The organism is Microcystis sp. BLCC-F210, assembly GCF_042134685.1.
Taxonomy (GTDB): Bacteria; Cyanobacteriota; Cyanobacteriia; order Cyanobacteriales; family Microcystaceae; genus Microcystis; species Microcystis aeruginosa_D.
The window spans coordinates 2,005,625-2,063,295 of sequence record NZ_CP169647.1; the positions used below are offsets into that span (position 1 = coordinate 2,005,625).

At 41.9% G+C, this 57,671-nt stretch carries 47 protein-coding genes and 8 pseudogenes (2 of these 55 running past the window's edge); 26 read left to right on the plus strand and 29 right to left on the minus strand.

The features are described 5' to 3' along the window. The 3 genes from ACE3JL_RS09685 to ACE3JL_RS09695 all read right to left on the minus strand — a co-directional run. Positions 1–798: the 5' portion of a glycosyltransferase family A protein gene (locus tag ACE3JL_RS09685; protein WP_375329363.1), read on the minus strand. Its footprint begins 120 nt before the window's first position; only the first 798 of its 918 coding nucleotides appear in the window; it begins with the start codon at positions 796–798; its stop codon lies beyond the left edge, outside the window. A gap of 394 nt (positions 799–1,192) precedes the next feature. Beyond that, complete coding sequence (locus ACE3JL_RS09690) at positions 1,193–1,600, minus strand: hypothetical protein (RefSeq protein WP_002746866.1); 408 nt, start codon at positions 1,598–1,600, stop codon at positions 1,193–1,195. A 3-nt stretch (positions 1,601–1,603) separates the two neighbouring features. After that, positions 1,604–2,002 carry a hypothetical protein gene (locus ACE3JL_RS09695; RefSeq protein ID WP_375329364.1) on the minus strand — a complete coding sequence of 133 codons (399 nt, stop codon included), beginning with the start codon at positions 2,000–2,002 and terminating at the stop codon, positions 1,604–1,606. Between the two features lie 200 nt (positions 2,003–2,202). Here ACE3JL_RS09695 and ACE3JL_RS09700 point away from each other — a divergent pair, with 200 nt between their 5' ends. The 3 genes from ACE3JL_RS09700 (at position 2,203) to ACE3JL_RS09710 (ending at position 5,784) form a co-directional block, all read left to right on the plus strand. Next, positions 2,203–3,102 carry a J domain-containing protein gene (locus ACE3JL_RS09700; RefSeq protein WP_375329365.1) on the plus strand — a complete coding sequence of 300 codons (900 nt, stop codon included), beginning with the start codon at positions 2,203–2,205 and terminating at the stop codon, positions 3,100–3,102. A gap of 90 nt (positions 3,103–3,192) precedes the next feature. Then, positions 3,193–4,647 carry a protein kinase gene (locus ACE3JL_RS09705; RefSeq protein WP_375329366.1) on the plus strand — a complete coding sequence of 485 codons (1,455 nt, stop codon included), beginning with the start codon at positions 3,193–3,195 and terminating at the stop codon, positions 4,645–4,647. Positions 4,648–4,782: 135 nt separating this feature from the next. Continuing rightward, positions 4,783–5,784 (plus strand): hypothetical protein, encoded by a 1,002-nt coding sequence (locus tag ACE3JL_RS09710; protein ID WP_375329367.1) that lies wholly within the window; start codon positions 4,783–4,785, stop codon positions 5,782–5,784. Between the two features lie 9 nt (positions 5,785–5,793). On the opposite strand, the pseudogene ACE3JL_RS09715 reads toward ACE3JL_RS09710, so the two are convergent. The 3 genes and pseudogenes from ACE3JL_RS09715 to ACE3JL_RS09725 form a co-directional block, all read right to left on the minus strand. Next, a pseudogene (locus ACE3JL_RS09715) lies at positions 5,794–5,973 on the minus strand (hypothetical protein). A gap of 329 nt (positions 5,974–6,302) precedes the next feature. After that, a complete protein-coding gene (locus tag ACE3JL_RS09720; protein ID WP_375329368.1) occupies positions 6,303–6,893 on the minus strand; it encodes a DUF4276 family protein in 591 nt (196 codons plus the stop codon). Then, positions 6,893–8,076, minus strand: a pseudogene (locus ACE3JL_RS09725) (AAA family ATPase). The gene ACE3JL_RS09720 and the pseudogene ACE3JL_RS09725 overlap by 1 nt, the downstream one beginning before the upstream one ends. Positions 8,077–8,311: 235 nt before the next feature. Between ACE3JL_RS09725 and ACE3JL_RS09730 the strand changes: the two are divergent. Then, positions 8,312–9,448 carry a geranylgeranyl reductase family protein gene (locus tag ACE3JL_RS09730; RefSeq protein ID WP_375329369.1) on the plus strand — a complete coding sequence of 379 codons (1,137 nt, stop codon included), beginning with the start codon at positions 8,312–8,314 and terminating at the stop codon, positions 9,446–9,448. On the opposite strand, the gene aroB is transcribed toward ACE3JL_RS09730, so the two are convergent. Both aroB and ACE3JL_RS09740 read right to left on the minus strand, forming a co-directional pair. Further along, the gene (aroB, locus tag ACE3JL_RS09735; RefSeq protein ID WP_271988319.1) at positions 9,425–10,525 is read right to left on the minus strand and encodes a 3-dehydroquinate synthase; all 1,101 of its coding nucleotides are present in this window, start codon (positions 10,523–10,525) and stop codon (positions 9,425–9,427) included. The genes ACE3JL_RS09730 and aroB overlap by 24 nt on opposite strands. Positions 10,526–10,864: 339 nt before the next feature. Further along, positions 10,865–11,260 carry a hypothetical protein gene (locus ACE3JL_RS09740; RefSeq protein ID WP_271988318.1) on the minus strand — a complete coding sequence of 132 codons (396 nt, stop codon included), beginning with the start codon at positions 11,258–11,260 and terminating at the stop codon, positions 10,865–10,867. Positions 11,261–11,673: 413 nt separating this feature from the next. Here ACE3JL_RS09740 and petN point away from each other — a divergent pair, with 413 nt between their 5' ends. The 4 genes from petN (at position 11,674) to ACE3JL_RS09760 (ending at position 14,840) form a co-directional block, all read left to right on the plus strand. Next, positions 11,674–11,763, plus strand: coding sequence for a cytochrome b6-f complex subunit PetN (gene petN, locus ACE3JL_RS09745; protein WP_012265708.1), 90 nt, complete (start codon positions 11,674–11,676; stop codon positions 11,761–11,763). 16 nt (positions 11,764–11,779) lie between these two features. Continuing rightward, on the plus strand, positions 11,780–11,923 hold the full coding sequence (locus tag ACE3JL_RS09750; RefSeq protein ID WP_002736416.1) for a hypothetical protein: 144 nt from the start codon (positions 11,780–11,782) through the stop codon (positions 11,921–11,923). A 42-nt stretch (positions 11,924–11,965) separates the two neighbouring features. Further along, positions 11,966–13,219 carry an exonuclease subunit SbcD gene (gene sbcD, locus ACE3JL_RS09755; protein WP_271988317.1) on the plus strand — a complete coding sequence of 418 codons (1,254 nt, stop codon included), beginning with the start codon at positions 11,966–11,968 and terminating at the stop codon, positions 13,217–13,219. A 175-nt stretch (positions 13,220–13,394) separates the two neighbouring features. Then, positions 13,395–14,840 carry a GUN4 domain-containing protein gene (locus ACE3JL_RS09760; protein WP_375329370.1) on the plus strand — a complete coding sequence of 482 codons (1,446 nt, stop codon included), beginning with the start codon at positions 13,395–13,397 and terminating at the stop codon, positions 14,838–14,840. Between the two features lie 6 nt (positions 14,841–14,846). On the opposite strand, the gene ACE3JL_RS09765 is transcribed toward ACE3JL_RS09760, so the two are convergent. From ACE3JL_RS09765 to ACE3JL_RS09775, 3 genes are all read right to left on the minus strand, one after another. Further along, positions 14,847–15,299: an ATP-binding protein gene (locus tag ACE3JL_RS09765; RefSeq protein WP_271988315.1), complete on the minus strand. Its 453-nt coding sequence runs from the start codon at positions 15,297–15,299 to the stop codon at positions 14,847–14,849. Further along, positions 15,286–16,281 carry an anti-sigma factor antagonist gene (locus ACE3JL_RS09770; RefSeq protein WP_271988314.1) on the minus strand — a complete coding sequence of 332 codons (996 nt, stop codon included), beginning with the start codon at positions 16,279–16,281 and terminating at the stop codon, positions 15,286–15,288. The genes ACE3JL_RS09765 and ACE3JL_RS09770 overlap by 14 nt, the downstream gene beginning before the upstream one ends. 113 nt (positions 16,282–16,394) lie before the next feature. Next, on the minus strand, positions 16,395–17,045 hold the full coding sequence (locus ACE3JL_RS09775) for a DUF3318 domain-containing protein (RefSeq protein WP_271988313.1): 651 nt from the start codon (positions 17,043–17,045) through the stop codon (positions 16,395–16,397). Positions 17,046–17,639: 594 nt separating this feature from the next. Between ACE3JL_RS09775 and ACE3JL_RS09780 the strand changes: the two are divergent. Beyond that, positions 17,640–18,879: pseudogene (locus ACE3JL_RS09780) on the plus strand (ISL3 family transposase). Between the two features lie 217 nt (positions 18,880–19,096). Beyond that, the gene (locus ACE3JL_RS09785; protein WP_375329371.1) at positions 19,097–19,771 is read left to right on the plus strand and encodes a DUF1345 domain-containing protein; all 675 of its coding nucleotides are present in this window, start codon (positions 19,097–19,099) and stop codon (positions 19,769–19,771) included. Positions 19,772–20,165: 394 nt separating this feature from the next. On the opposite strand, the gene ACE3JL_RS09790 is transcribed toward ACE3JL_RS09785, so the two are convergent. Then, the gene (locus ACE3JL_RS09790; protein ID WP_271992096.1) at positions 20,166–20,582 is read right to left on the minus strand and encodes a DUF29 domain-containing protein; all 417 of its coding nucleotides are present in this window, start codon (positions 20,580–20,582) and stop codon (positions 20,166–20,168) included. Positions 20,583–21,233: 651 nt separating this feature from the next. Here ACE3JL_RS09790 and ACE3JL_RS09795 point away from each other — a divergent pair. The 6 genes and pseudogenes from ACE3JL_RS09795 (at position 21,234) to ACE3JL_RS09820 (ending at position 25,256) form a co-directional block, all read left to right on the plus strand. Then, positions 21,234–21,509: a hypothetical protein gene (locus ACE3JL_RS09795; protein WP_271992094.1), complete on the plus strand. Its 276-nt coding sequence runs from the start codon at positions 21,234–21,236 to the stop codon at positions 21,507–21,509. Between the two features lie 508 nt (positions 21,510–22,017). Continuing rightward, a pseudogene (locus ACE3JL_RS09800) lies at positions 22,018–22,203 on the plus strand (nucleotidyltransferase family protein); the annotation flags it as partial. A 61-nt stretch (positions 22,204–22,264) separates the two neighbouring features. Continuing rightward, positions 22,265–23,213 (plus strand): annotated as a pseudogene (locus ACE3JL_RS09805) (transposase family protein). Between the two features lie 31 nt (positions 23,214–23,244). After that, positions 23,245–23,430, plus strand: a complete 186-nt coding sequence (locus tag ACE3JL_RS09810) for a BrnT family toxin (RefSeq protein ID WP_271991531.1) — start codon at positions 23,245–23,247, stop codon at positions 23,428–23,430. Between the two features lie 70 nt (positions 23,431–23,500). Continuing rightward, on the plus strand, positions 23,501–23,713 hold the full coding sequence (locus ACE3JL_RS09815) for a hypothetical protein (protein ID WP_271991533.1): 213 nt from the start codon (positions 23,501–23,503) through the stop codon (positions 23,711–23,713). 253 nt (positions 23,714–23,966) lie between these two features. Beyond that, positions 23,967–25,256: a threonine/serine exporter ThrE family protein gene (locus ACE3JL_RS09820; protein ID WP_375329372.1), complete on the plus strand. Its 1,290-nt coding sequence runs from the start codon at positions 23,967–23,969 to the stop codon at positions 25,254–25,256. A gap of 80 nt (positions 25,257–25,336) precedes the next feature. Here ACE3JL_RS09820 and ACE3JL_RS09825 read toward each other — a convergent pair whose 3' ends face one another. The 3 genes from ACE3JL_RS09825 to ACE3JL_RS09835 form a co-directional block, all read right to left on the minus strand. After that, on the minus strand, positions 25,337–26,161 hold the full coding sequence (locus tag ACE3JL_RS09825; RefSeq protein ID WP_271991538.1) for an EcsC family protein: 825 nt from the start codon (positions 26,159–26,161) through the stop codon (positions 25,337–25,339). A gap of 66 nt (positions 26,162–26,227) precedes the next feature. Beyond that, positions 26,228–26,437, minus strand: a complete 210-nt coding sequence (locus ACE3JL_RS09830) for an HMA2 domain-containing protein (protein WP_271991540.1) — start codon at positions 26,435–26,437, stop codon at positions 26,228–26,230. 30 nt (positions 26,438–26,467) lie between these two features. Further along, positions 26,468–27,988 (minus strand): YegS/Rv2252/BmrU family lipid kinase, encoded by a 1,521-nt coding sequence (locus ACE3JL_RS09835; protein WP_271991543.1) that lies wholly within the window; start codon positions 27,986–27,988, stop codon positions 26,468–26,470. Positions 27,989–28,223: 235 nt separating this feature from the next. Between ACE3JL_RS09835 and ACE3JL_RS09840 the strand changes: the two are divergent. After that, positions 28,224–29,438: pseudogene (locus ACE3JL_RS09840) on the plus strand (ISL3 family transposase). A gap of 35 nt (positions 29,439–29,473) precedes the next feature. After that, entirely contained in the window at positions 29,474–29,962 is a 489-nt protein-coding gene (locus tag ACE3JL_RS09845; RefSeq protein WP_375329373.1) for a hypothetical protein, read from the plus strand. Between the two features lie 233 nt (positions 29,963–30,195). Here the strand turns inward: ACE3JL_RS09845 and ripB are convergent, their stop codons facing one another. The 5 genes and pseudogenes from ripB to ACE3JL_RS09870 all read right to left on the minus strand — a co-directional run. Continuing rightward, on the minus strand, positions 30,196–30,723 hold the full coding sequence (gene ripB / locus ACE3JL_RS09850; RefSeq protein WP_375329374.1) for a (R)-specific enoyl-CoA hydratase RipB/Ich: 528 nt from the start codon (positions 30,721–30,723) through the stop codon (positions 30,196–30,198). 289 nt (positions 30,724–31,012) lie between these two features. After that, positions 31,013–31,852 (minus strand): itaconate degradation C-C-lyase RipC, encoded by an 840-nt coding sequence (gene ripC, locus ACE3JL_RS09855; RefSeq protein ID WP_375329375.1) that lies wholly within the window; start codon positions 31,850–31,852, stop codon positions 31,013–31,015. 75 nt (positions 31,853–31,927) lie between these two features. Next, entirely contained in the window at positions 31,928–37,606 is a 5,679-nt protein-coding gene (locus ACE3JL_RS09860) for a phospholipase effector Tle1 domain-containing protein (RefSeq protein ID WP_375329376.1), read from the minus strand. A 223-nt stretch (positions 37,607–37,829) separates the two neighbouring features. Then, positions 37,830–39,209, minus strand: a complete 1,380-nt coding sequence (locus ACE3JL_RS09865) for an MFS transporter (protein WP_375329377.1) — start codon at positions 39,207–39,209, stop codon at positions 37,830–37,832. A gap of 113 nt (positions 39,210–39,322) precedes the next feature. Next, positions 39,323–39,433 (minus strand): annotated as a pseudogene (locus ACE3JL_RS09870) (transposase); the annotation flags it as partial. Positions 39,434–39,597: 164 nt separating this feature from the next. Here ACE3JL_RS09870 and ACE3JL_RS09875 point away from each other — a divergent pair. Continuing rightward, positions 39,598–39,747 carry a hypothetical protein gene (locus ACE3JL_RS09875; protein ID WP_185240042.1) on the plus strand — a complete coding sequence of 50 codons (150 nt, stop codon included), beginning with the start codon at positions 39,598–39,600 and terminating at the stop codon, positions 39,745–39,747. Positions 39,748–39,883: 136 nt separating this feature from the next. After that, complete coding sequence (locus tag ACE3JL_RS09880) at positions 39,884–40,876, plus strand: HMA2 domain-containing protein (RefSeq protein ID WP_271991108.1); 993 nt, start codon at positions 39,884–39,886, stop codon at positions 40,874–40,876. Positions 40,877–41,198: 322 nt separating this feature from the next. Here the strand turns inward: ACE3JL_RS09880 and ACE3JL_RS09885 are convergent, their stop codons facing one another. Further along, positions 41,199–41,690, minus strand: coding sequence for a hypothetical protein (locus ACE3JL_RS09885; protein WP_271991106.1), 492 nt, complete (start codon positions 41,688–41,690; stop codon positions 41,199–41,201). 538 nt (positions 41,691–42,228) lie between these two features. Between ACE3JL_RS09885 and ACE3JL_RS09890 the strand changes: the two genes are divergently transcribed. After that, positions 42,229–43,788: a hypothetical protein gene (locus tag ACE3JL_RS09890; protein ID WP_375329378.1), complete on the plus strand. Its 1,560-nt coding sequence runs from the start codon at positions 42,229–42,231 to the stop codon at positions 43,786–43,788. Positions 43,789–44,056: 268 nt separating this feature from the next. Here the strand turns inward: ACE3JL_RS09890 and grxD are convergent, their stop codons facing one another. Together grxD and dnaX are read right to left on the minus strand one after the other, a co-directional pair. Then, on the minus strand, positions 44,057–44,380 hold the full coding sequence (gene grxD / locus ACE3JL_RS09895; RefSeq protein ID WP_271991102.1) for a Grx4 family monothiol glutaredoxin: 324 nt from the start codon (positions 44,378–44,380) through the stop codon (positions 44,057–44,059). 87 nt (positions 44,381–44,467) lie between these two features. Continuing rightward, on the minus strand, positions 44,468–46,876 hold the full coding sequence (gene dnaX, locus ACE3JL_RS09900; protein ID WP_375329379.1) for a DNA polymerase III subunit gamma/tau: 2,409 nt from the start codon (positions 46,874–46,876) through the stop codon (positions 44,468–44,470). Between the two features lie 242 nt (positions 46,877–47,118). On the opposite strand from dnaX, the gene ACE3JL_RS09905 reads away from it, so the two are divergent. Then, complete coding sequence (locus ACE3JL_RS09905) at positions 47,119–49,341, plus strand: molybdopterin oxidoreductase family protein (protein WP_375329380.1); 2,223 nt, start codon at positions 47,119–47,121, stop codon at positions 49,339–49,341. A gap of 407 nt (positions 49,342–49,748) precedes the next feature. Further along, complete coding sequence (locus ACE3JL_RS09910) at positions 49,749–51,287, plus strand: HMA2 domain-containing protein (protein ID WP_375329381.1); 1,539 nt, start codon at positions 49,749–49,751, stop codon at positions 51,285–51,287. Here ACE3JL_RS09910 and ACE3JL_RS09915 read toward each other — a convergent pair. Beyond that, complete coding sequence (locus tag ACE3JL_RS09915) at positions 51,284–53,977, minus strand: DNA methyltransferase (RefSeq protein WP_375329382.1); 2,694 nt, start codon at positions 53,975–53,977, stop codon at positions 51,284–51,286. The two genes, ACE3JL_RS09910 and ACE3JL_RS09915, sit on opposite strands and share 4 nt — an antisense overlap. A gap of 125 nt (positions 53,978–54,102) precedes the next feature. Between ACE3JL_RS09915 and ACE3JL_RS09920 the strand changes: the two are divergent. Beyond that, positions 54,103–54,291 (plus strand): annotated as a pseudogene (locus ACE3JL_RS09920) (hypothetical protein). Positions 54,292–54,649: 358 nt separating this feature from the next. Here the strand turns inward: ACE3JL_RS09920 and ACE3JL_RS09925 are convergent. The 4 genes from ACE3JL_RS09925 to ACE3JL_RS09940 form a co-directional block, all read right to left on the minus strand. Next, positions 54,650–54,991 (minus strand): XisI protein, encoded by a 342-nt coding sequence (locus ACE3JL_RS09925; protein ID WP_130756624.1) that lies wholly within the window; start codon positions 54,989–54,991, stop codon positions 54,650–54,652. After that, positions 54,979–55,398 carry a XisH family protein gene (locus ACE3JL_RS09930; protein WP_002767573.1) on the minus strand — a complete coding sequence of 140 codons (420 nt, stop codon included), beginning with the start codon at positions 55,396–55,398 and terminating at the stop codon, positions 54,979–54,981. Before ACE3JL_RS09930 ends, ACE3JL_RS09925 begins: the two co-directional genes overlap by 13 nt. A 108-nt stretch (positions 55,399–55,506) precedes the next feature. Beyond that, complete coding sequence (locus ACE3JL_RS09935; RefSeq protein ID WP_375329383.1) at positions 55,507–55,761, minus strand: type II toxin-antitoxin system RelE/ParE family toxin; 255 nt, start codon at positions 55,759–55,761, stop codon at positions 55,507–55,509. Further along, entirely contained in the window at positions 55,758–55,955 is a 198-nt protein-coding gene (locus ACE3JL_RS09940; protein ID WP_002760112.1) for a hypothetical protein, read from the minus strand. The genes ACE3JL_RS09935 and ACE3JL_RS09940 overlap by 4 nt, the downstream gene beginning before the upstream one ends. A 285-nt stretch (positions 55,956–56,240) precedes the next feature. On the opposite strand from ACE3JL_RS09940, the gene ACE3JL_RS09945 reads away from it, so the two are divergent. Then, positions 56,241–56,393 (plus strand): hypothetical protein, encoded by a 153-nt coding sequence (locus tag ACE3JL_RS09945; protein ID WP_158524796.1) that lies wholly within the window; start codon positions 56,241–56,243, stop codon positions 56,391–56,393. Positions 56,394–56,413: 20 nt separating this feature from the next. Next, on the plus strand, positions 56,414–56,608 hold the full coding sequence (locus ACE3JL_RS09950) for a hypothetical protein (RefSeq protein WP_190723405.1): 195 nt from the start codon (positions 56,414–56,416) through the stop codon (positions 56,606–56,608). A gap of 55 nt (positions 56,609–56,663) precedes the next feature. Here the strand turns inward: ACE3JL_RS09950 and ACE3JL_RS09955 are convergent, their stop codons facing one another. Then, a protein-coding gene (locus ACE3JL_RS09955; RefSeq protein ID WP_375329384.1) for a tetratricopeptide repeat protein crosses the window boundary here: on the minus strand, positions 56,664–57,671 show its 3' portion. 315 nt of this gene lie beyond the right edge of the window; 1,008 of the gene's 1,323 nt are visible here — the last part of the coding sequence; its start codon lies off the right edge, out of view; it ends in the stop codon at positions 56,664–56,666.

Here is a 57,671-nt window from a genome sequence, read left to right on the forward strand (position 1 = left end):
AGCAAACATTGAGCGAATTTCACCTTTTGTACTCCATGCTGCTTGAATGTATCTGATTTGCTCTGCACCATGTAACCAATGACCAAGAATCATTCCCTGCTGAAATATTTTAGCTTGCAAGTACAGACCTAACAATCGATCTAAGTTCCAGAAAGGAATCCAAGTTAGCGATCCCAAAATTTGTGTAAAGCTCAATAAATCTTCAACTGCTTCTCGTGCAATATTCGTCTTCCAAACTCTATTAGTGAAATTCTCAGGATGTGGCCCTTTTTGATCCGTTCGCTTGCTATAAAACCATAAGGATATAAGCTTAAATTTATTGTTTAAAGGAGAAATAGGGATTTCTTGAAGAATTTCACTTTCAGCATACTCTTCTCTGTTATATTTTGTCTCAACAGCAGTCAGCTTGGCAATATCAGGTAGATCGTCCCATGAACGCTCAATCGACTTTGTATCTTGATAGTCTATGACTTTTTTGCATAAACGTAAACATATACTTCTAGGATATAGCTCAAAATACGATTTTACTATGTCAGTGATCTGTGGATGCAAAAAGTCATCATCGTCTAAGGCGATAACGTAGTCTCCCGATACATTCAATAAACCAGTCGCACGCTGTATTACCTCTCCTTTATAAGGACTTACAATGACTTTTATCCTCGAATCATTAAATTCTGGAATTACTCGCCCTGGGGGATACACTAATATGAATTCTACATCTCCTTGAATAGACCTAAGCTGCTCGAACCAGTAAGATGAGAAATTACCACGAGTTGGTGTAACGATAGATAAAAGCATTCTCTACTCTCTTCTCTTTAATTGATAGTATGCCTAAAATCGAGGGACATCTAACCGTTGATTATACAGAAACTTGACCTATAACAATCCTCAGAGCAAGGATATGGGGAAACTTTCGACATATTACCCCATTTTGTGGATTCCTGACAATCAGCCGAAATAACATCAGCTTTCCCCCAAGGTTGCAGCACCAATTGTTCAATCTGACTGCACTTCGTAACAAAAATTTACAACCCCATCATCAGCGATCGCACTCCCGTCTGTCGCTGTGCCTAGACGTTTTTAGCTTATTATCATTTACTTGAATCAATGACCATGGTGTGTTCCCCAAAATTGATCGCTGCAGCGGTAGGACTTGCATTAAGGAACGAATCTTACCAGAGCAGCGATCATACTATTCCCAAGTTAGAGTTATACCTTCTAGGTTACATACTCTCTTGATAGTTTCCAGTTTACTTTCAGTCAATTTCCCAAATAGATGAACTCTCATTTTATGTTTGGGATAATACTGTCCATAACTCTTTATTTGGCCAATCGCTGATTTCCAGCCTTTTGTATTTTTAACTTCAATTATTTCCGTATTAGTTAAGACATCTATTCTACCTACCTTATCAATGTAAACCTCGGTTTTTCCTCCTAATTCCCTAGCAAGTTTGTCCCGATACCAAGCCTCTGTCCCCTTTACAGGAGTATTTATCTCAGGCTCAATAACTATGCCATTAAGCTGATTAATAAAGTCCCGAATTGCTCCTCTTACTAATTTTTGAGCAGCATTGGGGGACTGTCTTTTCCGTTTAGCCATTATTTACTCAGTGAATAATTTAGAGATACCATACCCAGCCAAACCAATTACTGCTCCTACTGCCGCTACGGGAGCCATCGTCACCGCAACTGCCGTCCCTCCTACTGCTAATCCCATACCTCCAACTAATGCTGATATACCGGCTCCAGCACCCGCACCAATTGCCGCTGCTCCAATTGCCATTGCGTCTTGTTCTTCTATTGCTTTCTTGGTTCCGTAAACTGCCGTGCCGACCACTGCTCCTGCCGCTGCTACTGGAGCCATACCGACTCCTAGAGCAGTTCCTCCTACAGCCAGTCCCATACCGCCAACTACTGCCGATGCACTAGCTCCAATGGCTGTACCCACTCCCACTGAAATCATTGCCTCTTGAACTTCTTCTGGCTTATTTTTGTCCGTCATTATTTTTTGCCTCATTTTTTAGGTTTAACTAATTATACAGAAACTTTCCGAATAACCAAAGTAGGAATATATGGAAACTGGTGGCATATCACCCCGTTTTGTGGATTTCTGACAATCAGCCGAGATACAAAGAACTTTTCAGCGACCATAGCACGAATTATAATTCTTCGGGTAACTGAGCAGACTAACTAAAAGTTGCGATGGCGGAGCAAATTCTTTCTCTACTCTTGTACCTAATTCTCATTTTAACGGCTTTTTGGTTTATTAGCCCCCAAAAAAAGCCCCGTAGTCATCCAGCTTATCATCTTGCTTGTTTGCTAGAAGATGCTCCTGAAAGCTCTTTAAAGGGTCAATTTTGTCCCCTGGCTATTCCCTTGGCTACCCCGATCGCTTGTACTGTTCCCCAGGTGTGGCGCAGTGTATATAGGCAGTCTCTGGCAAAACCGGATGTTAACTATTGGCAATGGCGCAGTATGCCCGAAAATGAGCAGTTTTGTCGGGAATTACGGGAATTATTGCAATTAAATCCGGCTAGAGGTTACGCTAAGGAAATTCTGGAAAGTCTCGCCTTGGGTCAAGATCCTTTTTATCATCTTTACTGGGATCTAAAAGCGATCGCTAATGGTAACTTTAACACTATCGGGACTAATAAACTAGCTGAGGGCAGATTTGCCCGGCGAGATTTGCGAACTCATCAGCAGATGCGGAGGGATTTTCGTCAATGGCATTTACAAGCTTGTGAACAGTTGGGAAAAGAGCGGGTTAAAGCGGTTTATCGGCTCTGTTATGGAGCAGATTGGTCATTAATCGCCCAAATTCTCTATCCTTCGCCTCGTTCCTTGGCCGTGATGATTATAGAGTCGCCTAATCCCGTTTGGTGGCGAGTTTTGGGGATTACTCCTTTTAGCACCACTAGCCGGATTGAGAATAATTATAAAACTCTCTTGTGTTATTGGCATCCCGATCGCAATTCCCATCCCAATGCTACAGAAATCACTGCCCATCTTAATCGCGCCTACGATTGTTATCAAGGTTTTCAGGAGATGAGCAGCCAAGATAATGCACCTTTGTGGACGAAAATCCGTCGCTGGATTCCTTAGACTCTACTCTAGTTTTTCCCTTGACTTTTTCCTTAACGAAAGAATGTTAGTCTAGGAACAATCTAGGACCACGCTTGCACTCTCAGGGTAATGAATCTAGTGCTTTTAAACAATCGCTACCAAATTGTTAGTATCCTTGCTAGGGGGGGATTTGGGGAAACTTATATCGCTATCGATACGAATATGCCTTCTCAACGGCGCTGTGTGATTAAAAAATTGCAGCCGGCTATTCAAAGTGAGGGGATGCCAGAATGGTTAAAAGAACGTTTTCAGAAAGAAGCAAGCGTTTTAGAGGAACTGGGGGAACAAAATCGCCAAATACCCCGTTTATACGGTTATTTTGCCCAAGATAATCATTTCTATCTGGTGCAGGAGTGGATTGAAGGGGAGACACTAACCCAAAAACAGCAACGACAGGGAAATTTATCCTCTTCAGCAGTGCAGACGATTTTGGAGAATTTACTGCCTGTTATTGATTTTATTCACAGTCGCCGCATTATTCACCGGGATGTGAAACCCGATAATATTATCTTAAGAAATAGTGATAATTTGCCCATTTTAATCGATTTTGGGGTAATGAAAGAGGCAGTCGCCACCTTACTCGATCCTACGGGAAAAAGTGCCTATTCGATCGCCCTTGGCACCCCCGGTTATATGGCTTCGGAACAGGCTGCCGGGAGACCAGTCTTTTCTAGTGACCTTTATAGCTTAGGCTTAACGGCGATTTTTTTATTAACGGGAAAAACTCCCCAATATCTAGAAACTGACTCGCGCACGGGGGAAATTCTCTGGCGACAGGAGGCAGAAAATGTTAATCCTAATTTAGCTATGGTAATCGATCGAGCGATCCGTTTTCATCCCCGCGATCGGTTTGCCACTGCTAGGGAAATGTTAGCAGCTTTGGGAGAAATGTCCCCGGATTTGTCCACCCAACCGACTATCGCGGTTTCCCCCCATAGTCCCCGATTAAAGTCCTCTACACCCCCAAAACCAACCGTCTCCCCCACTATGGTTATTCAAACCAATTCTGGAAAAAAAAAGAATCCTTGGCCGTGGATTTTGCTGATTTTTGCGGTGACAATTGGAGCTTTTGCCCTAGGATATCGGGGATTTATGGCTCTTTTACCCAAAAATGAGGAAATTAAACCATCACCAACCCTCGAACCTTCTCCTAGTCCTGAAATCATTCCTCCTCCCTCCCAAGATTTTCCCCCTATCCGACGACCTTCTCGTCAACGGACTCCCATTTATTCCCCGACTCCGACTCCATCCCCGACTCCTACCCCAGAGGTGATTCCTACTCCAGAAGCGATTCCAGAATTAACTCCTAGTCCTACCCCAGAAGAAGTAATTCCTATTCCTGTTCCCCTTCCTGAAACAGATCCGAGTCCTCAAGTTTCTCCCCTTCCTTCTCCTTCCCCCTCTCCTTCTCCTTCCCCTGTTCCAGAGGTGATTAATCCCCCGGTTAATGAGGATAAAATTGAACCGATCGCTCCTCCAGTTTTATCACCTTCTCCTCTTCCCACGGTGGAAAATAGTAATTAAGAGACTGCTTGCAAAAGTCTGGCAAGGGGAAGATGATAATTTTCTCTTAAACTTTTCCCCTTTTACCTATAATTGAATTAGTTGCCAGAAGGCATACTTTCATTCTATTAGTTAATCTAAAAAGTCCCCAAAAATATGATAACTTCCACTTCAGTAAAAAACAACGACGATGTTAACACCTTAAATGCGGATATTAGGGAAGTTTTATTAGAGGCTTTGCCGATAATTTCTCCTGAATTACAACTAGAAATTGCTAACTTAGTTCAACAAATTCATCATCTGAATTATTTGATTTATAAAAAAAGTAATAGCTGGAAAATTGGTTGGTTTGTTTTTAATAATGATCCAACTAAATTTATTTTGTTATTAGAGGAAATTAAATATATATTGCTCATGGCAAAAACCAACAAAGTCGGAGTTGATGCTATTCGAGAATTCAGAATTAATCTAGAAAGAGAAATTAATAATAGTCGCTATTTTTTATGGGGACATATTTTAAATGGGTTTACCTGTATTTATTCTGTAAGATCAGTCCCATTCAAAATATTTTTAGGTTTATCTTTTACAACTTTTTTATCTATTGTTGCTCTCAAGTTTTCTGTTCAAGAAATTTACAGATTTGATGATAATTTACACCAGAAATATGCTCAAGAGGAGACACTTATTTCAAAACCATTACCTAGAGCAAACTCCCCAGTACCGATTCCTTCTAGTAGTCATTCAGAACATTTAAAATCATCGAATGATACGATAAATCCTAATCGGAATATAATTTATGCTTTAGTTTATTCGGCAACAGCAGGAGTGTTGGGAAGTGTTGCGAGTATTTTACTCAGAATTATCGACTTTACAGACCAAAAATATGACGACCCCCTCGTCCCTCTTTTCATTGGTTTGTTCAGACCCTTAATTGGTCTAATTTTCGGTATTTTTGTCTTTAGTTTAATTAGCTCAGGTACGTTGATTAAAATTGATTTTATGATTCCCCAGGATCAAAATTCTTCTAGTTTAATAACAAACCAAGCTCGTCAGAATTTATTTATCTTTTCCTGTGCTTTTTTAGTGGGATTTAGTGAAAGATTTGCCTCGGATTTACTTAAAAAAACTGAATCTGGATTAATTGAAAAAGAAAAATAATGTTATTGGCTAAATTATACGGACTTTTGCGGATTCAAGACATACAATAACAGCAGTGGTCAAAATAATTGGCTCTTCTGGTTTCTGTGTGGAAACGAGGTCTATACTGATAGTTTCTTCGACAAAATAGTCCTAAAAGTGTTGCCCGATAAGCATTTCACGATTCCATAAGCAAAAATTATCACACAAAGTCGAGAAGAGCCAATAATTGCGGAGATCAAGAAAAGTGGGAAAGCCTCCTATCTGGAGTTTATACCAAATCCGGTTATTAAAGACTGATTATTTATTCCTCCTTTTGCCTCAGCCGAACGGGTGTGGGGTTTTACAGATTTTCAGGTGGTCAATTACCTAATTTTCAGGGAAAAAATGCCTAAATCTTCCCCCCGCTCACTCCCAGTACTGGCACTTTTTGATTTTAAAAAAGCCTAAAAATATTATCCAACAAAGTTTTTAGATTTTTTCAGCCAACTCTAGTTAAGAGTTTACAAGCTTTTAATTATATTAGGTCGAGGTCTATTTTAGTTCTGGTTCGGATTGGGGCGTTGTATCATTTCCACAACATTTTTGATACCTTGGATAAAAGTTTGAAAACTACGGGATTTATTTTCAGTTAGGGAAAGATGGGGGGCAATCTGTTTAGAGTGGGTTCCTGCATAATACTCTTTCACTAGCTTTTTTAATTCTTGTTTGGCCGAGTTAAGCAAGTCCGGTTCTCTGTATTTACTTTTATTTTGTTTTTGGCTGAGACTATTTAAATTATACGCCTTGGCCACCGCTGCTAAATCTCCCAGAAACCAAGATTCTAATTCATGGCAAATAATCCGAATTAAGACTTGAGCATCACTGGCATTTTGACAAATTTTCCCTAGTTCCTTTTTGAGTTCTTGACAATCGTGGGAGTCCTGATCATGGACAATAATAAATTTGGTATTGGGACTAGATTTATTGAAAGCTTTGAGTTTTATAGGAATAGATTTGGCTAGGTCTTGTTTACCTTGATGAATGATACATATATAGCTTATTTCTGGGGGAATAAGTTTAGGCAAAAGTTCTTCTAACACATTTTTTATAGATGACTCTTCTAGCAAAAATACGATATCATAGTTCATTAGGGTTCTACTCCTTTAAACCAACCTTGATTCCAAAGATAGCCGGGTAAATCGCCTTCCGCTACTAAGTTTTTGAGGATTTCGCTATCGGCAGCCCTATGGATTTGGGTAATACCTTGGGATTTAATTAGCCAGAAAATACTAGCTAGTGGAACCGCATTGATAAAATCGGGGGAGTGGCTAGAAACAAATACCTGACCCCCCCGGTCGCTATAGTGGGCGAATTCTTCGGCTAGTTCTTTTAATAAAGTAGGATAAAGTTGGTTTTCCGGTTCTTCGACACAGAGTAGGGGATGAGGATTGGGATCGAATAGTAATATTAAATAAGCGAACATTTTCATAGTCCCGTCAGAAACATAGCGATCAATAAAAGGGTCTTTAAAGGCCTGATCTTGAAAACGTAAAATCAAGCGACCGTCTTCGGTTTCTTTGGCTTCCACAGAGGAAATACCCGGAACTCGTTGTTTCATTTTTTCGAGAATTTGCTGAAAAATTTCGGGATATTGTTGATAAATGTATTGAGCGACTGTAGCTATATTGTCGCCGGTGGTGGATAAGTGTTCAGCATAAGATATTTCTTTACTTCCTCTAGCTTCGCTAATATGAAAGTCAGAAACGTGCCAATTTTCAATCAGAGAACGAAAGGCTGTAGCGGCTTTAAAACGTTGAAATTGTCCTAATCCTTTGATTGCTAGTATATCGTTAGATTCTAGCTGTTGTTCTTCTCGATCGAGTTCTTTATCTGGTTTACTAAAATCTTCTTCGTTGGTGATAGCATATCCTTGACCAAGTTGAAAATCTAAAAAATGAAAAGGTTTACCGTGTTCACCCCGTTTATAGCGAAGTATTTCGCGTTTGATAACGGGGCGATTATTGTTTTGTCCAATTATGATTTGATAAGTAACCAGACGTTCTGTATCTAAGATTTTCATGCGAAATTGCAGCTCGATTTCAATATCTTCCTGTTCTTGACCTCTAGTGATAATTTCTCTATAACCGCCGCGAATTTGTAAGGCTTGGCGAATGTTGTTTTTGAGGGCATCTCGCAGAAAACCAAAAATATCAAATAGACTAGATTTTCCCGTGCCGTTAGCTCCAATAATCACACAAAAAGGGGGATATTTCTTATGTGTATATTTTTAAACATACGATAGTTTTTTATTTTAATAGAAACAATTTTCATGATATAATCGAGTCGTTATAGTTTTTTTGATTATACGATTGATCAGGTGAAGATTGATCAATTAGTCAAAAAAGCCAGAGATTAGGCTCTCTGGGAAATTGGGGGATAAATCAGCTAGAAACTAGAGAGGCAAGCTCAACCGTCTGAAGAAGGGACAAGAAACCAGACTCAACACAAGTTGCCCAAAATAGCGTAAATTGTCTATAAATTTGTTCAACGACTTAAATTAATACAAATGTTCGACTGTATTATCATCGGTGCGGGACCGGCAGGAGCGACGGCGGGTTATCATCTAGCTAAAAAGGGACGATCGATCCTAATTCTCGATAAAGTTAAATTACCCCGTTATAAACCCTGTGGTGGGGGGGTATCCCCAGCAATTAAGCAGTGGTTTGATTTTGACTTTACCCCCGTGATCGAGAATACCGTCACGCAAGTACAGTTTACTTGGAAACAGGGGGATGCCGTCACCACTAAGTTAAATATGCTAGAACCGATGTGGATGGTACAAAGGGATCGTTTCGATGATTTTTTAGGTCAACAGGCGATCGCAGTCGGGGCAACCATCCAAGATAACAGCGAAGTTACCCAGATCAAATTCGTTCAGGATCACTGGCAAGTTACCACATCCCAAGGAACATTTTCAGGCAAATATCTGATTGCTGCCGATGGTGTTAGGGGCAATACCAGTCGCTGGTTGGGATTACCGGCAAAAAACGAAGCGATCGGAGCTACTCTCGAAATTACTAACGCAGAAGCGACTATTCCACCCCAAAAAGCTTTTTTTGATTTTGGTTCCCTAAAAAATGGCTATATCTGGGCTTTTCCCAAGTCTAATGGTTACACAATTAGTGGTGCTTGTTTTAAGGGCAGCATCAAATCCGAGGATCTGAAAAAACAACTGTTAAATTATGCCCGTCAAAAGGGCTGGAATTTAGAAAATTATCGCTATAGTGATTATACTTTAGCCCTTTGGAACGGAAATCAACCGCTACACGCCCAAAATGCCCTAATTACAGGGGAAGCGGCGGGGATTCTCGATCCGCTCATCGGTGAGGGTATCCGTCCGGCAATTTTGACGGGAGTTAAGGCAGCCTCGGCGATCGATCGAGCTTTAGCTGGAGATAATCAGGCTTTAGCAGGCTATAGTCGGATAATTCGGGAAGAATGGGGGGAAGATATGGTTTTAGCGGCTAAATTAGCCGGTGTATTCTATCAATTTACCCAAATTGCCTACAATGTCGCCGTTAAAAGGCCGATCGCCGGTCAACTGATGGGACGTATTCTTGTGGGAGATTTAAAATACCGGGATGTTACGGAACAAGCGATGCGACAATTGAAAAAGCTTTTACTGCCCGGATTCGGTTGGTGATAACACCTCGCGCACCAGGGTGGGGGTGACTCGATCGCTAATGGTGACTTGGCCGATTGCCGTTGGTAAAATAAATCTCACCTTGCCATCTTTAACCTTTTTGTCGGCAGTAAGAGCATTAACCATCTCATCGGCATTTAAAGGCGGAATACGGCTTTCTAATGCGGCTTTTTCGATTAAATCGGTTTGACGTTGATTTTCCCCGGCAGTCCACATTCCCAGTTTAACAGCGATCGCACCCGCCGCCACCATCCCCATGGCCACCGCTTCCCCGTGGTTAACGCTAGTATATCCCGTTAAACTTTCAATGCCGTGGGCGATCGTGTGACCATAGTTTAAGATCGCCCGCAAACCCGCTTCTTTTTCGTCTGTGCATACCACATCTGCTTTAGCTTGGCAAGACTTTGTAATAATTGTTTGCAATAGCTCGCCATCGATCTGAGAAAAACTGGCTAAATTGTCCGAGTCTTCTAACTGTTGAAATAACTCAGCATCCCAAATTACACCATATTTAATCACTTCTGCCATTCCTGCCCGAAATTCTCGCACGGGTAGGCTTTTAAGCACGCTAGGATCGATCAGAACTAATTTCGGTTGATAAAACGCCCCGATCAGATTTTTGCCCTGGGGATGATTAACACCAGTTTTGCCCCCGATGGAAGCATCCACCATGGCTAACAGGGTGGTGGGAACCTGGACAAAATTAATGCCCCGTAACCATGTGGCTGCCGCAAATCCCGTCATATCCCCGATCACACCACCACCGAGGGCAACCATAGTCGAGGAACGTTCCAACCGGTGAGCGAGGGCGGTATCATAAACTTGGGCGATCGAATCGAGGGTTTTATAATTTTCGCCGGCGGGGATCAGATGTGTAAAAACGGCAAATCCCGCTTTTTCTAGGGAATTAACGGCTATCTGCCCGTAATAGTCAAAAATTTCGGGATTAGAAACCAATAAAACCTTTTTACCTAAGTTTAACCGGCTCATTTCTGCACCGAGATTAGCTAAACTGCCCTTCTCGATCAGAATATTATAGGAGCGATCGGGTAAATTAACGGGAATACAAATAGCCATAGGGTGTGGTAATTATAAATTATCAATTATGAATTATGAAGTGGCGAGTGGGGGAGCTTTTTTTGGCTTTTCGGGACTTGGTATGGTTCGATATGGGAGCATAAATCGACTAAATCCTTATCTGGCAAGAGATTTAATTGATTAGTTCGCTCTAGATCAAAAACAATTGACAAAAATCGCCAAATGCCTTTCTATATAAGGGTTCCATCCCTTATAACCCCCGTCCATTGCATAACACAAACCGAAGAGCCGCTTTTTTTTAGTAAACAGTGAACAGTAAACAGTAATCAGTGAACTGAAAACTCACACCTGATAACTGATAACTGATAACTGAGTCGGTTATTGACGCAGCTTAATCAACTCTAAGAGCAGACGACAGGATAAAAAACAGATAAAGCTCTCTCCCAGAAAGAGACTTAAGCTCCAACTGTCAGCGAGCAAGTCTGTGGATAATTGTAGGGGAACTAGGCCGCGGACTAGGGCAAAAGCTGCCACTGTACCATCTTTGAGATGGGGATTATCATCGTTGCGGACGACATAACGATAGGTGACACCAAAGAGAAATCCGCTAATTATCGCCCCGGATATCTTGACAAAAGCGCCAATTAATGTGATCGATTCCCCTAAAAATAGTCGATCAACAGTTAAAAATAGCAGATAGGGAACCAGGAAAGCCAGTGCCGAGATACTCCCCACCTGTATGGATTCGATTCTTTCCTTGAGCGTAATTTGCACGATCGCCTCTCTAAAACGGAGTCACTGATGGAGTATTATCGAAAATTTGGGTTGAAAACCTCGCCCTTTAGGGCGACTTTATGTTAGCATCAAATTGAGTCGTTGACTTTGGGAACGCAGGAAACAAGCGACACTTCGTAATCCCTAAATCTCTAACCATCACTGGTACAAAGCTTTCATCCTAAGTCCACATGGTAAGAGCGAAAAACAATTAAATACTGTGGGACACACAGAAATTTACGCTTGGGGAGTAGTCTTTAAGAGTGCTTACCTTGTAGGTGTAGTCGGACTAGACATGAAACTGTAAGACCAAAATTAGCTTTGCTAGTAGCGGCAAGATTCAGCCCAAGAATCTCCGCACTTTTAGGGCGGAGAGTGTCAACTTCTAAGTATTTCGTTTAACAAAGGCAATTATGGATATTTTGACACTTGGTTGGGTTAGCATTCTCGCCCTGTTCACTTGGTCGATCGCCATGGTGGTTTGGGGTCGTAACGGTTTCTAGGTAATCTATAGATACCATGGAAACATCTTTGATTCTCAACACTCTCTTTCTTGTCGCCTTAATTCTCCTCGTTATCGTCAGTGGTGGCATTCTCTACCTGACGACTACAGAATGGCGCGATCGCCGTCGTCAAGATGGCGATAAAAAATTAGGAAAATAATCCCGAACAGGTGTACTTAATTGCGCCTGTTTTTTCTTTACCATGATTAAAATACTGCACTTATCGGATATTCACATGGGGAGCGGTTTTTCCCATGGGCGTTTAAATCCAAAAACGGGATTAAACACGCGTTTAGAGGATTTTATGGGCAGTTTGAGCCTCTGTATCGATCGGGCTATTGCCTCCCCTGTGGATCTAGTGCTTTTTGGGGGAGATGCCTTTCCCGATGCCACTCCTCCTCCTTTTGTTCACGAAGCTTTTGCCAGTCAATTCCGTCGTCTTGCCGATGCTAATATCCCGACGGTGTTATTAGTGGGTAATCACGATCAACATTCTCAGGGTAATGGCGGTGTGAGTCTTTCTATCTATCGTACCCTAGCGGTGCCGGGGTTTATTGTTGGCGATCGCTTGACCACCCATCGCATCACCACCCGCAACGGCGATATCCAAGTAATTACTTTACCCTGGTTAACCCGCGCCACTCTCTTAACCCGTCCCGAAACCGAGGGTTTATCCTTGAGTGGGGTAAATGAATTATTAATTAACCGTTTGGAACCGGTTTTAGAAGGAGAAATTCGCCAATTAGATACAAGTGTACCAACAGTTTTGTTAGCTCATTTAATGGCTGATCGAGCTAGTTTAGGAGCAGAAAGATTTTTAGCGGTTGGTAAAGGGTTTACTGTGCCTTTATCGTTGCTAAATCGTCCACAATTCGAGTATGTTGCCCTCGGTCATGTTCACAAACACCAAAATCTTAATCCTAGCAATGATCCGCCTATTGTCTATCCGGGCAGCATCGATCGAGTGGATTTTAGCGAGGAAAAAGAAGATAAGGGCTATGTTTTAATAGAAGTGGCTAAAGGAGAGGTTAAATGGGAATTTTGTCCTTTACCTGTGCGTACTTTCCGTTCCATCGAAGTGGATGTTTCTGAGGCAGAAAACCCTCAAAAAGAATTGCTAAAAGCTCTCAAAAAACACGATATTCGGGAAGCAGTTATCCGCTTAGTTTATAAAATTCGCAGTGAGCAATTAGAACTGATCAACACCAATCAGCTTGACGAAGCCTTAAAAACTGCCCATAGTTATAGTATTCGGGCCGAGTTAATTAGTCAATTAACCCGTCCCCGTTTACCGGAATTAGGGGTGGGTAATCAATTAGACCCGATGGAAGCGTTAAAAGCTTATATCGATAATAAGGAAGATTTGCGCGATATTGTTGATGATATGTTAGAGGCAGCCCAGTTTTTATTAAATCAACAGCCAGAAATTTGGCTAGAGGAAGAAACCTCGATTTAACTATCAGTTATCAGTTATCAGTTATCAGTTATCAGTTATCAGTTATCAGTTATCTGTTTACTGATCACTGAAAAAAAGCTCCCCACTCCCCACTTCATAAATTATAATTTATAATTTATAATTTATAATTCATAATTTATAATTCATAATTTCCCTATCCCTCTTTAAACCAGCCATGAGTTTATGTCTTAATCCCGATTGTTTATATAACAATGACCCTACAGATAAATTCTGTCAAAAATGTCGCTTCCAATTATTACTAAAAGATCGTTATCGTGCCATAAAATTAATTGGTCAAGGAGGTTTTGGTAAAACTTTTCAAGCAATTGATGAGGATAAACCTTCTCAACCTTATTGTGTGATTAAACAATTTTTTCCTAGCGCTCAAGGTAGCAATGCTCTCAAGAAAGCTGCGGAATTATTTAAAGAAGAAGCGGTTAGTTTAGATAATCTCGGTCAACACCCACAAATTCCCTCCCTCTATGCCTATTTTACTGGCAATGATGGACGACAATATCTTGTGCAAGAATATATTGAGGGACAAAATCTAGAACAAGAATTACAAAGCGAGGGAGTTTTCAATGAAGAAAAGATCAAACATCTTTTATTAGAAATTTTGCCAATTCTTGATTTTATCCATGCAAAAAGAGTCATTCATCGAGATATTAAGCCAGCTAATATAATTAGGAGAACCAGCGATAATAAAATAATTTTAGTGGATTTTGGTGCCTCTAAATTTATGACCATTGCTAATCTTTCCCTAACAGGAACAGTGATCGGTTCGGCGGGATATATCTCCCCAGAACAAGGCAATGGCAAAGCAATTAATAGCAGTGATTTATATAGTTTGGGAGTCACTTGTATCTATTTATTAACGGGAATATCTCCCTTTGAATTATTCGATGTGAGTGAACATGAATGGGTATGGAGAAAGCACCTGATTAATAATTCTGTTAGTGTTGAATTAGGGGAAATTCTAGATAAATTAATTGAATTTGGCACTAAAAAACGTTATCAATCAGCGGGAGAAGTCCTGCAAGAGTTAGCGGTAAAATTAGCGGTAGTGATTCCGCCAAAACCCCGGTCACAGAACACAATTCAAGAAACGATTTTGTCAGTTTTTTCCCCGACAACCAGCAAAGAAATTAACCTCAAAAGTGCTAGGGGAATTGATTACACTAATCTGCGGGATTTATTAGCGCAAGAAAAATGGCAAGAAGCCGATCAAGAAACGGCTAATCTATTCTTAAAAGTTGCCGATCGAACTAAAGAAAAATATCTTAAGATAGAAGACATAGATAACTTTCCCTGTGAAGATTTAGCCACTATCAATCAACTCTGGTTAAAATATAGTCAGAGAAAATTTGGTATATCTGTTCAGAAAAGAATCTATGAAAGTTTGGGAGGAAGCAGCAATTATGATCAACAAAAGTGGAATAACTTTGGTTCAAAAGTCGGTTGGCGAGTTAATAACAAGTGGTTATACTACGATCAAATTACTTTCTCTCTCAAAGCAACCTCCGGACATCTTCCCACCCTTGTGTGGGGTGTAGGTGGTGGCATAATTCTTTTTTCTCGTCTGGAAACCTGTACGATGGACGGAGTTTCCAGCAGGGGATAAATTGACTTAAAAACTTTTCTGGAGAATTAAACAATTTCTGCCCTCGTCAGTGCGGATATATTGTAAACTATCAGTAAGAGAACGCATGAAAAGTAATCCTCGATCGCTTTCCATTTCCAAAGGTGGGAGAGGGTGTTGTTCTAGAAAATCAAGTTTTGCTTGCAGATCAAAAGGTTGACCGTGATCCCATATTCTTACTTCTAGAGAATGGGACGAAAAAGTTAATTCTAGATCGATGAGTGTAGTTGCTGGTAAATTTTTGTGAGCATAACGGACAGTATTAGTAAATCCTTCTGCTAAGGCCACCTTACACTGCCAAAGCACCGACTCAGGTAAAAAAGAGCGACCGTGGGATTCAAACCATTTTAGGACTGGGATTAAAGCTGCCAATTCCGTCCGGACTTGTAGATGGAATTGGAGGGGGAAAGAAGGGGAATTTAAGAGTTCAGAAGGCGCCACTGTTTTTTTGAAAGAGAATCAAAATTGTTTTAAAAATCAGTTGTAGGTCGTAGCCTAAACTCCAATTTTCTTGATAGCGCAAATCGAGTTGAATTACTTCTTCAAAATTACGCACCTGAGAGCGACCATTCACCTGCCATTCTCCCGTCATACCGGGTTTTACATCTAAACGTTGCCACTGGGGGACATCGTAGCGTTCCACCTCATCGGGGGTGGGAGGACGAGTGCCAACAAGACTCATTTCACCAATGATCACATTCCAAAACTGGGGCAATTCGTCTAAACTGGTACGACGTAAAAATTTTCCTACCCGGGTAATCCGGGGATCATTTTTATTCTTAAAAAAAGCTCCCTGCGCTTGATTAGGGATTTTATCCTTGAGTGTTTCTGCATCCACACACATGGAACGAAACTTGAGAATTTTAAATTCCTTTCCCAACCAACCGCAGCGGGTTTGACTAAAAAAAATCGGACCTGGACTGTCTAACTTAATAGCGATGGCAATGGGGGCAAAAATAAGCCCCGTGATTAATAAACCCACGATCCCACCAACAATGTCAAGACCGCGCTTTAACCAACTGCGAATCGAGGGATGGGTTTCTGGTAGATGGTTTTCAGGGGTAGTAAGGCCGTTTTCTTGGGGTGCTAGGGGGGGGGTTTGGAAGGTGAATAATTGATCTAGTCCCGTAATCGATAAAACCCCCATCACTGGGGGATGAACGTTAGCCAGCACTAACTCGATATTTTTTGACCTGGCCGCTTTGAGATTATGTACTAAGGAACCCACACCACTACTATCCATAAATTGAGTGGCATTGAGATCGAGAATGACTTTTTCGGGAGTGGGTGTTTGGGCGATGAGATGGTGAAAGATATCTTTAAACTGTAATGCTTCCAGAACAGTCAAGCGATCAGGCATCCGCAAAACCGGATACTCCATCGGAATGATCAGAAAACGTGTTTCAGGAATTGGGGAAGTCATCGACACAACGAGGTGGTTTGATGGATGAACAAGGCCTGATGACCTACCTAATGTTTACTACACTTTTCCCCAAATACCAATGGGCAATGTCAGAGATTACCTGTGATCATCGGCTAACGAATCTCACCTAGGGGTGGACGGCCTTGGGTTTGGGACTTCGCTTTGGCAGCACTCTTCCTCAGCCCATCTAAACGGGTCTCATAACGCTTACGCAGACGACGGTTAGGTGTTTGTTCAATTAGGGTTTTAAAGGCACTGCCTAGGCTCTTGTAGGCGTTAGGGAGAGAATAACCGAAACGGGTAGCCAAGGCGATCGCTTTTTCATCAGCTTCGAGCGCTTCTTTGAGAATTTTATCACCGTTATTTTTGCGCCAGAGACGATAGCCGGAAATACCACATAATCCCATGGCCAAAAGCAATAATAACCCGTCCTGTACCCATAATTCCCCCACCGCACCACCTAGACCAATGGCGAGGGCGGCCATTTCCCAGCCTTCCCGGGGAATACTATCATTTTGAATCCTAGCCACTTCATGCCAAAAGAGCAAATTACGCTGATCAATGGCTAAATTTTCCCATTTTGCCAAATCTATCTGAATTTCTACCTCATCTCTGCCAATTTCTTCACAACGGATCAGGGGGGGGTTAACCTCTGTGGAACCTTCTACCGTTACCCAACTTTGTAATTCTGGAGGCAGTAGGGTTTTTAGTCGCCGAAGTTCGCTCATTTCGGCTCGTGCAGAGGAGGCCGCATAAGATGTCATAGATTTTTTACCTGTTCTCTACCAATGACGATAAATTCTATTTTGAATCATAGCGGTCTTTTTTGTGATCTTGGCAGCTTTGGGCAGTAGGGCGCATTTTCGGTTGTCAGTAACTGGTAAGTAGTTAGGTGTTAAAAACTGTCAAATACCCCCTTTATTGAGGGGAGCAGGGGGGATCGAACCTAAAATCCATCTTCAATTCAATTATGACACTAAATCCAGTTATTAAAAACTGATTATTTAGGCTCTTCGGGAATTGTTATGCAAATAATTAACTTAAAATAAAATTCGATGAGATAACCTATACCCCAAAATAGCTAAAACCTATACAGGAAAAGACTTAAGACACAAACTGGTTAATGCTAAAAGATAGACAATTGAGTTAAAATTTGATATAATAGCCAAAAACTAGAGGCTCTTCGGGAATCGTTATGCAAATAATTAACTTAAAATAAAATTCGATGAGAGCAACTACGCTCAAAAGTAGCTGAAATTCATACAGGAAAGGACTTAAGGCACAAATAAGTTAATACCAAAAGATAAACAATTGAGTTAAGATTTGATATAATAGCCAAAAACGAGATTATTTTACTTATGATACTTGACAAATTCTTGAACCTAGAAGGAACCTCTATTCAAGGCTATCGACACCTAGAAAATATCGGTATAGTTTGACCAGTCGAATCGAAAAATCAAAAAGCAATCTGTCCTCGTTGTGGGTTAGAGAGCGATAAACTCCACCAAAATCATCGACATTTAGTCAAAGATTTACCAATCTCAGGACAACCAGTGTACCTACAGGTTAATCGTCGTCAATTTAAGTGCGATAATTGTCGAAAACCCTTTAGTGAAGAGTTAGATTTTGTCGCCAGTAAACGAACCTATACGAAAAGACTAGCCGAAAATATACTAGAACAATTAAAAGAAGGAGATATTTTAAATGTTAGTCGAAGAAATGACGTAACTGAAGAAGAGATTCAAAGAATGCTAGAGGACATCGCCAAAGAAATTACAGAACCAGACTTATCGAAATTAAAAAGACTAGAATTGATGAAATCGCTCTAGTCAAAGGGCAAAAAAATTACTGTGCGGTTTTAGTAAATTTAGATACGGGAAAACTAATAGCTATTCTAGAGAAGCGAACACAAGAGAAGTTGAAGAAAACGTTTACAGACTGGGGAAAAGAAATGTTAGAGCAAATTGAAGAAGTCAGTATAAATCTTTGGTTGTCCTATAAAAATTTGGTTAAAGAATTGATGCCATCGGCCGAGGTAGTCGTCGATAAATTCCATGTTATGAAACAAATTAATCAAGAGTTAGACGAACAGAGAAAAGACGTTCGGCGATGCTCAGCCGAGCTGCAGAAAAAAGAGCCGTAGAAGCGCAGAAAAATAAAAAACAGAAAGCGGAAAAAGAAGCGAAGCTAGAAGTTTTAAAGCGAAGTAAATATAGCTTGTTAAAAAATGAAAAAGATTTAACGGAAACTCAAAAAATTAAACTAGAAGCTATCAAAGAAAATTTCCCAAATTTGAAAAAGATGCACGAGTTAAAGGAAGAATGTAGAAAGATTTATGAAACCTCAGAGAATCCGACAGAGGGACTGCTATCCATCTCGGAATGGTTGGCAAAATCCTCCAGTGTTTTTACCAAGAGTTGTCAAACAATCCGAAACTGGTTTGGAGAAATAATTAGTTATTTCGAGCGAAGGACAACGAATGGGATGGTCGAGGGAATCAACAATAAACTTAAACTAATAAAACGGAGAGGCTATGGCTTTAGAAACTTTCGGAATTTTTGGGTTAGAAGTATGTTATCTTGGCATCTTGTATGTTAATTTAGCATAAAGAGTAACGAAGAGCCAGAGTTCTTCCCCTCCCACCCCCGTTGATACTTTTTACTACTCCCCTTCCTCTTAGTTGTAAAATACCTACACCTGTCAGGAAGAGAAAGGCCAGTTGTCTGTCCTCACCTGAGAATTGACTGCTAGGCTATCCTGAGAAACCCATACCATTTCATCTAAACTAGATCTGTGAAAATCAAGGCTCTTAAAAATGACCGCCAAGCAAAAAACGATTTTTCGGCTGACTTCTCCCATCAACCGGTTTCTCTTCACGCTGACAGTGGCAATTTTTGTTTATTTAATCACGGGAGAATTTTACCAAGAATTGCGGTTTCTCTTGGCTTATGATCTAGGGATACTAAGTTATTTGAGCGTTTTAGCAGTGCAAATGTCCAAAGCGACTGCGGAAGACACCTTTCGCCTATCTCGACAGCAAGAACCCAAGAGTATTATCACTTTATTTGCTGCGCTGCTATTTTCTAGCATGGGGTTAATTGCTCTTGCTTTATTACTCAACAACTCTAAGAAATGGACTCCTTTGTTGGCTAATTTGCACATGGGACTGTCCCTATTAGCAATCTTTTTGTCTTGGACTCTGGTACATACTTTTTTTGCTCTGTATTATGCCAGACTCTACTACGATGACCTGTTAGGAGAAGAGCCATCCGTCTATCGTAAAGGACTGGACTTTCCCAATCAAGAACTGGTGGATTATTGGGATTTTATGTATTACTCTTTTACCATCGCTATGTGTTACCAAACATCAGACGTATCCATCGAAAGTGTTGCGATGCGGCGCATGACACTCTTTCATTCCATCCTCTCTTTTATCTTAGTAGCAGTAGTCATCGGTTTAGTGGTAAACATAATTTCTAATCTCATTTAATGGTGAAACAGACTTCTAATATAACCTATGTATTCTGGTTCTTCGGTTTCTGTTATGCAATGGACAGGGCTTATAAGGGATGGAACCCTTATATAGAAAGGCGTTTAGTGATTTTTGTCAATTATTTTTGATCTAGAGCGAACTAATCAATTAAGTCTCTTGCCAGATAAGAATTTAGTCGATTTATGCTCCCATATCGAACCATACCAAGTCCCGAAGAGCCTGTATTCTGGTTCCAAGGCTCTGCCTTATTCATATATATCATTCTTCAGGTGGAACCTGAAAATGGCGTTCCTAGGTAGAACTTGGGAACGAGGTAAAATAACCTGTGTGGAACAGACTTCTAGTCTGTGGAAGTGCCTAAGTTTTAAGAAATCAAGGTGAGTTTCTAGCATCAAAATAAATCATTAAAATGATAAGGACAGGTTTCAGGGATGTTAGAAGGGGGATAGTCAATCAAATACAGGTCAACTGCATCCGAATAGATCCCTTGCCATTCTACTTCTAGCTTAGGCTTCATTGATGGACTGTAGCGACGCTTAAGAGTGTTAGAGAAAGCTTTGATTTCGGCTTGCCAATGGCGATTACACTCAGGCTTATTAGCGCAATCAATCTTCAGACAGTGTTGCATAATTCGAGTTAGTAAGGAGACCACTGCTTGATAATCACTACGTCCCAAAGCTTCGATTTCCTCAATCAGGTTTTCCCAGTCCAATTCTTGTAAATTTTGTTCTTTTAATGCTTGGGCTTGTTTCATTGTCCATTGATAGAAATCTGTCTCGTAAATTTTATCGATAGCTATCTGACTCATAAGTTAAACTCCTGTTAGATTGTGATAAAAAAACTATACAAATATATAGCGGTTCTCGCATCTGTGCGGCACAATTAAACCTTTGCTTATTAAGCTGTTCAGGATCGGGAATGTACCTCTTGTGAATCAGAAACGCTATAGATAGCAGCGGCTTTATTAGTCCCGACTTACATAAGCAAAGACAAATATTTCCACTTAAGCTCAGTCTAACCTTAAACGAGGCAAATGTCTATTTGGGGGGAGCATCACATTTTCGAGGTTTATCCTAAAACTGGAACCCAACAGAAGAACCTAGCTGGTGGTGGGGAGATGCAGAGAAATAGGATTGGGGTCTCGCGTAGCGAGTGCCTTCGGCAACACTGGCATTAGACATCTCCAAGAAATAAATTAACAGAGAATTAAGTGTGATATAATGAGATATTACTTTTTTGAGCCATGAATAAACTTCTCGAACATATCGAAAGCAATCCTCTTTTGAGAGAATATGTTGTTTGGTTTGCCAACCGTAAACAACTAAGTTAACAAGCGAACTCTACAAACACTTTGGCATAGCTGAACAAGAAGAGGCATTCCGCAAAGGTTTGATTCCTTATTTACAATCGATAAAAAACAACAAGACTGAAAATTTAGAGTCAGATAGGAGGGCTTAAAATGGTCAATACAATTAGTATTGTCATCTCGAAAAATCCAGATGGATATTTAGTCAAATTTCCTGAATTAGATCCGATTGATTACCAAGATAGTTCTCTAGAGGGTGTTTTAAATCGACTCAAAGATGCCCTAGAAACTCATCTTACGTCTGAAGGTAAGGAAATTATGAAGTTTGCGGGGATTTGGGAAGATCTTCCTGAGGAAGATTTTAGAAATTTTTGTGAAGAAGTAGAACAGCGTCGTCAAAATTCTTTATCGTGGAGATTCGAGATTTGAAACCTTGTTTACTTGATACTGATATTCTTTCCTTGTTTTTTCGCAATCATCCCCAGGTCGTTCATTGTTGTAATTTGTATCTCCAAGAATACAGGCAATTGAGTTTTAGCTTGATTACTTATTATGAAATCTTGAAAGGACTCCTCTTGACGACATCGATCTCTCAATTGCAGGGGAGCATCTCACCTTTGCAATAAGCATAAATACTTAGTAGAAAAATAGGCTTTTCGAGGGTAATTCTTGTTTTAATTCTCCATGTACGCGGTCTTTAAAAGCCTCTATTTCGTTCCAAGACACGATTAAGAGTGGCTTTTAGGCTAAGTATAATTACTCATCGCGTAAGTGAGATGCTCCCAATTGCAGGAGTGGCTATAGCGAATAATTTAGTATTAATTACCCACAATCAAAAGCATTTCAGTAAAATTGAAGGGTTAGAATTAGAAGATTGGACACTATAACTATTCTGGAAAGATTTGGCAGATTAAGTGGCTTAGGCAAGGAAACAGAGATGAAACGAGATGAGGTACTGGCAATTCTAGACGCACACAGGGAAGAGTTACAAAAACTGGGGGTAAAATCTTTGTCTTTATTTGGTTCAGTTGCCAGGGATGAAGCTCATGCGGACAGTGATGTGGACTTGTTAGTAGAATTTAATCGACAAGGTGGTTTTTTTCAACTTCTGCAAGTACAGTATTAGACCTCCTGCAAAAATAGGAACTGATTATGTAAAATAAAGTAAAACACTCAGAAAAACAATGACTTACGAAAAAGTAAAAAATTTGAATCCAGAAGAGTTTAAACGCTTTTGTGGAGTATATCCTGAAACATTTAAGGATATGGTGAAAGTTCTGGCCGCCGAAAAAGTTCTGCAAAAAAAATCGGGAAGACCAAGTAAATTAAGTTTAGAAAACCAAATCTTGATGACCTTAGAGTATTTGCGGGAATATAGGACTTATTTCCATCTCGCAATTAACTGGGAGATTAATGAGACAACAGCCCTACGAATCACTAGAAGGGTAGAAGGTATTCTCATGAAATCAGGATTATTTAATCTGCCAGATAAAAAGACAGTTCAACAAGCCAATAGTGACCTAGAGGTAGTGGTAGTAGATGTAGCAGAGCATGAGATAGAAAGACCTCAAAAGAAGCAGAAAAATTACTATAGCGGGAAACAGGGCTATCATACAATAAAATCTCAAGTTCTTGCGGCTCAAAAAACAGGAATGATAATCTGTACCGCTCATGGAAAGGGAAGAATAAGTAGTCGTGCAAAATTAATTTCCTAGTAAAGATAGGCAAAAGGCAAGAGGCAAAAGGCAAGAGGGGGTTAGATATGTGTAATTAATTTTGCTTAGGTACTTACATGACTTTAACCTTTGGAAAAATAGTCAAATTGGGATAGATAAAAGTATTAAATGTTTAGCAGATAAGGGCTATCAAGGAATCCAAAAACAGCATGAAAATAGTAGGATTCCTGACAAAAAGAAGAAAAATCAAGAATTAAGTTCAGAAGAGAAGGAATTTAATCGCCAGTTATCAAGAGAAAGAATTATTATCGAACATATTCACAGAAGTCTGAAGATATTTAGAATTTTATCATCAAGATATAGGAATCGGAGACGGCATTTTGGTCTAAGATTTAATTTAATCGCTGGCATTTACAACTATGAACTTGCTTTAGGCTATCATCAAGTAGCTGAATAAGACTTTTGCAGGAGATCTAATTTCTTAGGTTATGGAGTTCGAGTGGGATGACCAAAAGAACAACATCAATATTGAAAAACACGGGATCGACTTTGATTTTGCCAAGGAAATCTTTTCAGGAATCTGGATCTCAAAACCTGATAATCGCAGAGACTACGGCGAAGAAAGATTAATCGCTTTGGGACTTTTAGGAGAATTTGTCCTAGTTGCAGTGTAAACTCTACGAGAACAGAAAATACGGCTTATATCTACAAGACGCGCTAATGCAGAGGAAAGGAGAATTTATTATGAGTATGTCGAGAGAGGAACAATTAAAGAGCCTTGGTCAGATGAAAGATTCTGATATAGATTATTCAGATTTACCTGCTACTGATGCCGAATTTTGGCAAGAAGCTACTGTTAATTCTCCTCTAAAAGTTACTGTAACTCTTCAGCTTGATCCCTCAGTTGTTGCTTGGTATAAACAGCAATTTCCCCAAAAAATATCAGACTTTAATTAATGCCGTACTAAAAAAATATATGCTAGAACATAATTGTTAATTCCGATTTTCGGTTCATAGAAAACCTTTACTTGAGCCATAAGTGTTTGGCCTTAAGCAGAATTCACGCCACCTCTAGTTCATAATGCAAGCTATACAGTTTCCTCCATCATTTTGGAAGAGTCAACTCTTTTAGATGTAGGTGCGGTATGATGACACAGGTATAGTTTTTTTGCAAAGTCTAATTTCTAATTAAAAAGGGAGAAAAACCAAAGTGGAGTGCGATCCTTTGACCACAAAATCCTATTTATCCCCTAAATCTCCGTCTTTTCCTGATTATTTTCATCTTATGCTCTTAACTGGCCGCATCTTATTACAGCATAGTACCACCACTGAACGAGTGCATCAAACCATTCAGCAATTAGCGGAAAAATTCGGGGTAGAAGTCCGGGTATATTGTGAATATGAAGCGATTAAACTAACCGTAAAGAGTGAAAATGAATATTCCTCACACTTTAGTCGCCCTATCACCAGCATTGCCGTTAATATGGCTTTAATTACTCAGGTTTTTTTATCGATCGAAAAGTTTCTGCAAAATCGTTTAACCTTGACCGAGTTAATCGAGAAATTAGAAAAGATCGATAAATATCCCCCTATTTATTACCCTCGCTGGTTCATTATTCTGATGTTAGGACTTACAGGGGCAAGTTTAGCCCGTATTTTTCAGGGAGACTGGGCTTCTTTTGTGATTACGGGAATTGCCACAGCAGTGGGCGTTATCTTACGGCAAGAACTAGGGAAAAGGCATTTTAATCCTTTTTTACTTAATTTTCTAGCTGCTTTTTTGGGGGGATGTATCGGGGGAATAGCAATTCAACTGGGATGGACTTCTACTCCTAATATCTGTTTTCTCATCCCGTCGATGATGTTAGTACCGGGGGTTCATCTGATTAATGGAGTCTTAGATTTAGTCGAGAATCATATTCCCATGGGCATGGCACGTCTAGAGTATAGTTTGGTGATTCTTAGTTCAATCGCCTTTGGGTTACTTCTCTCGACAACGGTTACAAACGCCTTACTACCTGTCAGTAATCCGGTTTCTCCCTTGCCTCTATTTGAAGATGTGATTTTTGCGGGATTAGCGGCTATGGGATTCGCCATTTTCTTTAATGTACCGCCGAAAATGTTATGGGCTTGCATTATCTGTGGCATGGTGGGACATGGAGTAAGATGGTTGTGTATTGACCATGGACCAGGTATTATTTGGGGTAATTTAATTGCTTCTGCTGTTGTGGGGACCATGGCGCTTTATTTTTCTAATCGTTTTCACGCGCCACCGGCTGTAATCGCTTTTGGGGCGGTAGTGGGAATAGTACCAGGAATCTTTGCTTTTCAAGCAGCAAGCGGCTTAATTCAGATTATGACCATACCAGAGAATGCCAGTTCTTTATTACTTGCCACCACCCTAGGCATGATGACAAAAGCTTTTTTAATGACTTTAGCTATTCCCATTGGGTTAGCTATACCTATCCTTTTACGCTTTCAACGCCAACCCAATTTTTAGCAAGGATTTAGATATTCTGTTTCTTAATATAACGGTATTCAGCGTAATGAGGTACACTGACTTTCTTCCCCATTCATAATTCATAATTCACAAGAAAGCTTCTGATTATCCAGCAGCCAACGCATTTGATAGGCACGGCGAGCGGCATCCGCTACTTGATTGAGGAAGAAACTCAAACCAACGCCGCTAGAGATAGCACCTAACCAAGGAATTGCCCCACCTACTGAACTCGGTGCTAAATAGATAGTCGCTTGCTGGAAAATCGTTTCAGCTGCCAGCGAGATTGCACCTTTGTCGCCGATTTCGGTGAGAAAATTGTCAAAAGCTTGGCGAGAAAATTGCCTGTGACTGTCTCTCAAATTATCCACTGCTTGCCATTTAGCCTCTGGAGTTTGGGCGGTAGCTGCTGCTAAGATAATCCAAGCAAAATTCCGCTCCTGTTCCGTTGTGGTCGAGTAACCATAACATAAGCCAATTCTCTGAATAGTTTGCAGAGATTGAACTATGGACAGTGGGATTTCGCTAATTACTCCGATAACTCCTATCAAACCGGCAATTGTCCCTTCCACTTCACCAGTTGCTAAGGTTTTTTGCTGGACTTTCTTCGCTAAATAATCGCAATCTGCTAAGGAGACTTGTTGCCAATCATGATGTTTCTCAACTCCGGCTAGGTGTTTTAATTGCTCCCACTCTTCTTGCCATTTTTCAGCCAGTTGATCGCATAAAGTCAATGTCTCATCGATCCATTTTTCTGGAATAAGCCAATCAGTAAACTGCCCAAATACACCCAACAATCTAGCAATTAAAGTCGTCAGAAAATTGGGAATTTCTAACCACCAACGCTTAATTTTATGAGCTTGAGCAAGTTCGTAGAGAGTTAAACCATTCGACTGATACCCCGGCAATTTAATCGCTAGTGGCTGAGTTGGTTGATAAGCTAAAGCTTGCTTGAGGATTGTTGCTAATTGTTGCTATAACTGAGCTTGTGAGAAAGCAGCTCTTTGATATTGAATAATCAAAGCCTGATTGACGGGAAATACCTGAGCCTCAATTACCGGTTCTATTGCCTCCAATAAACCCTGCACTTTCAGTCCATAATGCTCATCTTGGCGCAGTCGAGGAACACGCAAGCGAACGCGCCCCGGAACCGCATGAATCACTTGATATTCTACTTCTAACATCTGACTCAACTTCCCCTTACTATTGACTTTTTAAACTTGTGCCATTGCTAGTTTAATTTTCTGTTCAAACTCTTTAACTGACAAGCTATCTTCTGTATAACTAACTGCGAGGGAAGCTGCAATGGAATTAATCTTAACTTCCGTCACTCCCTCGACAGACTCTAGTATTTGCTGGAGTTGAGCGGCATAGCCAGCATCTTTCCGCAGCCGAGGAATCCGCCAGCGAATTCGTCCGGCAATTTGATGAACAATTTCCGGGGCAGTCGATGGCGGAAAAGTTTCCCCCATCGGGATAGATTCTTCTAACTGATCCACTTCTGCTCGATGGGATAGCGGCAAGGATTCTCCTAGTTGATCAATGCTTTTTGCTATTGCTGCTAAGGCTTGATGGAGGCTTTTAATCAGGAGTTCACCCACTTCGATGCTTGCTCTTCTGAAGGTTTCCCACCAAGCAATAGATGTCTCTGCTATTTCAGCGATGACTTTAGTTAAAGTCCTTTCCCAATTGAGAGGAGGAACATAGTATTTAACGACGAGGACTTCCACTTGTGTTTCTTCTGCAACTGTTAAATCGAGCAAGCCGCGCAACCTTTTTTGAACAACTTGTTCATAGAAAGTGACCACTGTTAGGCTGGCAGGAACAATCTCAACAGTAGTGGGAGTTTCCCCCGCCATTTCCCCATCAATAGTAATGGCTTGGGGGGGATTGGTTGTCACCTGCACTTGTTTGGCTCGCAGATAGCCGATGTGGTGGCTTTCTGTTGGTTGGTGAATCAGTCCACTTTCAAATAACTCAATCGCGTTGGCTAGGGCTTCTAGGGCATCGCTAGGGGTGAGAATCGTCACGTCTAATAAACCATCGTCTGGCTTGGTTTGACCGACTCCCTGAGCCAAAATTGACGTAGGCGGGGCAATATTAGCCACCGTGACAGCGGCGGCAGAGACAGTAAATTTCTCATTTTCTGTGGTAATTTCCGCCGTAAAAGGTACGAGATTTTGTAAGCGGTCAAGTCCCGCTAAAATATAAGCCAGAATGCCGAATTCGTTTTTTAATTTTCGATCGGCTTCCTGTACTGTTTCCGCCTCGAAACCAATACCCGCCAGCAGCAGCATTGCTTTGTCGTTACAGAGGGCTGTATCAATCGTCAGGGTCGCTCCCTGTAAAATAGCAATACAGGCTTCTTCGATGGTGGTGGGTAATCCTAAGCCGTTGGCAAAAGCATTAGCTGTACCGCGAGGAATCACTGCTAAAGGGATGCCTGTGCCGATGAGAACACTCGCTACTGCTGAAACTGTTCCATCGCCTCCAGAAGCAATAATTAATTCAGCACCTTTTGCTATTGCTTCACGGGTCAGTTGTTCGGCTCCTACTTCTACGGAGGTGGGGTAGATAGCGAGAGCGATATGGGGTTCCAATAAGTCTTTAATCGTTGCTAGTTGTGCTTCGGCATTGCCCTGTCCTGAGACGGGATTGAAAATCAGGGAGGCACGGCGTAAGGCTCGCGCTCGCTTTAGCCTACTGCTGGGTTGCGGGATAATACTGGCAAACATGATTAGCCGCTAATGATTGATTTGTTTAAAAGTCATTATAACCATTTCACAAATGGCTCTTCGGTAACTGTTATGCAAATAATTAACTTAAAATAAAATTCGATGAGAGAGCCTACGCCCAAAAATAGCTGAAACCCATACAGGAAAAGGTTTAAGGCACAAACTGGTTAATACAAAAAGATAGACAATCGAGTTAAGATTTGATATAATAGCCAAAAACCAGAGTATTTTACTTATGATACTTGACAAATTTTTGAACCTAGAAGGAACCTCTATTCAAGGCTATCTACACCTAGAAAATATCGGTATAGTTTGACCAGTCGAATCGAAAAATAAAAAAGCAGTCTGTCCTCGTTGTGGGTTAGAGAGCGATAAACTCCACCAAAATCATCGACATTTAGTCAAAGATTTACCGCTCTCAGGTCAACCAGTGTACCTACAAGTTAATCGTCGTCAATTTAAGTGCGGTAATTGTCAGAAACCCTTTAGCGAAGAGTTAGATTTTGTCGCCAAGAAACGAACCTATACGAAAAGACTAGCCGAGAATATACTCGAACAATTAAAATCAGGAGATATTTTAAATGTTAGCCGAAGAAATGACGTAACGGAAGAAGAGATTCAAAGAATGATAGAGGACATAGCTGAAGAAATTACAGAGACAGACCTATCGAAATTAAAAAGACTAGGAATTGATGAAATCGCTCTAGTCAAAGGACAAAAAAATTACTGTGCGGTTTTAGTAAATTTAGATACGGGAAAACTAATAGCTATTCTAGAGAAGCGAACACAAGAGGAGTTGAGGGAAACGCTTACAGGGTGGGGAAAAGAGGTGTTAGAGCAAATTGAAGAAGTCAGCATAGACCTTTGGTTGCCCTATAAAAATTTGGTGAAAGAATTGATGCCATCGGCCGAGGTAGTCGCCGATAGATTCCATGTAATGAAACAAATTAATCAAGAGTTAGACGAACAGAGAAAAGCAGAAAAAAGAGCCGTAGAAGCGCAGAAAAATAAAAAACAGAAAGCGGAAAAAGAAGCGAAGCTAGAAGTTTTAAAGCGAAGTAAATATAGCTTGTTAAAAAATGAAAAAGATTTGACGGAAACCCAAAAAATCAAACTAGAAGCTATCAAAGAAAATTTCCCAAGTTTGAAAAAGATGCAGGAATTAAAGGAAGAATTGAGAAAGATTTATGAAACCTCAGAGAATCCGACAGAAGGACTGCTATCTATCTCAGAATGGTTGGCAAAATCCTCCAGTGTTTTTACTAAGAGTTGTCAAACAATCCGAAACTGGTTTGGAGAAATAATTAGTTATTTCGAGCAAAGGACAACAAATGGGGTGGTCGAGGGAATCAACAATAAACTTAAACTAATAAAACGGAGAGCCTATGGCTTTAGAAACTTTCGGAATTTTTGGGTTAGAAGTATGTTATCTTGGCATCTTGTCTGTTGATTTAGCATAAAGGGTAACGAAGAGCCTCACAAATTTTGCTAAAATCATCAGTGCAACTTAGTTTTTTGCCAGGGATTATGGGTGATTTAAAGCATCAGGTTGACCAAGGGATAAAACAGGTAAATCAGTTGGCTGATCAAGCAATTGACAGTATTAAGGACAATGTGCAACAGATCAGCGAACATCCTACTAAACTGGTGGATATGGGCGCAGGCATGGCAGGTGGCATGGCAGGTGCCACAGCCGGAGAAGTAATTGGAGGTACTGTTGGGGCAGTATTAGGCCCAGTAGGCGTGATCGCTGGTGCTCAGGTAGGCGGACTGGTTGGGGATGTATTGGCAGGATATGAAGCCAGTCATCTTTCCCATCAGATGCTGCATCCAGGAGAGCAAAAGCCAGAGAAACCAAATGAGTTACATGAAATTGAAGCAGCCTTTGAGAGCAAAAGCTTAGAGCCAGCAATTCTCATTTTAAGGTTTCATGACATTAAAACCCTTGCACCTAGAGGGGTTAATAATTCTTAACGAATCTATAGATCGCTGAAACAACGCAAAATCGTTTCAAAATGAGAATTGCTGCCCGGCTTCTGCCCTAGCCGCTAGTGCTTCCATCAGCGCCGGTGGTTGGCAAGCCGCCTGACCGATACCAACAATGCTGCCACTACTAATCTGCTCCATAGCAGTGTGACTGTCCGTAAGCTTGGCCTGATATTGGTTCTCGTAAGCCATCATTTTTCTCCCGAAGAAGTCTTAACTACTCAATAATTTGCTGCGGCTTCCGGTGAGTGACCGCATTTGTAAATCAGCATCGTCCGCTCGAAGCTCATCACTTCTACACCGTCCTGGTTCACGCCTCGCGTTGAAACGGTGACAATTCCCTGGGTCGGCCGACTCTTTGACTCACGCTTGGACAGCACAGTGGATTCTGCATAGAGTGTGTCCCCAGCAAAGACCGGATGTGTCGCTTTGACGTTATTCCAACCCAGATTGGCCACAACTTTAGCGCTGACGGTCCTAACGCTCATACCGGTGAGAAGAGCAAGCGTGAAAGTGCTATCCACCAGCATCTTCTTCCACTCTGTTTGACCGGCGTAGGCAGCATCAAAATGAACTGGTTGTATATTCATCGTCAGCAAGGTCATCCAGATGTTGTCCACATCTGTAATCGTCCTACCGGGACGGTGCTCGAACACATCACCGACTTGAAAATCTTCGTAGTAAAGACCGTTTGTCTCACGATAGCGATTTGGCCCAATTTCTCGGTACGCTGACAGTATATTTTCCATTTTTTTCCCCGTTTCTGGACACCTTAGATTAACAAAACTATTCCTCAGCTGCAATAAGTACCTAAGCAAAATTAATTACACACTTCGATGAAGCTTTTGCCTCTTGCCTATTGCCTCTTGCCTATCTTCACTGGGAAATTTATTTTGCATGACTACTTACCGGCTCGTTCCAGAACAAGCCTTGCTTTACGGGCAACCGCTTCATCCACCATTTGTCCCTCCACAGCACCAACTCCAGCAATTCTCATTTTGAAACGATTTTGCGTTGTTTCAGCGATCTAGAGATTCGTTAAGAATTATTAACCCCTCTAGGTGCAAGGGTTTTAATGTCATGAAACCTTAAAATGAGAATCGCTGCACCAACTCCTTGACGGTTGACGGTGAGGATCTGTTGTGCTTTGGCTATTTGTTGTGCTGTTGGGGTCAAGACCTCATTGATGGTGGCAATTTGTACCGGGTGGATTGCACATTTGCCGTGAAATCCCAAGTTTACTGATGCTTTTGTCTCCTGCTTAAGACCTTCCGAATCCGCAATATCAAAATAGGGGGAGTCGAAAGCGGCAATCCCAGCGGATGCAGCCGCATGGATCAGGGATGATCTCACCCACAGTAGTGGCTCCCAAGCGGTTTCTGCACCGAGGTCCGCAGCCATATCCGCAGCACCGAAGATAAAGGCGGCCGGCCTGATTTGGCCGCTAACCATCTCGGCCAAGGCCCCTATCGCCTTGGTACTCTCAATCAGCGCAATCACCTGCGTCGATTTATTGGCCTCTCGCAACAGGTTTCCCACCAGGCTGATGAGTGCGGAGGAGTCGCATTTCGGTAGAATCAAATAGTCGGGTTCGGCGGGTGAAAGCAAGAGAGCCTGAAGGTCGTCGAGTCCAAACCTTGTGTCGGGAGAATTGATGCGGAGGGCACAGGGGAGGTGATCCGAGGATATCTCCGCAAGATAGCGCAGCGCTGCTGTGCGGGCCTCCTCCTTGGCGGTGGAGGCCACTGCGTCTTCAAGATCAATAATCAGGGCATCGGCCTTCACCTCCGCAGCACGGGAGAATCGGTCTGACTTGGTCGCGGGTGTGAACAGCCAGCTTTTTAGGGCTAGAAGCGATTTCTGCGATTGATGTAACATTACCAGATCCTTGTTTTGCGTCAATGTGAAGTGTACCTCAAAACTTGAGGGTTGCCAAATTTGAAAATGCCTAAATTAGGGCAGCAAATTATTAAGCAGGGGATCTAGATTTCGAGGACGATAATTGGGATCAGCCTTAAGTCGTTCGACTACACTATAATGAACGGCAACTTTTGAAGATTCTATCGGTCGCCATCCTTCACCTGCTAAGGCATAAACACCAGTCACGCTATTATCAAATTTAGTAGTTGGCTCTGGTTTAATCTGGAATTCCTCCCTATAATTTTCAGTTGAATCAAACTCCAATCCCAACTTTTTAGCCTCGTGGATCATCCATTGTAAAGTAAAATCAGACAGCCCCCGATATTCTTCAGTTCCTCCACCAATACAGCCATGTTCACCAGCAAAGAAAACCTCTTTGACTACTTGTTCAGGATTTTTGTCACTTCTCTCCATGCCGGACGAGGGAAAACCCCTGCGTTTCTCATCAATGGCAACTGCATGAAAGGCATTTTCCACGATCGGACTTAGTCTAGCATCGAAAAATTCATACTTCCGATTCCAGAGTTTAGCCAAGGGTAGCCAAGGTGTTAGATCAGGAACACCTAATGCTCCCACCGTATCCCAGCACCCTAACATTTTAATCGGTACACGACCTTGTAAATAATCTTTTTCGCTATCTATCTTTTTGGAGTTATCTTCCCGGAATTTTTGAGCTTCTGGATCATTTGGCTTAATTTTAGAATTTCGATAAAGCTCATAAGCTTTAGGCAATTCCCGGATCTTGGAACGGCTCAATAAACCACAGTTATAGATCATACCTGCTAAACAACGAACTGTATAGGCTCCGCGACTAAAGCCAACTAGGTAAATTTCGTCTTCAGCTTCTACGTCATAATTCATACACAAAAAGCGATAGGCATCTTGAATAATTCTGTCAATTCCCCAGCCAAAAGCACCCCCACCTAAACGCTCGATTAAATCAGCGTCTTCTGCTGTGCCACATCCTGATATATAATGGACTATTTGTGGGGTTTGATCACTGGCAATGTATTTAACTAAGCGGGCAAATTTGACGACATTTGTAGGATAGGAAGTTGCTAATTCATTCCAAGTACCATCACAACAAACAACCAAACGTTTTTTCTTAGTTGTATTAGAGGGTTTAGTCGGCTCGGTGGTGTCAGGCTTAGATAATGTTTCAGACATATTCTTATCTTGAGTTGATTCTGAGGTTTGAGGATTAGATGGTTCCGATGGGGTCAATGTTTCGGGTTTGATACTAGATGATTGTTCCTCGGCAGTAACTGCTTCATTATTTGATGGAGTTTGAGGATTAGATGGTTCCGATGGGGTCAATGTTGCGGGTTTGATACTAGATGATTGTTCCTTGGCATTAACTGCTTCATTGTTTGATGGAGTTTGAGGATTAGATGGTTCCAGTTTTGCCAAAGTTGTAACAGTTTGGCAATAAATCCCCAAACTTACTAACAAATTTTGCCCTCCCCCATAAGAGCCAAAAAAGCCGATAATCTCCTGACCTTCTGGTGCTTCTAAGACGAAAGGTTCAACTTCTTGTTTTCCATGCTTTCCCCCAAAAACGGGTGATTTAACTCCCTTCTTGGTTTCAAATTGGATGGTGACAATTTCTTGCTTGGGACGTCCCGGTGCTGACATTCCCCAAGTGCCGCTTATTTTCGTGAGATAATCCCCTACTGGTGTGGAAAATTCTTCTTTTGTACCGCCGCGACCACCAACTAGGTCTGAAAGATAGGTTTCTCCCGGAATAGAAGCGGGATTTTCGTATTCAACCTGAAGTGCGTCAATTGCCCAACCTGCATTCACAAATACCTTTTTCAATCGTGATTGTGGAGCAGTATCTTTAGGAAGAATTTGAAAATCTGTGCCTGAGATTGAACCACCTGTCGGACCTAATTTTATCGGTTTAGATACTTGATCCGTTGGCCCGGTTGGGCCGATTGGCTCAGTGGGCTTAGTTTGCTCAATTGGCTTGGTTTCCTCAGTGGGCTTGGCTTGCTCAATTGGCTTGGTTTCCTCAAGAGGGGTTGTAGCTTTAGGTGGAACTGAACAAGTCACTGCTATAACTGAACCACTATTCGGGATCGGATTCCATTTACTGGTCAAGGTGTCTCGGATATAGAGACGATTATCTCCGCCAACTCCAACTATTTTGCCATCCGGCATGACGGTAATACTGAGAACCGAACCATTGTTAGATACATACTTCCAGCCACTGGTCAAGCTATCTCGGCTATAGAGACGATTATTCATCCCAATTCCAACTAACTTCCCATCCGGCATGACGGTGACACCAATAACTGAACCACTATTAGGAATTTGCTTCCATTCACTGGTCAAAGTATCTCGGGTGTAGAGAGTATTATTGGTTCCAACACCGACTATTTTGCCATCTGGCATGACGGCGACACCAATAACCGGACCACTATTAGGAATCTGCTTCCATTCACTGGTCAAAGTATCTCGGGTGTAGAGAGTATTATTGGTTCCAACACCGACTATTTTGCCATCTGGCATGAGGGCGACACTAATAACCGGACCACTATTAGGAATCTCCTTCCAGTTACTGGTTAAAGCATCTCGGCCACACAGGAGATTATTTGTCCCAACACCAATTACTCCATATGGTATGGGTCGTTCAGATTTCCTCCAAGTAGCACCATTGACTGTACCATTACTGCCATTACTTGTCTTATCTTTGGCGATATTTTCTGAACCTTCATTGAGGGGCCAATAACCAACTAATCCTGTTTCATCTCCCTTGAGTCGCTGATTCATGGATTGTTTGATTTCTTCTGGAGAACGGACTCGGTTCCACAGTTGCACTTCTGCTATTTGCCCATTAAAGAAATAGCCCGGATTGCCTTCGGTTTTTCCAGCACCGATGCGTAAGGGACGGTTTGTATTAAGCTTGAGCTTTGAAGCAACTGGAGTACCTATCAGTTCGCCATTGATGTAGAGTTTCATTGTGCTGCCATCGTATGTAGCTGCTACATGAGTCCAGGTATTGAGAACTACATCTGAACCAGTTAAAACTACCCACTTGCTCCCATCTCCCGTCCAAAACTGCCATTTATTGTTCTCTCCTGCATATAGCTTATATCCTCCTATAGGAGTGGTCGTTCTGGAGGTAACTGGCGATCGCCACTGCCCTTGGCTACCCTCAACTTTAGCCCAACAGGATAAGGTAAATTGTTCTGGATTCAGTTGCTCAGCATAAGGAACTTCGATATAATTTCCTCGGCCATCAAATGCTAGGACAGAGTCGCTAGTAACTGGTTCAGGGGTTGTAGATTTGGGTGGAACTGAACAAGTCACTGCTATAACTGAACCACTATTCGGGATCGGCTTCCAGTCACTGGTCAAGGTGTCTCGGCTATAGAGACGATTATCTACGCCAACGCCAACTATTTTGCCATCCGGCATGACGGTAATATCGAGAACCGAACCATTATTAGGTACTTCCTTCCAGTCACTGGTCAAGCTATCTCGGCTATAGAGGCGATTATTATTCGCCCCAACTCCAACTAACTTCCCATCCGGCATGACGGTGACACTACTAACCAAACCACTATTAGGTACTCCATACCAGTCACTGATCAAGTTATATTGGGTGTAGAGGTTTTTATTGGTTCCAATGCCGACTATTTTGTCATCCGGCATGACGGCGACATCAATAACCGCACCACTATTAGGAATCTGCTTCCAGTCACTGGTTAAAGTGTCTCGGGTGTAGAGATTATTATTGGTTCCAACGCCCACTATTCTGCCATCTGGAACGAGGGCGACACTAATAACAGGACCACTATTAGGTATCTCCTTCCATTCACTGGTTAAAGTATCTCGGCTACACAGGAGATTATTTGTCCCAACACCAATTACTCCATAGTCGCTATTAACTGGTTCAGGGGTTGTAAATTTAGGTGCAACTGAACAAGTCGCTGCTATAACTGAACCACTATTCGGAATCTCCTTCCATTCACTGGTCAAGCTATCTCGGCTATAGAGGCGATTATTCGCCCCAACTCCAACTAACTTCCCATCCGGCATGACGGTGACACTAATAACCGCACCACTATTAGGTACTTCCTTCCAGTCACTGATCAAGCTATCTCGGGTGTAGAGGCTTTTATTGGTTCCAACGCCGACTATTTTGCCATCTGGCATGACGGCGACACTAACAAACGCACCACTATTAGGAATCTGTTTCCAGTCACTGGTTAAAGTATCTCGGGTGTAGAGAATATTATTGGTTCCAACGCCGACTATTTTGCCATCTGGCATGATGGCAATACTAATAACCTGAGCACTATTAGGTACTCCCTTCCAGTCACTGGTCAAAGTATCTCGGGTGTAGAGGCTTTTATTGGTTCCAACACCGACTATTTTGCCATCTGGCATGACAGCAATACTAATAATCTGACCACTATTAGGTATCTCTTTCCAGTCACTGGTTAAAGTATCTCGGCTACACAGGAGATTATTTGTGCCAACACCAATTACTCCATAGTTAGCTGTTTCTGTCTTTTCAATCTTTATAGGAATTTCTCCAAAATTTCCCTTGACACTTAAGGAATAAATACGATCAACTGAATCGGAAAATGCTGTAGCAGTAGCACCAGATGAGGTAAACAAAACTTTTCCGCTTAAGTTACCAAGAGGAGCAGTATTCTTATCATAACTGATAGAACCTGCTTGGGGATAATATATTCCCACAAAGTCACCTTGGTTGACTTTAATCGGTGTAGTAAGGGAAAATTCGTTTAAACCAATCACAGGGGTTTTTACCTCGCTTTTTCCCACAACTGACCAGGTATTGGCTTCGTTCCTATAAATGATCAGTTGTACAGGTGATGTGTTTTCTGCCCAAATATTCCACCCAGTTATTTCACCATTGCCATTAATGGGTTTGTTGGTATCTACAAGATAAAAATTAGTCCTTGTATCTGCAATTCCGTATTTAGTGGGAAGATTACCTCCAGTGATCACATCAGGTTTTTTCCCTATTTCAGACTCTTTCGTGCTAGTTATGGGTAGTTCAGATTTCCCCCAAGTAGCGCCATTAATTGTGCCATTATTGCCATTACTTGTCTTATCTTTAGCGATATTTTCTGAACCTTCATTGAGGGGCCAATATCCCACTAATCCGGTTTCATTTCCCTTTAATCGCTGGGACATATTTTCTTTAAGTTCTGATTCTGGTCGGGCAATATTCCACACCCTCACTTCTGCTATTTGACCTTCAAAGTAACCATCATTAGCCCAGTTACTCTTACCTATATAGTTTAAGGTTCGGTTCAGGTTGTCTGGAAGGCTTATTTGTTTACTTTGGATTAATTGACCATTTTTATACAGTTTGGCCATCCCTGATTTATCAATGGTAGCGGCTACATGAATCCACTTATCAATTTCTAAGGTATTTGGGGCTTCTATGGTGTGGGTTCCATTATTACAATACAGATGGAGTCCCAAGGTGCTAGATGTTCCCACATTTCCCAGGACAATGTTCTTGTTTCCCTGTCCATTGCCGAAATCAATAATTCGTGACCACGAACGGCGAAAACTTTTGTACTGCACCCAAGCTTCTACGGTAAATCCTTGGGAATAGTCCGTGTTGACTGCGGGTAACTGCACATAATCGTCTATACCATCAAATGCTAGGACAGATTCGATAGCACCCTTCTTGGCACTCGTAGTATTTTCCGCTTGACTCATGGTCACTTATCTCCGTAACTAATGGCTAGTTTAAGTTTGAACTCCGCTGGCACTGCGCTGACTAGAAAATACCTCATGGGGACTGTAATAGTCAAGAACTTTTTGCGGTCAGTGGTTAATATAAGTCGTAATCGTTCAGATAGTTGAACTAAGTCGAGGTATCGTCACTCCGACTCATCTTCAGAATGGAAGGTGATAGTTTCTCATCATTGTGGTCATTGTCCTAAACATTTTCCAAACTTTTGCCATTGGGTTCAATGCGAAAGATAAAAGTAACCAAAGCCCCAAAAAGAGAAGTGATAACTAAACCATGTAAAAGGTTAGACGTACCAATTTGTTCCCTGAGAATCGGAAAGAAAAAAGCAGTAGTAACCGCTCCAATTTTAGCAAAAGAGGCGGCAAAACCAGCACCTAAACCGCGAATTTGTACGGGAAAAACCTCCCCTGCTAAAACATAGGTCATGGCATTGGGGCCGAGATTTGTCATAAAATTAAAGATGATAAAGCCGCCAAATATCAGAAATACTTTTAATTGATGACCTTCTGGAATAGTTTCTGCCGCTAGGGAAGCGATTCCTAAGCCTAAGCCACAGCCAATAAAGCCTACAATTTGTAAGGGAATCCGTCCGACTTTATCAATCAAAAGAATCGACGCAAGAAATCCAATCAGTAAGAACAGATCAATTGCTCCAGAACCTTCCGCTGCTACCATATCTTTGAAAATAAAATTAGGCTGAGTTTTGGTAAATAGGGTTGCTAAAATTGTTGGGGTAAAAATACCAATGCCGTAGGTGGCTAGATCCTGTAAAAACCAAGGAACAGCCGCTAATATAGTTGCTCTGAGATAGCGAGGGGAAAACAAAAGCTTGTATTTTTGCTTGCGTTGCTGGCCGATTCTCTCTACTAAGTCCGCAAGCTCAACTGGGCGTTGCAGTAAAACTTTAGCAGAGCGTTGAGCATCCTCTTGGCGATTGTGAGATATTAACCAATGGGCGCTTTCTGGGATTCCTGTTCTCAATAAAAAAACAATAATTCCAGGAATAACTAAACTGGCGTACATCCAATGCCAAGCCCCTACTTCAGGGTTAATCCCCAGTACCAGTAATCCGATTAAAACTCCGCCTAGGGAGCCAATTGATTGAAAAGCAAAAGCTCCTAATACCATTCTGCCCCTAAAACTACTAGGAATTGACTCAGAAATAATCAGATGGGCTGTGGGATAGTCTGCCCCAAGAGCAACCCCAACGCAAAATAAAAAGAAAATCAGAGAGGGAACATTCCAAGCGATCGCTGTTAAACTGACAAAAACAGTAAAAATTGCCATTTCAGACACGAAAACTAACTTTCGTCCTAGGCGATCCGCTAAATTTCCGAATAGAGAAGCCCCCACCAAAATCCCCAAAAGCGTTGCGGCAGCAACTGAACCTTTTAGGGCTGATGCTAAGTTAAAATCTTGCTCAATTAAGGGAATAGCAACTCCAGTTAGAAAGATGACCATGCCTTCAAAAAACTTGCCGGTAGCCGCCAAAATCCAGATGCGCCATTGCACCAAACTTAGGGGACGAGGAGGAGTTTCATCGATATAACTTTGTAGGCTTTTCATAGGATAGAGCTATTAAAACTATAGTTTTAATAGCTGGTTAGCTTTAAATTGAGTTTAAGGCTGATTTAATTTAAGATTAAAATTTTTGGATACTCGTTACTGTCTATGCTATATCAACATACAAGATGCCAAGACAACATACTTCTAACCCAAAAATTCTGAAAGTTTCTCAAGCTATAGCCTCTCCGTTTTATTAGTTTAAGTTTATTTTTGATTCCCTCGACTAACGGAAGATTTTTGATTTTTACAAGAGGTCTATTGACAATCGTCCTCGAAAATGTCTTGACTATCCTACCCCGAATCAGGTATTCTACGAAAGCAAATCAGACAGTGATGCAATTCAGACTTGAATTAGCCCAATTAAGGAGCTAGAGTGAAGAAAAATCAGATGATAATGGCTGTAATCGCCTTTGCTGCGGGAGCCGGCACAATATTCGCCGCTATTGTCATTTTTGACATTGATTTTGTTAAATGGGCTAACTGTAGTGCGCCTTTTGCCGATCCCATTGATCGCCAATCAGCCATTTGCCGTAGATAATCTGGCGGCTCTTGACAAACCTTATTAATATAAATACTGACATCTATCTCAGGGGAAGACTGCCTATGGAGCTAAGTAGGCAAGTTTGCAACTGAGAATGTAATCTCCAAACTAATAAATATTGGAATAGTGGAACATGGAAGCAACACTGGGCATCATCTTATCGGTACTTTCGGCAACTGCCACAGCCATCTGGACAGTTTGGACTTGGAGCGAGCAACAAGAGGAGGAAAAGACGCAGAAACGAAATCAGATTGCCGCTCTGTATATTAATCCCTTCCTGTTCGCCGCTCACGAATTGCAAGTCCGACTTGACGGCATCCTCAATCAGCAAGAGTTGGAATTTTTTAAACGGGAATATCCTGAAGCCGATGAAATCGGTTCTCCCGAAGCCTTAGAACTACTCTATGTCCTGGTGAAATTCTTTGGCTGGTACTGGTACGTCTATCGATACGGTCCCTACACTAGGGACAAGAAAGCGATCGAACTGATTAGCAAAATTATCAGGACTTTTGCCAACCGCGAGGACTTTGTTGGAGACGCTTTCTATTTTTCCTTCTCAGAGCAGAGATCTCTGGGGCAGACATTCGTGAAAGTCTTTGGGCAAGCTGAATCGATCTACCCTGAGTTGGAAGCTATCTCCCTCTATCAATTTGCCGCGGATCTGAGGGACGACATCCAAAAAGATCGCCCTATGTATCAGAATGTCATCAAAACGATCCAGGTCATAGACAGCGCCGAGCGGGTTGAGGAGCTAGAAGGATGCGATCGCCTAATCGCCGTACACAATGACTTGATCGACCTGCTTAGTTATCTAGAAGCCCAAGAAGGCTTCTGTATCTCGCCCAAGGTACGCCAGAAAATTCAATGGACTGCAAGCCTTCCCACAGATACCGAAATCATCCATGCTATTGCGGGGCGGGTACGGCTGCGGATTCCTCGCCTGCGTCAAGATCTGTCCTACGCCGAGCGGCTGCGCCAGCGCCTTCAGTCCCTAGCTGGCGTGCAAGAAATCCAAATCAATCCAGATGCTGCTTCAGTGGTGATTAGCTATGCACCCACCCTCTCAGAGGCAACATTTCAACAGGGACTTTTTCAAGCCATTGCCCAGTCAGGATCAGTAAATTAGACCTCTTCTAAAAATCAAAAATTGTTGTTAGGGTTAGGCTTCGGCCGTGAACTTAGCGTTCCACAAAAGCTCACGCCGAAGTCCGAACGGAGTCGGTGGTCAGAAGAATTAAGAATAAATAATAATCCAAATAAATAGGGCGGTTCCTCTATTCATCTGACACAGGCAACTCCTGAAAGGTTTTTAGATTTATTCAGCAGACCCCCATTATTCAAGAAGGATTGGTACTAACACTAAATTGCTTGAGTATAGGCTACACATCAGGGGAGGAAAAAGGCAAAGGGGAGAATAAATAATCATTTTTTAGTGGATTCAGTATAATTTAGCTATTTTTAGCCAAAAACCAGAGCATCAATAAAATAATAGCGATCGCCAGTCCGCTAAAAACAGTGTTTTTATGCTGCTCCAACTGCATGGGTGGGGGGGATTCTTCTTTTTTCTGTTTATTTGTCCCCTTTTTAAATTGCGGTGCGCTATCGGGAAGTTTATCTAAATCGGGAATCTTCGTCATCCACTCATCTGGGCGTTTGAGACGGGGAGCTTCGATAATATAAAGTAAACGCTTGGCCTGTTCGCGAATTTGATAGATAGGATGGGTAATAAGTTGCCTACAGATTTCACTAGCTTTCTCCCCCTCTCCTAACCCCTGATGGGCAGAAATCAACCAAATTTGAATCTCACCCCCTGCTCGAGATCCTAAGGAAATTAAGTCTAAAGCCGCATTTAATTGCTGGATACTAAGGCGATATTGTCCACGCTCAAAGGCACTGATTCCAGCTTGATAAAGGTCTTGAAAAGAAGGATTTTCGGCCACGGAGTCAAGATCAAGATAAATGAAATTTTGAACAAGTATAGCAAGAGTTGAGTTCTCCGTCGATTGAAACGCGACGAATTATCAGCACTTGCCCCCCTCTTAGGTTGAGATTCCATTGCTTCACATCTAAGTACCTAAGCAAAATTAATTACACATATCTAACCCCCTCTTGCCTTTTGCCTCTTGCCTTTTGCCTATCTTTACTAGGAAATTAATTTTGCACGACTACTTACTAGCTGTCATACTAAATCCGTTGAGTACAGGCTAGTTATGAGGAGAGGCTTCGGCCGTGAGCTCAGCGTTCGACAAAAGCTCACGCCGAAGTCCGAACGGCAAAAGGCAAAGGGGAATAAATAATCAGTTTTTAATAACCAGATTTAGTATCACTAGCGCTCAAAAATCAGTGGTGGCAGTCAAAAGCCGCCCACGGGACCTGGTATGACTGATCACTGAAAAGCTCCCCACCTCCGCTATGGAGAATGGGAATCTAGACCAAAATCCGCTACACTTACTGCTAAACCTGTTCAGGCTGCACGGCATGAAAGAGAGGAACTCCTTGTTACTAACTATATTAGTGACCGCCACTCTACTAATTAGTTTAGTTTTGGGGATTGTGTTTGACAAAAAAGCCGCTTTATTAGGAATTTTGGCAGTTCCCGCCATGGTGGCTTCTTTTATCCATCCCCGTCTGGGATTATTAGCCCTAATCATCTATCTTCCCCTAAGTAGTACCGTCGCTTTTGCTGTGGCGAGAGTTTTTCAAGTAAAGGGCAACCTAATTGCTGAAGAGCCATCCTATGCTCTCTACAAAATCGCCAAGGATGCCTTTTATTTCCCAGCTTTAGCGGCAATTTTAATTAAAACCAAAACTTTTAAGCAATTATACCCCCAAATCAAGTCTTTTTTCATCACGGCTTTAATTTTACTTGTCAGCAGCTTGATAACTTTTCTGTTTGTCAATCTGCCCGAAGGAGCCACTGCTGTGGGAATTGTGGGATTAAAAACCCTCCTCAGTTATATTCCCCTAGTTCTCTGTGGCTACTATTTAATCGAGCAAAAACGGGATTTATTCGCAGTTAATCGGCTTTTAATCGTGATGATCTTAGTCTGTTGCGGTTTAGCTCTCGTTCAATACTTATTACTTCTACAGGGTATCTGTCCCGATAATGAATTCCTCAATCAACTCGAAGTTTTTGCCCCGAAGTCCGACGGCCGATTTTATCCAGATATTACCAAAAAAGCTACCTTGAAAGCTCAATGTTTTGTCGGCGGTTCGGTGTTGTATAATCCCGATCAAGGCTTAATTCGTCTCCCTGGCACATTTTCTGATCCTTGGCAATGGGGTTGGTTTTTAGTATCTAGTAGCGTCATCAGTTACGCAGCCAGTTTTAGTGATCCGCAAAAAAGATGGCGCATCGCTGGTTGGATAGCAATGGTGTTAGTCTTCCTTGCGACTCTGGTTTCTGGACAAAGATTGCCTTTTTTGCTAGTACCTTTGTTTTACTTAGTTCTGGTTATTGCTACTAGTAAAAGTAAACAAAAGTTACCATTAAAATTGGGAATCTTGGGAATGATTTCCCTGCTCGGGGTGACGTTAATTCCCTTTATTCAGGAAAGAGGACTAAATTTTATCGGTCGCTGGCAATACTCCTCTCCAATTGACTTTGTAGTCAATCAAATGCAGTGGATCTTCAACCATATACAGCTTTTCGGTTTTGGTTTAGGCACAGCCACCAGTGGCGCTCGTCATGTAGCGGGAGAAGAAGAGATAAGACTAATTGAAACCTACTACGCTAAACTCCTCTACGAAACCGGTATCGTCGGTTTTATCGCTTTTATGGCACTGGTGACAATTCTCTGTATTCTCACATTTAAAGCCTATTTAAAAGTAAAAAATGCTGATTTAAAGCACTGGGGTCTGTGTATCTGGATTTTCCTGTTTTTTATTAGCTACAATCCCTACTATTATCCTCTCTCCGTCGAGCCAGTTTCTGTTTACTATTGGTTATTCGCCGGACTATTACTAAAACTGCCAGAAATTAGTGAGAAATTGGAAGATGAGGAGAGAGTTACCGAGAAAAATGAAGTGGAGAAGTAAGAGGACTTTTATCGATAATTACATTATCGCTCGATTGATAGGGGTTAACCACAATGACAGCAGAAACCCTTATCTATTCCCTCGAATCTTTCCTTAGGGAAATTAAAGATAGTATTAAAAGTGTTGCTCGAAAGCTAGACACTTTTAATAAAGATGTGGACCGTATTAAGTAGAAAATTCCCCTTTTCTTTTCACCGATTACTGATTACTGATTACTGATTGCTAGGTTTAAACTAGGTGAGGATAGCTAACCTAACCTAGAAAATTTTTAGGAAGCTAAGGCTAACTCGACTATTTGTTGTAGTTCCCCATTTTGATAGAGTTCGATCATAATGTCGGAACCGCCAATAAATTCACCGTTGATATAGACTTGGGGAATAGTCGGCCAATTGGAATACTCCTTAACTCCTTGTCTTAACTCCCCATCTTCCAGAATATCGACAGTTTCATAGGAAACCCCCAGAATATTGAGAATTTGTATGACGTTATTGGAGAAACCACACTGAGGCATTAATTTATTGCCCTTCATGAACACAAGAACTTTGTTATTCTGGATTAATTGATCGATTCTGGCCTTAGTTTCGGGTGTCATAGGTCTAGTAGCTAGAATTTGAGCAAGAATAGCCAATCCTGAGAGATGGCATATTCTATTAGTTTAGCACAAGCCGTTGGGATAGCCTTAAAAAGGAAGGTCTTCGTCCTCCTCCAAACTATCTAAAATTTCGTTAACATCAGGTCTCCCGCGCACGATAGTCATATTTTCCAGAGACTTATTAACTTTAGTTTCTGCGGCCGAATTTTCTGGCAGCGAATAACCCATATTGACCAGTTCACCATCAAAAGATTTTGCTAACTTTTGAGCGGCTGCCAAAATTTCGCTAACATCGACATCTTGATCTAATGTCTCTAAAGATGAATCAAAATTTAAGATTTTTTGAGGTAGTTCTGTACTAGGAGTTTTGGGGTTTCCTGACGCGGTGATTTTTGCTTCTTTTTTCTCGATAATTGCTTCTTTGACCGGGGGAATATTCACCACAGTCACAACTTTATTTTCGGGGGTTATTGGTGGGGTTGCTGCGGTTTCAGGTGGTGGTAGTATCTTAGCTGCTGGGGATTGGGAAACTTCCGCAGTTATGGCAGCAGTAGCGGAACCTACCTGTAAATGAACTTTAATCCGGCGCTGAAAAGCTGCCTCGAAAGCTGACTCAATATTAGTCAATCGTAGCCGGGCCATTTTTAATAATTGTTCCGAAGATATACTTAAATAAGCGCTCGATTCTTCCATGCTAAAAAGACTACCGTGCTGACGTAGGAGAGTGCGAGTAGTGGGGGGTTCCATTACTTCTAAAACCTGCTGCCAAATTTGTTCGTGATTGTCATCACTGGTAACAGTTTTAACCTCAGTTTGCGGCACTGCGACGCTAGTTGTCGGGGTGATAACTGCTGGTTTGATCGGTTCATTAACCGGCGCCGGCACTGTGATCACTTCCGGGGGCCTCTCGGCGCTGGTTTGGGGACGGGAAGGCGCTACCGTGGCAACTAGCGGAATCACCTGTGCTTGCGGTAACAGTCCTAATAGAGTAACTTCTAACCAGAGACGGGGTTGAGTGGTGTTTTTTAGTTGTGTTTCGCTGTCTTTGAGCAGTTGTTGACCGCGGAGAATTTCCTCTAAAGACCAAGTACGCGCTTCCGTACATAATTCCTGCCAAGTGGGAGCAGTGACAGCCACCATTTCTGGACGATTAGGGGCGGTTTTGGCTAAAAGTAGGTTTAAATAGAACCCCGCTAGATTTTGCAAGACGATTAAAGGTTCCTTCCCGCGATTCATCAGATGGCGACATTGTTCGATAACTTGATCGGGAATATTGCCATGAATGACTTTAAGCAGGGTTAAGAGGTCTCTTTCGGGGACTGCACCGACCAAATCCCAGACTCGCTCGGCCGTAATCGTTCCTGCGAGTAAACTTAATTGATCAAGAAGACTTTCGGCATCGCGTAAACCACCGTTAGCGATCTGAGCCACAAGGGTTAATGCTTCTAGGTTAATATCGATCGCTTCTATTTGGGCGATTTTTTGCAGGTGTACCACCATCGCATCGAGAGCAATACGGCGATAATCAAAGCGTTGACAACGGGAGATGATGGTAGGCAAGACACGCTGAGGATCAGTGGTAGCAAGCACGAAAATCACTCGATCTGGCGGTTCTTCTAGAGTTTTCAGCAAAGCATTAAAGGCCGCCGTACTGAGCATATGGCAGTTATGAACTAATAACCCATTGGCAACAAAATTATGATTGTCCTCCACTTCTAGGTCATAGACGCTTTCTGTGTCACCTTCTTGAATCCCTATCACTTCCTCGAAATTTGTCAGCCATTGAGGGGATTTTATGATACTAGGCCTGTATTGCACCGCAGCCACATTGACAGGGGATAGAATCTGATCGCCGATTTTGAGATTTTTTGCTTGTATCCATGCTTTTTCTGTTCTAATCAAATGATTACCAGTGCAATTAATCGTCCGATTTCTGGTTTGAATGGTTAAAGTTGCTTTTGCGCCTCGGTTTAGCCATCGCAGGACTTTTTTATATTCCCACTCTCCGCTGCTCTCGTTGTAACTGAGAACTCGTTTTCCGAGAATCTCAGGATGATTAATGGGGATTAATCCCGTTTCGGTGAAAACAAGGCTATCCCCAGTCAGGCATTCATCGATGACATAGACTTTATAACGACATTGGACGGGGGCAAATTGCGATCGCTCGATAATTTCCCGAATGTTATCCACACCGGTATTACTAGCGGCATCAATTTCGATCACGTCTAAAGCGGAACCATTGGCGATCGCTTGACAGACAGAACACTTCCCGCAGGGAATCGGTGTCGGATGGTCACTAGACAGACAGTTGAGGGATTTGGCTAAAATTCGCGCCGAGGAGGTTTTCCCCGTGCCTCTGGGTCCAGTAAATAGGTATGCAGGAGCGATTCGCTCACTGATTAAGGCATTACTCAGGGTAGTGGCGATCGCTGATTGTCCCACCAAATCGGCAAAGGTTTGGGGACGATACTTATGATGTAGAGGTTCGTAGGTCATGACTGGCTGAAAACTTTTTCCCCACCCTAGAGACTACTATTATCCTATGCCGATTCTTTTTCGGCACGAGAACAAGTGTATGCTTTTTATCTAGCCAGTTGTAATGCGCGATTTGCATCACGAAAATGGCAATTTAGCTAGGGCCTGTAATAAATTGTATTAATAACTACAATTTGGCCGAGAAAATCTGCGGACTATCTTAGTATGCCCAAAGATAGCGCCACCAATCAGACCCACTGCTTATGACTGAATCTACAAAAACCCAATGTCCTTACTGTGGAGTAGGTTGTGGTTTGACAGTCACCCCCCCCGCGTCGGCCGGACAAGCAGCGAAAGTCTTTGGGGACAAGTCCCACCCCTCCAGTCAAGGTATGATCTGTGTTAAAGGGGCCACTGTAGCGGAATCAATCGATAAAAATCGCATCAAAAACCCGATGATCCGAGATTCTCTCCAAGAGCAATTTCGTCCTTGTACTTGGGAAGAGGCATTCGATCGCATCGTTAACCGTATCCAAACTCTAATCGCTCAGGGGGAAAAGGAAAGTATCTGTCTATACGGTTCGGGACAATTTCACACCGAAGATTACTACATCGCCCAAAAACTGGTCAAGGGTTGTCTGGGAGTCAATAACTTTGATGCTAATTCCCGTCTTTGTATGTCCTCGGCCGTGGCCGCTTACGTTGACAGTTTCGGAGCCGACGGTCCCCCCTGCTGTTACGATGACCTAGAATTAACCGATTGTGCCTTTCTGGTGGGGACAAATACGGCCGAATGTCACCCCATCATCTTTAACCGTCTGCACAAGTATCTCAAACGTAACAAAGAAGCGAAATTAATCGTCGTTGATCCCCGCAGTACCAAAACCGCCGAGGCCGCTAATCTCCACCTCGCCATTAACCCGGGGACCGATATTGACCTATTTAACGGTATTGCTCACCTGTTACTGGGTTGGGGGGCGATCGATACCTATTTTATCGATAAATGCACCGGGGATTTCCCCAAATACGCCGAAATTATCCGCCATTATCCCCCGGAAATAGTCGCCCCTAAATGCGGTATCCCCATCGAGGATTTAGAACAGGCTGCCCGCTACTGGGCCGAATCAAAAAGAGTGCTTTCTCTTTGGTCGATGGGTATAAATCAATCCAGCGAAGGCACGGCCAAAGCCCGCACTTTAATCAATTTACACCTAATGACGGCTAATATCGGTAAACCGGGGGCTGGTCCTTTTTCCCTAACCGGACAACCCAACGCCATGGGAGGAAGGGAAGCCGGCGGACTCTGCCATCTTCTCCCCGGTTATCGTTCCGTCAAAAATCCCCAACACCGGGCCGAAGTGGAACAAGCTTGGGGTTTACCTGCTGGTCGGATTTCTCCGGTCCCCGGTCGCGATGCTTGGAGTATGATTACTGGTTTGGAGACGGGAGATGTCAAACTTCTCTGGATTGCCGCCACTAATCCGGCCGTTAGTATGCCTGATCTAGAACGCACCAAGGCGGCCCTGTTAAAATCACCTTTTACTATCTATCAGGATGCCTACTATCCCACAGAAACCAGCGCCTATGCTCATTTATTGCTGCCAGCGGCCCAATGGGGCGAAAAAACGGGAACAATGACCAATTCTGAGCGTATGGTGACGTTAAATAAAGCTTTTCGTCCTCCCGTCGGTCAAGCTAGGGCCGACTGGCAAATTTTTGCCGAAGTTGGTCGCCGTTTGGGTTTTCAGGCACAATTTAATTTTCAGGATTCGGCCGAGGTACATTCCGAGTTTATCCGCTTGACCTATAAACGTCCTTGTGATATGACGGCGATTAATTATGAGCGCCTGGCCGAGACTCCCCGACCGTGGCCTGATTCCATCGATGAAATTTCCGCCCCTAAAACCGCTAATTCCGGGGAATTACTGGGTAATTTAGTTAAAGATGACGATAAAAGCCCAAAAACAGCCGCAAAACGCCTTTATACCGATGGTAAATTTAATACTGCTGATGGTCGTGCTGTTTTCGCTGCCTACCACAGTAAAGGTCTAGCGGAACCCCCGGACGATGATTATCCCCTAGTGTTGACCGTGGGGCGTTTGTACGGTCACTGGCACACCCAAACTCGCACCGGCCGCATCGAGAAAATTGTCAAAATGCACCCAGCACCTTTTATAGAAATTCATCCCCAAGATGCGGCAAAATTGGGCATAGAAGCTGGGGAATGGGTGGAGGTGCGTTCTCGTCGCGGTTCTGCCCGTTTTCCCGCTTTAATTACCAAAGCAATTGCTCCTAATTGTGTCTTTGTGCCGATGCACTGGGGGGCCCTATGGGCAGAAAATTCTGAGGCCAATAGTCTCACCCATCCGGCCGCTTGTCCGATTTCCCTGCAACCGGAATTAAAAGCTTGTGCTGTCAAATTAATCCCGTTGAAGTCTTTAGTTAATGCCGAATTATCTCTCGGTCAATTTCTGGCAACTCCCTAATCAAATTTGGCTTTCCCTTTAGTTATTGTTACTTTTGTTATACTAAATCCGTTGAGTAACGCACAGAAAACGGGTTTCTCGGAGAAACCCGTTTTCTACTCAAAAAGGGGAATAAATAATCAGTCTTTAATAACCAGATTTAGTATTATGGCAATTTTCCAAAATCTGATAGGTAGTTTGTGTTTAAAGAATTCCCATTAAGCCAAGACACATTTTAACCGCCTATCCTTAGATTAGCTGAATGCACTTCTTGCATAATTTTTTATGGTATATTCGGGGAATACTTTTCTTTCGATTTTTAGATGGAAGTCGAAAACTGGTATCATCTACATCGCTGCTGTCAGCCTGCTGTTGAATGTCTTGTTCGTCCCGCTGCCAGTCGGTAGCCCCTCTCGAATCACCTCACCATGACGACAACAACCCTGATTCCCGCACCAGTTCAAGCGGCAGAAAATTCCCCAGCACCCCCTGAGTGGGTAGATTGGCAAGTCGCCCATCAAATTCCAGGACGGCTGCGAATTCGCATTCCCCGCCTCAATTGGGATAACGAATTTGCCAGACGCTTACAGCGATCGCTGCTGAGAACCACTGCCATCAGCGAGAGCCGCATCAATGCCGCAGCCTGCTCCCTGATTGTCTCCTACCGGGCGGAAGTGTTGTCAGCAAAGGCCATCCTAGATTACTTGCAAGCGGCCATCCCAGCAGCCGGCCGGGAAAGAGAGCTAGAGCCAAGGGAGAAAGTCGGGGCTAGAAATCAGGGGACTTGGCCAACTTTAGGGCTGCCAGCCTTAACTCTAGCTGTGGCGATCGCTGCTGCCCCCCTAGAACTGCCCTTCTCGATTGTGGGGGGAATTGTCCTTGCGGCTTCAATTCCTATCTGGCAGAGGGTTGGCCAAGCCCTCACCCAGCAGGGACAAGTGACAATAGACTGCCTCGATGCCCTCTGGTTGAGCTACCAACTGCTTCAAGGTAACAACATTGCCGGCGCACTCGCCCTCAATCTGGCAGCAGTGGGAGAGAGCCTGCGTCAGAGCAAGCTCCAACAGTTAGAAGACGAGCTATACCTGCTGTTCGAGCAAGAAGATGCAGAAATCCACTGGCTCTCTGACCGGCAGCGGTTCGCTCCCGTTCCCGAGGCAGATCGAGAAGGGTGGCTAGATTCCGTCGAAAAAACCGAACTACTCCAGAACCTCAAACCCGTCGCCCAAGGTGCAATCCTACCCACTTTGTTCCTGAGTGGCACTTGGGCAATGCTGACGGGAGACTTGGGGCGGGCGAGTGCGCTGTTACCCCTTGACATCGGGGTTTCTCTGCGGGGCGTTACTCCCTTGGCAGTGGTTTCGTCCCTGACGGCGGCAGCGCGACAAGGCGTTTATATCCGCAATGCTAGGGTACTGGAAAAGCTGGCTCAGGTGGATACTCTGGTCTTTACTCGCGAAAGTTTCCCAGACTTGATTACCCCGGAGCTGCTGGTGAGTTGGGGCATCCCTTCCGAGTGCATCCACTTCGCCAACGATGCGGCTGCTGTTGAGGGCTTCCAAGAACAGTTGCGCCGCCAAGGTAAGCGGGTGGCTTGGATAACCGACAGTGGTAGTGATTGCTTGGCTGCCCAGGAGGATCAGGTGGTCATTTCTCTAGGGAGAGGGGATTTGGAAGCGGCCGCAGATGTCATCTTGCACAGCCAAGATCTCCAGCCCCTTGGCTACACCTTTGCCCTGGCGCGGCATACCCTTGCCACTGCCTACGGGAGTTTGGCGATCGCATCTCTGCCGAACCTGTTAGCGGTGGCAGTCGGGGCATTTTGGGGACTCAACCCAGTGGCAGCCGCCGCAATCAACGGCAGTTCAGCCATCCTCGCAGAACTGAACAGCCTGCGCTCCCTGAAAACTAACCCTTTAGAAAACGGGTTTCTCGGAGAAACCCGTTTTCTGTGCGTTACTCACTAAGAGTAAGGAGACCAGGGACCGATGACGGTTTCTCCTCGCTTCTCTTTTTCTGCTAATTCTAGGTTTAAGGTTAATAGTTTCTCTAAGATGTCGTCGTCAGCTTGGAAGTGATATGCTTCCATTACTAGCTTGTCTAATTTCTGATGGAGTTGATACAGTTGGCTGCTAGGTTCGTTAAAGAATTGGTTATATAGTTTAGTGATTCCCCATTGTTTTTTCTCCATCTGTTGGCTGCGGTATTCGTGTAATTCCCCGGCGGTTTGACGGATTTTTTCGACAAGTTCCCGTGAAGGTTTCTGGGGAAAAGGGAAGGTTTCAAAACAGGTTGTATTAGTATAGCGAGTTCTGTCTTCAAGAGTTGAACTTTGAGCTTTTACCCAGAGGCGATGTATTTTTGAGTTAAGAATTCCTAGAATGTAGAAATCATCGGAGGCTATCACCATATTTGCTTCACAGGGAAGTATGGACACATCAACTGGAGAAAAAACAATATATTTAGCGATTTTGGGGATGGCAAAATAGCAAGATAATTTAGATATAGCTTGTCTCATTTTTGGTGCATATTCACCAAATCGCCACCAATGTTTTTTTCTGGAATCGCGACGATTTTTATCTCTTTCAGGTTTAACGGCTATTCTAACTCTTTCAAAGGGGGATTGATAATTTGTAGCTTCTTCTATATTCATGCCTTGAAAATCAATTACCCAATCCAGTTCTTCCCAAGGATAAATCAAGTTTTTACCATCAATCATCGGTTTTAAAACTTCTTGATTTTTAGGATCTTCTAATATCCATTGATCCACTTGTTTCTTCGTGACAATAAAACCTTTTCCTCTTAAACCACAAGATTCAAAAGAAAAGTTTTTATTGACATTCAATTTTGTAGCATTATCTACTGATATTTCAGATTTCAATGCAGTAGATAATAAATTAACTGACAAATTATCTAGAAATAATTCTTTTGGTCTTTCTTTACTCCAATTAACAATACTAACATGAACATTAGCTTCACCAGACCAAGGCTGAGTTGAAATCGCTTCATGTATAAATCCACCTTGCTTAACCACATAATCTAAGCTTGCTTTTCTCCCAGAAACTTGTGATATTGAATTAGTACCAACTAAACCGGCTCTTCCTAATTCTCCAAGATTTTCCGCAGCTTTTCTAAACCAAAAAACACAAAAATCAGGTTGTCCTTGAACATCAGGAAATTTTTGATAAATTTGTTCTGCATACTCATCTCCTAGTTCTGTCCTTAACTTTTTACCTCCTAAAAATGGAGGATTACCGATAATTGCGTCCGCTTTTTGCCAATCGGTAAACAAAGCATCAGCACAGATAATATTACTATCCAAAGTATCCAAAGGTAAAGAAGCTTCCGTCAAATTAAACCTATCAATCGCCACCTTTCTGGCAATCATTAAAGTCACCCGCGCCAACTCTACAGCAAAAGGATTAATATCCATTCCATAAAACTGTTTAGGCGTAACAAAACTAATCTGTAACTGGTCACTAGCAGAACGACGACGGTTAGCAATCTTTTCAATTAATAACTGTTCAATGCGCTTTAATTCTTGATAGGCGACATAGAGAAAATTACCCGAGCCGCAAGCCGGATCTAATACCTTATACTGCTGTAATTCTAACTGAAGTGTATTTAACTCGCCAATCGTCCCAGCTTGCTCAATTTTCTCCTCCCAGTAACGGCTAATAGTTGGGCGAACAATTTTCATAATATCCGCTTCTGAGGTAAAGTGCATTCCGTAGGTATGACGTTCTTCAGCATTAGCTGTCCCTTCAAAAATATTACCAAAAATTGCTGGACGAATCTTACTCCAATCCTGACGCGCCGCCACATCCAGAAACTCTAATTCTTTATTAGTTAATTCAATCGGATGAATTTTGCTAAACAGTCCCCCATTAAAATAATCCACTCCCTGATACTTACCAGCAGGAGTAATTCCGGGTTGGTTCATCTGTTGAAATAATCCCCCCAAGACATCATAGGAATTGCCACCATTTAGACACTCTTGTACACAAGAAATAAATAAATCTCTCGGTAACAATCCTCGATCCTCAGCAAACATTGCTAATACACACTGTAAAATAAATCGCTGGGCCGTCAATTCATCAAAACCGCTTTTATGACCGCGTTTTTTTAATAGTTGAAACAACTCACCCATCCGTCGCGCCGCTGTTTCTGTAATCTCGACTTGATTATTCTGAAAGATAGGGGTACGATTCCCTACTTCCATAAAATTGAACGCACTCACCCGATTTTTCAAATCGTTGAGATTGACTCGATCTACCGGTTCATCTATTTGAAGATCAAAATCAAAAATCCAGAACTGATCAAAATTACATAATAAGACATAGCGAGGGCGATTGGGAACTAATCGACTCCAGTATTCAAAAGCTTGGGGATAGTGTTTACTTAAATCTTCTCCTCGCTTTTTCATTTCAATTAAAACACGAGGTTTCCAAACTAAATCAGCAAATCCGGTTTTACCTTTCTTGCTACCTTTAGTAATCGCCTCCTCATAGGTTGCACCCGCTTCTAACGCACCTTTATGACCAAAAGCTCGAAAGAAACGGTCTAGGAAAATCTGAGCTTCTTTCCTTTCTTTGCCAGTAATATGCTGTTGACAAAAATCAATAAATTCCTGTAAGCTTTCAAGGGTAGTAGTCATCTTTTGCCTTTCCATTGGAGTAGGGTGGGCGTTGTAGTGCGATCACCATCTTACACAATAATTCATAATTCATCATTCATAATTCATAATTCATCATTCATAATTCAGGCTCTTCTAGGTTCTGTGTGATCAGTTTAACTTACTCTATGATCGATCGATCTTTGTGTCCTCTGTGTCTGGAGTGGTTCCTTCCACTCCCTCGCTCTTGAGGAATGTATCTTAGAATACATTTTACCCACCAAACCGGGGAGAGCCGATTTTCCATTGAATCAAACCAAATCAATCGACGATTAAAGCAGTCAAACCTATACTAGGTAAGCATTTGGGCGAATTATGCCAAAATACTCACTCTCATTAAGAAAGAAATCCTAAAAGCCTTAATTCTCGTGCTTATTGAGAATGAATCTGTTAGTTTGGCGAGTTTTGAGATTGTAGAAGCCTCTCTGTGAATGCGTTTGAGGCACCTGAATCTTTAGGTTAATTTTCTCCCCTATTATAAGTAGTCGTGCAAAATTAATTTCCTAGTGAAGATAGGCAAAAGGCAGGAGGCAAGAGGTGGTTAGATATGTGTAATTAATTTTGCTTAGGTACTTAGCTCAAATTGCCCCTCTCAAACTCCGAAAAACAGCGATCGCCCTTCTTAACCTCAGCTAAAAATGCGATCGCCACTGATTAAGCAATAGCAAATTCTGTTAATTCACGACTTGCAGGATCATGAAATGCTAAAACAATATCTTCTTTGGGAATCCCTGCTTCTAATAATTGAGAGGTGATTCCTATTTCTGTCCAATCCTGTTCAATATAAACTCTTTCATTTTTAATACGAATATGAATCTGAATATTGTTAATTTTCTTTTTGTTTATCCAACCAATAGACATCCATAGATAATGATCATGATTTTCATCAAAAATTAAACAGGTTTCTAGTTTTTTTTTGGATGAGCTATTCGCAATTGTGTCTAGCTTTGTTAAGGTATTTTGAATAATTTGGCGATAGTTAGTTAGTTTATCCATTGGACAATTTCCTCTTTTTCGATGTTGACAACTAATAAATCTAATTGGTGTCTTTTAATAACGGCTTGAATAGATTTTCGTTGAAAAAAAGTCTCATAAATTTCATCTTTAATAGCCAGATAGATTTCTTGGTATTCATCTTGCCCTAATTGAATAAGATCACGATAAAAAATATATTGCCCCAAAGCCATTTCAAAGTCTTTGATCATTGAAGGGCCAAGAAAGCTTTTAATTTCAATGATAATTTTACGTTGTCTTTGTTCTTCGGAAATATATTTCTCGATCGCTAGGTCCGGATACAATTCAGCGTCTTCATATTCAATGGGATAGGGATCGGCCGTAATTGTCCAGCCGTCTTTAATTAAGGCATTTTTAACGGCTTCGTGATAGAGGTCTTTGGCTGGCATTTGCCTCCTTCTATTTTGATCACTGGATTTATTATAAGCGATCGCCCTCCTCTTTTCACAGTAAAATAGCGATCGCCTCTTCCAAATTTTCATTAAAAACGCGATCGCCTATCGGTAGATGTCCTTTCGATGTCCAATATCTAAAATAATCACCTTTTTTGCGGAATCATCTATCCCGTAAATAACGCGATAAACTCCAATCCGAATCCGCCAGCCTTCTCGTCCTGTCAGTTTGAGACACCCTGCTGGTCTTGGATTGTCAGCTAATGCTCTAATCCCGTCTCGAACTTTCTGATAACTATCTTGGGGAAGATTAGCTAAAGCCTTAGAAGCTTGTTTTTTAATCGCAATAGTGTAATTCATTGACGACTATTTTCAATTTCGGCGATCGCCTCTTCAAAAGGAATTTCTTCCTCTTCCGAAATAGCTAAATCATAGGCTCTAATAGCATTCAATTCTTCAGAATCTTCTAGGAGTTTTCGATATTCCTCTATATCTAAAAGAATACCGATTTGATTACCCTGTTCATCAGTAATATACTTTTGCTTTAATGGCATTGATAATTACCTTGTTTGTTAATTTTATCCCCTATTATAGCTCAAATTTCTCCTTCATTCTCAACTCAACAGCGATCGCCCTTCTCAAACTTAATAAAACAGCGATCGCTCCAATTAAAGTTAAGATGAGAAACTATACCTCAACTTATCCTAAGAATTAAAGATTAAAAAGTATTTCCTATTCTACAAACTAATGGTATTAATTTAGCTAGAGTTGAGGGTTTGACTTTAGAAAATTGGAATGCTATAATAATGCCTAAATACCAATATTCGGAATAAGTAATTATGCCATCTTTAGACTTCTTAATTAAAGAATTGAATAATAATGGTAGCGAAGTAATAGATATAATTAAAATTTATTCCCCAAACACCATTAAGCAAAAAGTTATGGGAAATCCGACATCGGGCAATTTCGGCTGGATTGCAACTGCTCAATGAAGACGAAATAGAACAAGAACTTGCTGCACGTCGAGGAGGGTGCAGTGAGTCATGAAATTGCTGGCACTTACGGTTTAGCGGCGATGGATGCACTTCACGTTGCTGCTGCGCTGCAAATTCAAGCTGATGAACTAATCACCACCGAAAAGCCAACCAAACCAATGCACCGAGTCAGGGAAATTCAGATTGTTTCAATAGACATCTCTTTTGCATGAGTAGAAAACGGGTTTCTCCGAGAAACCCGTTTTCTGTGCGTTACTCAGTCTCAACTTAGTTGGGGTTTAACAACCTTTCTAGGTTTTGTTCACAGTTCTCTTTATGGGAGAGCATATTTAATTTTTCAGAAAGATGTAAAGCTCGTTGCCAGTGATTAATAGCTGATTTAAGATCATGGGTTTTTTCTTCAAATTCTGCCAAAATAATTAAAGTCTCTAGTTCTACATATCGTTCTCCAATATCGAGGGCAATATCTAAAGCTTGATTAAGATATTGATAGGCTAGATCATCCTTTCGAGTGATACTATAAATTTCTCCTAATCCAGCGCAAGCATGGGCAACACCTGCCACATCTGAAATAGCTAAAGCTCTTTTCTTTTGTTGTTTAAAGTATTTTTCAGACTCCTGAAAATTTGCTTGTTGCCAATAAATTGCGGCTAAATTTCCCAAAGAAAAAATAATTCCTGCTTCATCGGTTATTTGCTCAGATAAATCAAGACTTCTTTGAGTATAATCGATAGCTGTATTCAAATCATTGATTCGCCGGTGTGCTTCTCCTAAATTTCGTAAAGCCGTTGCTTGATAAATAAGATTTTTAATTTTTTCTGCCCATTTTAAGTATTTTTCTAAACAAGGAATAGTCTGGTCAACTTTTCCCTGATAACCATAACAATTACCCAGATTTGAATGGGCAACATTAATAATCTCAAATTTTTCGTCACAATCGGGAATAATCTCGGCTAGATTTAAAACTTCATTCAGTACTATTTCAGCGCTTAAATATTCCCCTTTTATTCCATCAATTGTTGCTATATTTACTTTTCCTCTTGCTTTCCAAAGAGGATTATTTAATTGCTCTGCTAAGGATAACAGTTTCTCTGCATAATTTTTTGCTTGGTCTAATTGTCCTAATTCTCGATACATATAACCAAGTTCACTTAAACAGAGAAAATCGGTTTCATTGTCAAGATTTCCCAATAATTCTTTACACAGTTTTATGCCCTCTTCATAGCGTCCCCAGATGCGTAATTGTTTGTGCAAAGGGAAAGAAGTTGGGTCATG

Bases quoted from the DNA above. Each gene is read 5' to 3' on its own strand.
- aroB (WP_271988319.1), bottom strand. From the start codon at position 10,525: ATGGCTATTTGTATTCCCGTTAATTTACCCGATCGCTCCTATAATATT.
- ACE3JL_RS09790 (WP_271992096.1), bottom strand. From the start codon at position 20,582: ATGAGTCAGATAGCTATCGATAAAATTTACGAGACAGATTTCTATCAA.
- ACE3JL_RS09730 (WP_375329369.1), top strand. From the start codon at position 8,312: ATGTTCGACTGTATTATCATCGGTGCGGGACCGGCAGGAGCGACGGCG.
- ACE3JL_RS09705 (WP_375329366.1), top strand. From the start codon at position 3,193: ATGAATCTAGTGCTTTTAAACAATCGCTACCAAATTGTTAGTATCCTT.
- ACE3JL_RS09710 (WP_375329367.1), top strand. From the start codon at position 4,783: ATGATAACTTCCACTTCAGTAAAAAACAACGACGATGTTAACACCTTA.
- petN (WP_012265708.1), top strand. From the start codon at position 11,674: ATGGATATTTTGACACTTGGTTGGGTTAGCATTCTCGCCCTGTTCACT.
- grxD (WP_271991102.1), bottom strand. From the start codon at position 44,380: ATGACACCCGAAACTAAGGCCAGAATCGATCAATTAATCCAGAATAAC.
- ACE3JL_RS09775 (WP_271988313.1), bottom strand. From the start codon at position 17,045: ATGACATCTTATGCGGCCTCCTCTGCACGAGCCGAAATGAGCGAACTT.
- ACE3JL_RS09865 (WP_375329377.1), bottom strand. From the start codon at position 39,209: ATGAAAAGCCTACAAAGTTATATCGATGAAACTCCTCCTCGTCCCCTA.
- ACE3JL_RS09915 (WP_375329382.1), bottom strand. From the start codon at position 53,977: ATGACTACTACCCTTGAAAGCTTACAGGAATTTATTGATTTTTGTCAA.
- ACE3JL_RS09925 (WP_130756624.1), bottom strand. From the start codon at position 54,991: ATGGATAAACTAACTAACTATCGCCAAATTATTCAAAATACCTTAACA.
- ACE3JL_RS09930 (WP_002767573.1), bottom strand. From the start codon at position 55,398: ATGCCAGCCAAAGACCTCTATCACGAAGCCGTTAAAAATGCCTTAATT.
- ACE3JL_RS09760 (WP_375329370.1), top strand. From the start codon at position 13,395: ATGAGTTTATGTCTTAATCCCGATTGTTTATATAACAATGACCCTACA.
- ACE3JL_RS09880 (WP_271991108.1), top strand. From the start codon at position 39,884: ATGGAAGCAACACTGGGCATCATCTTATCGGTACTTTCGGCAACTGCC.
- ACE3JL_RS09720 (WP_375329368.1), bottom strand. From the start codon at position 6,893: ATGAACTATGATATCGTATTTTTGCTAGAAGAGTCATCTATAAAAAAT.
- ACE3JL_RS09910 (WP_375329381.1), top strand. From the start codon at position 49,749: ATGACGACAACAACCCTGATTCCCGCACCAGTTCAAGCGGCAGAAAAT.
- ACE3JL_RS09770 (WP_271988314.1), bottom strand. From the start codon at position 16,281: ATGACTTCCCCAATTCCTGAAACACGTTTTCTGATCATTCCGATGGAG.
- ACE3JL_RS09750 (WP_002736416.1), top strand. From the start codon at position 11,780: ATGGAAACATCTTTGATTCTCAACACTCTCTTTCTTGTCGCCTTAATT.
- ACE3JL_RS09830 (WP_271991540.1), bottom strand. From the start codon at position 26,437: ATGTTAGAAGTAGAATATCAAGTGATTCATGCGGTTCCGGGGCGCGTT.
- ACE3JL_RS09690 (WP_002746866.1), bottom strand. From the start codon at position 1,600: ATGGCTAAACGGAAAAGACAGTCCCCCAATGCTGCTCAAAAATTAGTA.
- ACE3JL_RS09695 (WP_375329364.1), bottom strand. From the start codon at position 2,002: ATGACGGACAAAAATAAGCCAGAAGAAGTTCAAGAGGCAATGATTTCA.
- ACE3JL_RS09835 (WP_271991543.1), bottom strand. From the start codon at position 27,988: ATGTTTGCCAGTATTATCCCGCAACCCAGCAGTAGGCTAAAGCGAGCG.
- ACE3JL_RS09860 (WP_375329376.1), bottom strand. From the start codon at position 37,606: ATGAGTCAAGCGGAAAATACTACGAGTGCCAAGAAGGGTGCTATCGAA.
- ACE3JL_RS09810 (WP_271991531.1), top strand. From the start codon at position 23,245: ATGGAGTTCGAGTGGGATGACCAAAAGAACAACATCAATATTGAAAAA.
- ACE3JL_RS09935 (WP_375329383.1), bottom strand. From the start codon at position 55,761: ATGAATTACACTATTGCGATTAAAAAACAAGCTTCTAAGGCTTTAGCT.
- ripC (WP_375329375.1), bottom strand. From the start codon at position 31,852: ATGTTACATCAATCGCAGAAATCGCTTCTAGCCCTAAAAAGCTGGCTG.
- ACE3JL_RS09785 (WP_375329371.1), top strand. From the start codon at position 19,097: ATGACCGCCAAGCAAAAAACGATTTTTCGGCTGACTTCTCCCATCAAC.
- ACE3JL_RS09795 (WP_271992094.1), top strand. From the start codon at position 21,234: ATGGTCAATACAATTAGTATTGTCATCTCGAAAAATCCAGATGGATAT.
- ACE3JL_RS09700 (WP_375329365.1), top strand. From the start codon at position 2,203: ATGGCGGAGCAAATTCTTTCTCTACTCTTGTACCTAATTCTCATTTTA.
- ACE3JL_RS09905 (WP_375329380.1), top strand. From the start codon at position 47,119: ATGACTGAATCTACAAAAACCCAATGTCCTTACTGTGGAGTAGGTTGT.
- ACE3JL_RS09875 (WP_185240042.1), top strand. From the start codon at position 39,598: ATGATAATGGCTGTAATCGCCTTTGCTGCGGGAGCCGGCACAATATTC.
- ACE3JL_RS09945 (WP_158524796.1), top strand. From the start codon at position 56,241: ATGCCATCTTTAGACTTCTTAATTAAAGAATTGAATAATAATGGTAGC.
- ACE3JL_RS09815 (WP_271991533.1), top strand. From the start codon at position 23,501: ATGAGTATGTCGAGAGAGGAACAATTAAAGAGCCTTGGTCAGATGAAA.
- dnaX (WP_375329379.1), bottom strand. From the start codon at position 46,876: ATGACCTACGAACCTCTACATCATAAGTATCGTCCCCAAACCTTTGCC.
- ACE3JL_RS09890 (WP_375329378.1), top strand. From the start codon at position 42,229: ATGAAAGAGAGGAACTCCTTGTTACTAACTATATTAGTGACCGCCACT.
- ripB (WP_375329374.1), bottom strand. From the start codon at position 30,723: ATGGAAAATATACTGTCAGCGTACCGAGAAATTGGGCCAAATCGCTAT.
- sbcD (WP_271988317.1), top strand. From the start codon at position 11,966: ATGATTAAAATACTGCACTTATCGGATATTCACATGGGGAGCGGTTTT.
- ACE3JL_RS09940 (WP_002760112.1), bottom strand. From the start codon at position 55,955: ATGCCATTAAAGCAAAAGTATATTACTGATGAACAGGGTAATCAAATC.